At 63.3% G+C, this 57,671-nt stretch carries 40 protein-coding genes and 1 pseudogene (2 of these 41 only partly in view); 16 read left to right on the top strand and 25 right to left on the bottom strand.

What is annotated here, in order from left to right; genetic code table 11:
- From OKA04_RS07985 to OKA04_RS07950, 8 genes are all read right to left on the bottom strand, one after another.
- On the bottom strand, positions 1-227 hold the 5' end (the start) of the coding sequence (locus OKA04_RS07985) for a binary toxin-like calcium binding domain-containing protein (RefSeq protein ID WP_264500621.1). Its footprint begins 3,535 nt before the window's first position; 227 of the gene's 3,762 nt are visible here — the first part of the coding sequence; it begins with the start codon at positions 225-227; its stop codon lies beyond the left edge, outside the window.
- A 558-nt stretch (positions 228-785) separates the two neighbouring features.
- Positions 786-2,039: a phosphatase PAP2/dual specificity phosphatase family protein gene (locus OKA04_RS07980; RefSeq protein ID WP_264500620.1), complete on the bottom strand. Its 1,254-nt coding sequence runs from the start codon at positions 2,037-2,039 to the stop codon at positions 786-788.
- Positions 2,036-3,772: an alpha/beta fold hydrolase gene (locus tag OKA04_RS07975; protein WP_264500619.1), complete on the bottom strand. Its 1,737-nt coding sequence runs from the start codon at positions 3,770-3,772 to the stop codon at positions 2,036-2,038. Before OKA04_RS07975 ends, OKA04_RS07980 begins: the two co-directional genes overlap by 4 nt.
- 417 nt (positions 3,773-4,189) lie before the next feature.
- Positions 4,190-4,930 carry an SMI1/KNR4 family protein gene (locus OKA04_RS07970; protein ID WP_264500618.1) on the bottom strand — a complete coding sequence of 247 codons (741 nt, stop codon included), beginning with the start codon at positions 4,928-4,930 and terminating at the stop codon, positions 4,190-4,192.
- 34 nt (positions 4,931-4,964) lie between these two features.
- Complete coding sequence (guaA, locus tag OKA04_RS07965; protein WP_264500617.1) at positions 4,965-6,488, bottom strand: glutamine-hydrolyzing GMP synthase; 1,524 nt, start codon at positions 6,486-6,488, stop codon at positions 4,965-4,967.
- Positions 6,489-6,584: 96 nt separating this feature from the next.
- Positions 6,585-8,039 carry an IMP dehydrogenase gene (gene guaB, locus OKA04_RS07960; RefSeq protein ID WP_264500616.1) on the bottom strand — a complete coding sequence of 485 codons (1,455 nt, stop codon included), beginning with the start codon at positions 8,037-8,039 and terminating at the stop codon, positions 6,585-6,587.
- Positions 8,040-8,191: 152 nt separating this feature from the next.
- Positions 8,192-8,812 carry an HAD family hydrolase gene (locus tag OKA04_RS07955; RefSeq protein WP_264500615.1) on the bottom strand — a complete coding sequence of 207 codons (621 nt, stop codon included), beginning with the start codon at positions 8,810-8,812 and terminating at the stop codon, positions 8,192-8,194.
- A gap of 60 nt (positions 8,813-8,872) precedes the next feature.
- A complete protein-coding gene (locus tag OKA04_RS07950; protein ID WP_264500614.1) occupies positions 8,873-10,264 on the bottom strand; it encodes a UTP--glucose-1-phosphate uridylyltransferase in 1,392 nt (463 codons plus the stop codon).
- 187 nt (positions 10,265-10,451) lie between these two features.
- Here OKA04_RS07950 and rpoN point away from each other — a divergent pair, with 187 nt between their 5' ends.
- A complete protein-coding gene (gene rpoN / locus OKA04_RS07945) occupies positions 10,452-11,855 on the top strand; it encodes an RNA polymerase factor sigma-54 (protein WP_264500613.1) in 1,404 nt (467 codons plus the stop codon).
- A gap of 247 nt (positions 11,856-12,102) precedes the next feature.
- On the opposite strand, the gene OKA04_RS07940 is transcribed toward rpoN, so the two are convergent.
- Positions 12,103-12,657 (bottom strand): hypothetical protein, encoded by a 555-nt coding sequence (locus tag OKA04_RS07940; RefSeq protein WP_264500612.1) that lies wholly within the window; start codon positions 12,655-12,657, stop codon positions 12,103-12,105.
- A 647-nt stretch (positions 12,658-13,304) separates the two neighbouring features.
- Positions 13,305-14,954 carry a ShlB/FhaC/HecB family hemolysin secretion/activation protein gene (locus OKA04_RS07935; RefSeq protein ID WP_264500611.1) on the bottom strand — a complete coding sequence of 550 codons (1,650 nt, stop codon included), beginning with the start codon at positions 14,952-14,954 and terminating at the stop codon, positions 13,305-13,307.
- 280 nt (positions 14,955-15,234) lie between these two features.
- On the opposite strand from OKA04_RS07935, the gene OKA04_RS07930 reads away from it, so the two are divergent.
- From OKA04_RS07930 to OKA04_RS07905, 6 genes are all read left to right on the top strand, one after another.
- The gene (locus tag OKA04_RS07930; protein WP_264500610.1) at positions 15,235-16,623 is read left to right on the top strand and encodes a S8 family serine peptidase; all 1,389 of its coding nucleotides are present in this window, start codon (positions 15,235-15,237) and stop codon (positions 16,621-16,623) included.
- Positions 16,624-17,120: 497 nt separating this feature from the next.
- Complete coding sequence (gene gcvP, locus OKA04_RS07925) at positions 17,121-19,949, top strand: aminomethyl-transferring glycine dehydrogenase (protein ID WP_264500609.1); 2,829 nt, start codon at positions 17,121-17,123, stop codon at positions 19,947-19,949.
- Positions 19,950-20,015: 66 nt separating this feature from the next.
- Positions 20,016-20,855 carry a hypothetical protein gene (locus OKA04_RS07920; RefSeq protein ID WP_264500608.1) on the top strand — a complete coding sequence of 280 codons (840 nt, stop codon included), beginning with the start codon at positions 20,016-20,018 and terminating at the stop codon, positions 20,853-20,855.
- Positions 20,856-20,980: 125 nt separating this feature from the next.
- On the top strand, positions 20,981-22,282 hold the full coding sequence (locus OKA04_RS07915) for a hypothetical protein (protein ID WP_264500607.1): 1,302 nt from the start codon (positions 20,981-20,983) through the stop codon (positions 22,280-22,282).
- Between the two features lie 105 nt (positions 22,283-22,387).
- Complete coding sequence (locus OKA04_RS07910; protein ID WP_264500606.1) at positions 22,388-22,723, top strand: hypothetical protein; 336 nt, start codon at positions 22,388-22,390, stop codon at positions 22,721-22,723.
- A 232-nt stretch (positions 22,724-22,955) separates the two neighbouring features.
- Entirely contained in the window at positions 22,956-23,459 is a 504-nt protein-coding gene (locus OKA04_RS07905; RefSeq protein WP_264500605.1) for an 8-oxo-dGTP diphosphatase, read from the top strand.
- A gap of 262 nt (positions 23,460-23,721) precedes the next feature.
- Here the strand turns inward: OKA04_RS07905 and OKA04_RS07900 are convergent, their stop codons facing one another.
- A complete protein-coding gene (locus OKA04_RS07900) occupies positions 23,722-24,060 on the bottom strand; it encodes a hypothetical protein (RefSeq protein ID WP_264500604.1) in 339 nt (112 codons plus the stop codon).
- Positions 24,044-24,463 (bottom strand): hypothetical protein, encoded by a 420-nt coding sequence (locus OKA04_RS07895; RefSeq protein WP_264500603.1) that lies wholly within the window; start codon positions 24,461-24,463, stop codon positions 24,044-24,046. The genes OKA04_RS07900 and OKA04_RS07895 overlap by 17 nt, the downstream gene beginning before the upstream one ends.
- 434 nt (positions 24,464-24,897) lie before the next feature.
- Here OKA04_RS07895 and trpB point away from each other — a divergent pair, with 434 nt between their 5' ends.
- On the top strand, positions 24,898-26,097 hold the full coding sequence (trpB, locus tag OKA04_RS07890; RefSeq protein ID WP_264500602.1) for a tryptophan synthase subunit beta: 1,200 nt from the start codon (positions 24,898-24,900) through the stop codon (positions 26,095-26,097).
- A gap of 68 nt (positions 26,098-26,165) precedes the next feature.
- On the opposite strand, the gene OKA04_RS07885 is transcribed toward trpB, so the two are convergent.
- Entirely contained in the window at positions 26,166-26,612 is a 447-nt protein-coding gene (locus OKA04_RS07885; protein ID WP_264500601.1) for a tetratricopeptide repeat protein, read from the bottom strand.
- Between the two features lie 85 nt (positions 26,613-26,697).
- The gene (locus OKA04_RS07880) at positions 26,698-26,871 is read right to left on the bottom strand and encodes a hypothetical protein (protein ID WP_264500600.1); all 174 of its coding nucleotides are present in this window, start codon (positions 26,869-26,871) and stop codon (positions 26,698-26,700) included.
- Positions 26,872-27,005: 134 nt separating this feature from the next.
- On the opposite strand from OKA04_RS07880, the gene dnaG reads away from it, so the two are divergent.
- A complete protein-coding gene (dnaG, locus tag OKA04_RS07875; RefSeq protein ID WP_264500599.1) occupies positions 27,006-28,886 on the top strand; it encodes a DNA primase in 1,881 nt (626 codons plus the stop codon).
- Positions 28,887-29,017: 131 nt separating this feature from the next.
- A complete protein-coding gene (gene rpoD / locus OKA04_RS24590; RefSeq protein WP_319800603.1) occupies positions 29,018-31,039 on the top strand; it encodes an RNA polymerase sigma factor RpoD in 2,022 nt (673 codons plus the stop codon).
- Between the two features lie 121 nt (positions 31,040-31,160).
- Here the strand turns inward: rpoD and OKA04_RS07860 are convergent, their stop codons facing one another.
- Complete coding sequence (locus OKA04_RS07860) at positions 31,161-31,760, bottom strand: polysaccharide biosynthesis/export family protein (protein ID WP_264500598.1); 600 nt, start codon at positions 31,758-31,760, stop codon at positions 31,161-31,163.
- Between the two features lie 115 nt (positions 31,761-31,875).
- Here OKA04_RS07860 and OKA04_RS07855 point away from each other — a divergent pair, with 115 nt between their 5' ends.
- Complete coding sequence (locus tag OKA04_RS07855; RefSeq protein ID WP_264500597.1) at positions 31,876-32,412, top strand: RNA polymerase sigma factor; 537 nt, start codon at positions 31,876-31,878, stop codon at positions 32,410-32,412.
- Between the two features lie 23 nt (positions 32,413-32,435).
- A complete protein-coding gene (locus OKA04_RS07850; protein WP_264500596.1) occupies positions 32,436-35,090 on the top strand; it encodes an Amuc_1099 family pilus-like system protein in 2,655 nt (884 codons plus the stop codon).
- A gap of 218 nt (positions 35,091-35,308) precedes the next feature.
- Here OKA04_RS07850 and OKA04_RS07845 read toward each other — a convergent pair whose 3' ends face one another.
- The gene (locus OKA04_RS07845; RefSeq protein ID WP_264500595.1) at positions 35,309-37,984 is read right to left on the bottom strand and encodes an MGH1-like glycoside hydrolase domain-containing protein; all 2,676 of its coding nucleotides are present in this window, start codon (positions 37,982-37,984) and stop codon (positions 35,309-35,311) included.
- 131 nt (positions 37,985-38,115) lie between these two features.
- On the opposite strand from OKA04_RS07845, the gene OKA04_RS07840 reads away from it, so the two are divergent.
- On the top strand, positions 38,116-38,562 hold the full coding sequence (locus OKA04_RS07840) for a dimethylsulfonioproprionate lyase family protein (protein ID WP_264500594.1): 447 nt from the start codon (positions 38,116-38,118) through the stop codon (positions 38,560-38,562).
- 7 nt (positions 38,563-38,569) lie between these two features.
- Here the strand turns inward: OKA04_RS07840 and OKA04_RS07835 are convergent, their stop codons facing one another.
- Positions 38,570-39,817, bottom strand: a complete 1,248-nt coding sequence (locus OKA04_RS07835) for a DUF2314 domain-containing protein (RefSeq protein ID WP_264500593.1) — start codon at positions 39,815-39,817, stop codon at positions 38,570-38,572.
- Between the two features lie 138 nt (positions 39,818-39,955).
- The gene (locus OKA04_RS07830) at positions 39,956-41,398 is read right to left on the bottom strand and encodes a hypothetical protein (RefSeq protein WP_264500592.1); all 1,443 of its coding nucleotides are present in this window, start codon (positions 41,396-41,398) and stop codon (positions 39,956-39,958) included.
- A 159-nt stretch (positions 41,399-41,557) separates the two neighbouring features.
- On the opposite strand from OKA04_RS07830, the gene OKA04_RS07825 reads away from it, so the two are divergent.
- Positions 41,558-42,520, top strand: coding sequence for a helix-turn-helix transcriptional regulator (locus OKA04_RS07825; protein WP_264500591.1), 963 nt, complete (start codon positions 41,558-41,560; stop codon positions 42,518-42,520).
- 5 nt (positions 42,521-42,525) lie between these two features.
- Here the strand turns inward: OKA04_RS07825 and gloA2 are convergent, their stop codons facing one another.
- Genes gloA2 through OKA04_RS07810 form a run of 3 tightly spaced genes read right to left on the bottom strand, consistent with a single transcriptional unit; the run spans position 42,526 to position 46,944 of the window.
- The gene (gene gloA2, locus OKA04_RS07820) at positions 42,526-42,912 is read right to left on the bottom strand and encodes an SMU1112c/YaeR family gloxylase I-like metalloprotein (RefSeq protein WP_264500590.1); all 387 of its coding nucleotides are present in this window, start codon (positions 42,910-42,912) and stop codon (positions 42,526-42,528) included.
- Complete coding sequence (locus OKA04_RS07815) at positions 42,909-44,951, bottom strand: hypothetical protein (protein WP_264500589.1); 2,043 nt, start codon at positions 44,949-44,951, stop codon at positions 42,909-42,911. The genes gloA2 and OKA04_RS07815 overlap by 4 nt, the downstream gene beginning before the upstream one ends.
- Positions 44,952-44,994: 43 nt before the next feature.
- Positions 44,995-46,944: a hypothetical protein gene (locus OKA04_RS07810; protein WP_264500588.1), complete on the bottom strand. Its 1,950-nt coding sequence runs from the start codon at positions 46,942-46,944 to the stop codon at positions 44,995-44,997.
- Positions 46,945-47,109: 165 nt separating this feature from the next.
- Between OKA04_RS07810 and dnaE the strand changes: the two genes are divergently transcribed.
- Positions 47,110-50,574 carry a DNA polymerase III subunit alpha gene (gene dnaE, locus OKA04_RS07805; protein ID WP_264500587.1) on the top strand — a complete coding sequence of 1,155 codons (3,465 nt, stop codon included), beginning with the start codon at positions 47,110-47,112 and terminating at the stop codon, positions 50,572-50,574.
- Between the two features lie 908 nt (positions 50,575-51,482).
- Here dnaE and OKA04_RS07800 read toward each other — a convergent pair.
- From OKA04_RS07800 to OKA04_RS07790, 3 genes and pseudogenes are all read right to left on the bottom strand, one after another.
- A pseudogene (locus tag OKA04_RS07800) lies at positions 51,483-52,367 on the bottom strand (M56 family metallopeptidase); the annotation flags it as partial.
- 12 nt (positions 52,368-52,379) lie between these two features.
- A complete protein-coding gene (locus OKA04_RS07795; RefSeq protein ID WP_264500586.1) occupies positions 52,380-52,754 on the bottom strand; it encodes a BlaI/MecI/CopY family transcriptional regulator in 375 nt (124 codons plus the stop codon).
- Between the two features lie 210 nt (positions 52,755-52,964).
- Positions 52,965-55,982, bottom strand: a complete 3,018-nt coding sequence (locus OKA04_RS07790) for a DUF7133 domain-containing protein (protein ID WP_425503661.1) — start codon at positions 55,980-55,982, stop codon at positions 52,965-52,967.
- 218 nt (positions 55,983-56,200) lie between these two features.
- Here OKA04_RS07790 and OKA04_RS07785 point away from each other — a divergent pair, with 218 nt between their 5' ends.
- Complete coding sequence (locus tag OKA04_RS07785; protein WP_264500585.1) at positions 56,201-57,124, top strand: sugar phosphate nucleotidyltransferase; 924 nt, start codon at positions 56,201-56,203, stop codon at positions 57,122-57,124.
- Here OKA04_RS07785 and OKA04_RS07780 read toward each other — a convergent pair.
- Positions 57,114-57,671, bottom strand: partial view of an FG-GAP repeat domain-containing protein gene (locus tag OKA04_RS07780; RefSeq protein WP_264500584.1) — the 3' end only. 2,334 nt of this gene lie beyond the right edge of the window; 558 of the gene's 2,892 nt are visible here — the last part of the coding sequence; the start codon falls outside the window, past its right edge; it ends in the stop codon at positions 57,114-57,116. The genes OKA04_RS07785 and OKA04_RS07780 overlap by 11 nt on opposite strands.

The raw sequence follows: 57,671 nt of genomic DNA, 5'->3' as shown, positions 1-57,671 counted from the left end.
TCCCTGCGCCATCCCGTGTTGTAGTTCGGTGGTGAGACGGGGCCGGCGGTGATGGTCCAATCGAAGTTGGCCTCCTGCATCCCGGAGGGATTTGCCAGGAGGTTTCCTGGCGGGAGGGCTGCGATTGCGTTGTTCGTGGCGAGCAGGCCTGCGAGGGCCGTTAGCCAGCGGATAGGTCTCCAGTCAGGCGGGCTGACAAATGCTTTGCGAACCTGACGATGGATCATGAATTTTCGGTCGTTGTAGTTTTTTGCATGGTTGTGGGATCGGGAGCTCCCCCGGGTTCAATTTATGCAAATGTATGCATAGCAGAGCCGGTGCCCGGTTCCCATGGTTAGTAATTGGCCGCGTTTGCTGAGGGTGGATGATCAGCAAGTCCGAACCGAGGAATCGGTCAAAACCGGAGTCATCGGATGCCGGTAATTTGATTCAACCGGCGCATCGAAATCCACGTGGTACAAAGTATTCAGCCCATGGCTGTCCTACAAAATCGGCGGCGTAATTCCGCACTTTTTTCGCTCAGTGTCACCCATGCCAATTTTGGGAGACATCAAATTCAGTTGCGGAGTATGACACAAAAAATGCCGAATGAGCTGCTTTAGGCATCCGAATCGATCTGCGAAAAGGCCGTTATGTCCGTTTTTGAGGGAAATAGGGCGCGTCACCGCTCATGGCATGGTGTGGCACTTATGCTTGGTGCTCATGTGAGCGGAGAAATGAGGATGGTAAGGTATTCTCGTGACGACCTCTTACAAATCCCGGTTCCCGCCCATCTCCCTCTCCCGTCACAGGACCGCACCGGGAATCCGCTCGCGGACCATTGCCGCAGCCTGCTCCCGATCCCCGGCGATCCCGGATTTCTCCAGCCAGAGCGCGGCGACCAATGCCGACCTCTGTAAGCCGAGCTGGCAGTGAATGTAGACGGTCCGATGAGGCTGTTGCTCGCGGATGAAATCGACGGCTTTTGTTAGATCGGCATCGTGCGGCTTCACCAGATCCAGCAGCGGCAGGCTGCGGTAGTTGGCGTGCTCGCGGAAGACGGTGGGGGCATATGACTCTGCGGTCAGGTCGAGCACGGCGAGCGGGCCGCCAGCCACCAGCGTGCGCGCTTCCTTTCCGGTCAGCTTCCTGCCGACGAGGACTCCGGGGGAAACCTCGCACCACGCCGGCTCCCGCCGCAGCCAGCGGCGCTGGTAAAGATGCGTCACGACGATCACAGGCAACAGGCACCACTCCGCAGCAGGGGATAGCGTGCCGTTCTCCTTTCCGAGCAGTCGGGGCAATCCGGTGGCATAGGCCAGCGAGACGATCCCCAGCGCGACCGCGGGCCAGGCAAAGCCGAACCACAGGAAGGCCAGCCCCGCGCATGCCAGCGCACCCGCCCCGTAGCGCAGGGCCAGCCGCGGCGAAGGTGTGCGCTTCGTCTTGAATCGTGGATCGGGAATGAGTGCAGCGATGAACCACCCCATCATGAATCCCGCGGCTACATCGATCACGTGATGCTGCCATACCAGCAGAGTGGACAGGCCGATGAGGAAGAACCACGCCTTCGTGACCTTCCGCGTCAGTCCCGTGAGGTGCGCGCCATACACGGTCCACACCAGCGAGCGTAGGCTGATGTGCAGCGAGGGCGCGAGATTGTAGGGCATGTCATTCGCATAGAGCACTTTGAAGAGTGGCGCAGTCCAGCCGGACGGCTCGGGTCGGGGGAATCCCATCTCCAGCGGGAAGAGCAGGAAGCAGATGCCGCTCGCGATGGTTACCGCGACGAGCCGCTTCGTCAGCAGGTTCAGCTCCGCCTTGCTGGAGCAGAGGAAGAAGGCACCGATGAAGAAGAGATCCAGCGACCAATACGGGACCACCATTTCCTTCACGAAGGGAATGTGGCGCTCCCATTCCCAGAACCACGTGCCGACGTCGTCGCGCGTGGAGGTGTAGCGATTGCAGAAGCCGTAGATGAGCACGAAGGCGGCACCCGCAACGGCCAGTCGCCAGAGCGCCGGCCACAGCAGGCCGGGCTCGCGTGGGGTGCGGTTCATGGCCTGCGGGCGATGCTCACCGTGAAGATGCCGAAGTCATCGATCCACTGCCGCTCCTTGCGGAAGCCCGCGGCCTCGACCAGCGCGTCCATCTCGCCCTGCGGGCGGCGGCGCATGACCCAGTAGCGGCCGTCGCGATTCGTCAGCGTTCGGGAGATCATCTCCACCTGCGGGTGCCACGGCTGGCCGGTGTAGATCAGCCAGCCTCCCGGAGTCACCGCGGAGTGGAGCCCGCGCAGCGAGCGCTGGAGGCGGTCATTCTCGGGAAAGAGTTCATAGAGGCCGGAGACAACGGCCACCGAGGGCTTCGGGCTCACGCTGGCGAGCGAGCTTTCGTCGAAGGCATCGGCCCGCACGTGGTCGATGCGGTCCGATAAGGACTTCGCGCGGGCGGTGGCGCGGCCGGTATCGAGGGCGGATTCGCTCCAGTCGCGGCACAGCACGTGGAGATCGCGGCCGACTTCCGGGTCTTCCAGGATGTCGAGCAGGTAGCGCCCCGCACCACCGGCGATGTCCATCAGCTCCAGTGGCAGGCCTTCTTCGCGGATCTTCCCGAGGGCGAAGCGCATCGCATGGTTCATGCACGCGCGCCTCTGCCGGATGCCGCGCCAGCCGATGGCATCGAGATAGCCGCGGTCGATCACCTTGCCGAGGCCCAGGGCACCGCGAGCCTCGTTCTCATAGACGTAGTCGAGCGATTCGCCGGAGTCGAAGCCGGTGGCGTGGCCGATGCGGATGCCGCGGCTCAACCTGCCGAGCGTGCCCAGCATCGTGCGCTGGATGGAAAAGGAGAGCCCCTTCAGCGAGGGGGAGGGGAGCGGCTTTTGCAGGCCCGCGTATTCCTCATTGGTGGCGGGGTGAGAGAAGTCTGCTTCCAGACGCGGCGGCGCGGGCTTCTCAAAGCATCGCTCGGCGAAGCGGCGGATCGCGCCGGTGACCTCGGCTCGGCACAGGTCGTGGAAGATGGCGTGGCGCGCGTCCTTCAGCGACAGGTGGACCTTCTGCTCGCTACCATAGTTATCGTAGAAGGCATCGATGGCATCGCGCTTCACCACCTGGTCGGCACCGGCGGAGAAGACGAGCAGCGGCCGGTCCATCACCGCCGCGTCGCTGGTCACGCGTTTGCCGGTGTCGAAGAGTTCGACCAGGATCTTCGCGGAAATGTCCTTCGAGATCGCGGTGTCGGCATCGTAGGTCGCGGCGGCCTGTGCGTCGCGGGTCAGCCACGAGCCGCGGACGTAGCTCTTGATCGTGGCGTCCGGCTTCAGCTTTTGCAGCAGGCGGATATTCGTCAGCGCGCCGGGGACGATGAGGTTCACGTCAAAGGCGGGCGTCGCCAGCACCAGGCCGGCGATGCGGGGGGCGAAGTCATGCACCCAAGCGGCGGTGATGACGGCTCCCACACTGTGGGCCACCACCACCGTGCTCTCCGGGGTGAGCCCGTGTGTCGCCTTCAGGTGGCGGAAGAAGGCATCGAGGTCCCGCACGTACTGCATGAAGCCGGTGGCGTGCCCGCGGCGTCCCTCGGACTGTCCGTGGCCGCGGGCTTCCCATGCATAGATCGCAGTGTCCGGCATCGTCAGCGAAGGGATCACCGGGTCCCAGCGGTCCGCGTGCTCGTGGCCGCGGTGGATCAGCATCAGCGCGCGGGTCGCTCCCGGCACATTCCACGTCTTGTAGTGGAGGCTCGCGCCGTCGTCGGCGGTGAATTGCAGGCGGGTGCTCGTGCTCATGGAGGGCTTGGATTCGGGTTCGGACGGCGGGATGGCAGCCCCTGATCCCTCCGGCGGCAAAGGGCGGCGGTCAACCGGATCTCTGACCCATTCGAGCGGCATGGTGAAGCTGAGGTTCATAAGCGTCACCGGGAAGAATGCCACGGAGTCTGCTCAGCGCCTCATCGTGAGTTTTTGACGGAGCATCGGTTTTGTCGATGATGGCAATTGCGGCATCTGCTCTCTCTACTTTCGGCTTTTGAGGCCTGATCTTTGTCAAAGCGCGGTGAAAGCCTGATCAGGATACATGTCCAAAATTCAGGATGTCATCGAAGACGCTCTTTCCCTGATCCACGCGAGGCATCTGAAGGGCCTCCAGCGTAATGTCCAATCCTCCCAACGTCAGAGAGCACGAAGGCTCGGAAACGGGGGCCTAATTCAAATGAATGGCCATGGATCAATCGAGGAGACCACGCCATTCTCTTCGCTTAATGCTATTCGTGCGGGAATTGTCGGCCCTTCAAAAAACCACCAACGTCCACTCTTCCTCACAGTCCATTCGCCTCCAATCACGTCCACAACCTGTGCCTTGGTCATTCCCAAGGAGAGTTTTTGAACCAGTTCCCTTTTGGCAAGTAGGGACAATGCCCCCTCAGCCCACTCGGTGATCCACGAAGCAAAGTTGAGATGAGTTGGACTGAAGTGGAGATATTCGTTCCCTTTCCAGACTTTCCCGAATTCCGATCCCGCGACAATCAGGTTCACGTGACTGCCGCAGCCCAAGGTGCAGATTTCGAGGGCTCCGGGCACGTCGTCTCCAGCTTCGTCGATGGGAACTTCCACCTCTTGGGAATACGGGAAAGGAACGCAAGTCTGGTCTCCGATAACCGTCTCCGATAGAGTGTGGATGCCATAGCCCGGTCCTGCGCCCGCTGTTCGGTGAGGAGTTGCACGCGGACCGGGTTTGCTTTCGTTGCCATTTCCTACAAGCGACAGATAAAGCCGGAAGTCCTCCGGCAGGGTGATGCCGTACCGTTCTTCGAAGCTTGATAACTCGGGTTCAGAGAGAGGTGGCCCGATCTCATAGCGATGGGACCGGGCTCCGAACACAAGGAATTCAGGGTCGGCTGCCCGCAGGCGGTCGATCAGCTTCTTTGCTTCCAGAATGTCCGACGTCATCTTGGCCGCTCGGCTCTGGTTGGCCCAAGAGCCTTTACTCCCACTCGATGCTGGCCGGGGGCTTGGTCGAGATGTCGTAGAGCACTCGGTTGATGCCCTTCACCTCGTTGAGGATGCGATTGCTGGTCTCGCGGAGGATCTGGGAGGGAAGCTCGACCCAGTCGGCGGTCATGGCATCGTCCGAGACGACGGCACGGAGATTCGTGGACCACTCGTAGGAGCGCTCGTCGCCTTTCACGCCCACGGTCTTGACCGGGATCAGTCCGGCGTAGGCTTGCCAGACCTTGTCATACCAGCCGTGCTCCTTGAGCTTGCCGATGAAGATGGCGTCGCACTCGCGGATGATGTGCAGCTTTTCCTCCGTGATGTCGCCGGGGCAACGCACGGCGAGGCCGGGGCCGGGGAAGGGGTGACGCCACAGGATATCGTGAGCGATGCCGAGCGAGGCACCGAGCGCGCGGACCTCGTCCTTGAAGAGTTCGGCGAGCGGTTCCAGCACCTTGCCCTGCGCCTGCAGCTCGAGGATGCGATCGACGCGGTTGTGGTGCGTCTTGATCTTCGAGGCCTTCGACTTCGCGTTGGACGCGCTTTCGATGACGTCGGGGTAGAGCGTGCCCTGGGCGAGCATCTCGGCATCGCCGACGGCGTCCCAGAAGGTGTCGATGAAGAGCTCGCCGATGATCTTGCGCTTGGCTTCCGGATCGGCGACGCCCGCGAGCGCGCCGAGGAAACGCTCCGAGGCATCGATGGTCTCGATCTCCACTCCCATGCGCTTGAAGTTTGCCTGCACCTCGGCGGTCTCGTCCTTCCGCATCAGGCCGTGGTCCACGTAGATCGCGCGGACATTCACGCCAGCCTCATGAAGAAGTACGGCGAGCACCGTACTATCGACGCCGCCGGAAACACCGCAGACCACCTGCTTCGTGCCGGCCGCGGCGCGGATGCCGTCGATGATCTCGCGCTTGAGATCGTCGATGCGGAAGGGCTCCAGCTCGCTGGCGGTGAGGAGGAAGTTGTGGAGGATGCGGTTGCCCTCGTGGCTATGCGTCACCTCGGGGTGGAACTGGATGCCGTAGAAGCGGTCTTCCCACTTGAGCGAGACGGGCGTGCCGTGCTGGTTCGAGGCGAGCACCACGGAGCACTCCGGCAGATTCTCCACCGTGTCCGAGTGGCTCATCCACACCTGCGACTCCGCGGAGACGCCGTCGTAAAGACCGGTGCAGGAGTCGGGCTTGAGCGCGGCCGGGCCGTACTCGCGGCGGTTGCTGGCCTTCACCGTGCCGCCGAACTTGATATTGAGAAGCTGCATCCCGTAGCAGACGCCGAGTACCGGCACGCCAAATGCCTTCAGCGCCTCGAAATCGAGATCCGGGGCGTCCACCTCGGACGTGCTCTTCGGGCCGCCGGAGAGGATGATGGCACCGGGCTTGCCGATGTCCGGGAAATCCTCAAGCGCGTAGAGCTTCGCGAAGAAGCCCAGCTCGCGGACGCGGCGAACGATGAGCTGCGTGTACTGCGAACCGAAATCGAGGACCGCGACGTGATTGGTGTCGTGCATGGGACGGAAAAGGGAAGAGTGAAGAGGTCGGCAGCCATTGGTCAATGACCATCGGAAGGACATTCCGTCCGATTACCGGTGACTGCTGCCGGATGGTTAGCCGAGCGGTTGGTAGTTCGTCGGCTCCTCGGTGATGACGATGTCGTGGACGTGGCTTTCGCGCAGGCCGCCCGCGGTGATGCGGGTGAAGGTGGCGCGCTTGCGGAGTTCATCGAGGCTGTTGGCACCGACGTAGCCCATGCCGGAGCGGAGGCCGCCCATGAGCTGGAAGATCACGTCGGAGAGCGGGCCCTTGTAGGGCACGCGACCTTCGACGCCTTCGGCGACGAGCTTGCCGGAGCTGTTTTGTCCGTAGCGGTCGCTCGATCCCTTGTTCATCGCACCGAGCGAGCCCATGCCGCGGTAGGTCTTGAAGCGGCGGCCTTGGAAATAGACGCTCTGGCCGGGGCTTTCGCGGGTGCCGGCGAGCAGGGAGCCGAGCATCACGAGGTCGGCTCCGGCAGCCAGCGCCTTCACCACGTCGCCCGAGTAGCGGATGCCTCCGTCGGCGATGACCTTCACGCCGCGCTCGCGGCAGTAGCGGGAGACATTCTGGATGGCGGTGAATTGCGGCATGCCGACACCGGCGATGACGCGTGTGGTGCAGATCGAGCCAGGGCCCACGCCCACCTTCAGCGCGCTGGCACCGGCGGCGACGAGGTCCTTCGCACCTTGTTCCGTGACCACGTTGCCGGCGATGACCGGGCGGTCGGAAAGCGAGCGAAGTTTCGAGATCACTTCCATGACCCGCGAGGTATGGCCGGTGGCGGCATCGATGAAGAGCGCATCCGCACCCGCATCGATCATCGCCTGTCCCCGCTCCACGCAGTCCGGGCCCACGCCCACGGCGGCACCGCAGCGGAGACGGCCCGACTGGTCCTTCGCCGCGCTGGTGAAGGTGATGCGCTTCTCGATGTCCGAGCCGGTGATGAGGCCGACGAGCTTGCCATCGGCATCGACCAGCGGGAGCTTCTCGATGCGGTTCTGGTAGAGAATGCGGCGGGCTTCCTCGAGCTCGGTATTGGCCGGGGCGGTGACCAGCTTGTCGCGCCGCGTCATCACGTCCTCGACCCTTGCATCAGGGCGCTCCAGATAGCGGACGTCGCGACCGGTGACCATGCCTTCGAGGCGGCCCTCGGCGTCGATCACCGGGAATCCGGAGAAACCGTGCTCGGCCATGATCGCGCGGATCTCATCGATCGTCTGCTCCTTGCGGACGGTCAGCGGCTTCAGGATCACGGCGTTTTCCGAGCGCTTCACGCGGGAGACCATGGAGGCCTGGTCGGCGATGGGGCAGGCGCGGTGAATGACGCCCATGCCGCCCTCGCGGGCCAGTGCCACTGCCAGTTCCGGCTCCGAGACCGTGTCCATCGCGGCCGAAACGACCGGGATATTCAGCCGGATGTCGGCCGTCAAAAATGTGGAGATGTCCGATTCCGTTGGGAGAATCTCGCTCAGCGCTGGAACGAGAAGCACGTCGTCGAAAGACAATCCGAGGGAAATATCCGCCATGGCGGAGTCAAAAGAGGAGCCCCCCCGGGATCAAGAGCGAATCTCGGGGAAGATGAAACTTTGACCGGGGGATCTTGCGCAGGTCACGAAAAACCCCGCCTCGGAAGGACCGGGCGGGGCTTGGAAATCAGCGGGATACCCTCGGGCAGCCCTTACTTCTTCACCAGGTAGTTCAGCGGTGCGGGGATGGAAATCACAGCCATGCCGGCGAGCTGGGCCGCCATCACGCCTGCGGGTGCGTCTTCCAGCACTAGGCACTTCTCCGGCTTCACGCCGAGGAGCTGCGCGGCGCGCAGGAAGATGTCCGGTGCGGGCTTGCCCACCGTGACGTCATCGGCAGTCACGACTTCCTCGAAGAGATCCGAGACGCCCACGGCCTGCAGCGTCTTCTCGATCACCATGCGGGTGCCGCCGGTGGCGATCGCCATCGGCACCTTGCCGCGCAGGCTCTCGGCGAAGTCGGCGACCTCGTCGATGAGCTCCACGTGCGACAGCTTCCGGATGAAAGCCTCGCGCTTGGTGAAGGCGACCTTCTCGGGGTCGAGCTTCAGGCCATACTCGTCGTTGATCTCTACGACGATGTCCTTCGTCGGGCGGCCGCCCATCGCGTAGAAGACATCTTCCTTGAAGATGCCGCCTGCACCGTGGAGCGACAGTGCTTCGCACCACGCCTCGAAGTGATAGGGCATCGAGTTCACCAAGGTCCCGTCGCAGTCGAAAATCACCGCTTCAAAGCCCTCTGCCGACAATTCGATCTCACCAATGGTCGCCATGCGCGCCGTCCGGGTAGCAGCCCCCCACATAATGGCAAGGAGGCAAATTGAAAATGTCCGTCAAAGAGAGATTTCGTTGTCCGAGTATGTCCCCGACCTAACAACCTTGGCCTCTCCCGCAGGGGCGGAAAATGCGACTTTTCCTTGCAGAACCACCCCGTTTTCAAAGGTCAACGGGCCCGAAATGCTCACTTCCGTGCAATCTGCCAAGGAGGGCGTGCCGAGATGTTCAATGGCATCCACGAGCTTATAGGAATCATCTAACTTCACCACCGGAGGCTGGCCATTTCTCGCGGGAGCCAGTGCCACCCGGCCATCGTCTCCGATGAGATAGGCGTCGGAGCGTAGGGCGAAAAGATCGGCCGTCGATTTCACCGGGGCGAAGCGCGAGCGCGGGACCTCGATGGCCTGGGCGCCCTCGAAGCACTCGATGGCGGCACCCATCGCGACCTCAAGCTGGATCACCGGCGTCGAGTTCTTGTCGCGCGGGTCCACGGTCTTGCGGTTCTTGATCATCGGCAGCGGGAGCACGCCGCCGCCCTTGGCCAGCTCTTCCTTCAGCAGGTCGAGGCGCAGCCAGATCGAGTTGGTATTGAAGTACTGGTGCGTGTCGATGTCCTGGAAGGCCTCCAGATCGCCATCCGGGCACTGGGCGACCTCGCGCAGGAGCAGGCGGCCATTGTCGCTGCGGACGGCGAGGTGGCCGCCCTTGCGGTCCGCCGGGGTGCGGCGGGTCACCTCCATCAGGAAGGGCGCGCCGGAGTCGGCGAAGTGCTTCAGCAGGCCGGGCTCGAGCACGGCGCCGAGGTTGTCGGAATTCGACACGAAGGCGTATTTCACGCCGTCTGCCAGCAGGCGGTCCAGCCAGCCGCTGCCGACCAGCGCGGGGTAGAGGTCGCCGTGGCCGGGCGGGCACCACTCATTGGAGGGGCTGGCGGGCCACTCCACGGGGGCGAGCGTCGCCTCGTCGATCTTCGGCACCTGATTCTGCATCAGCTCGACCTCCGATGCCTCGGCGAAGCCACCGGCGGCGTGCTTCTTCAGGTAGTCCAGCGTGTCCTCGCTGGTGGAAAAGCTGTTCATCAGGAGCAGGCGCACCTTCGAGCCGCTGGCTTCGCGCAGGGACATCACCTGGCGCACGATCAGATCGAGGAAATTCACGCCCGGGCGGACCTCAAGGACGCTCTTCACCTTCTGCAGGCCCATGCTGGTGCCGAGGCCGCCATTCAGCTTGATCACCACGGTCTGCGCCAGCAGCGCGGGATCCCACTCGCCGCTGCCGGGCTCGAAGACGGCCAGCCCTTCCGCAGGCTTGATCTCGGACTCGGGGATGAGTCCGGTTTCCTCGCGGCAAAGTGCCTCGTAGTTGTGGCGAAATGCACCGATCGCCGCTTCCATCACGCCTGCATCCCGCATCTTGCTCTCGAAAGCCGAAAAATCTCCTCGTTTCATATGGGTTGGGAGGTGACGATCCGGGCGGGTAAATTCCCGTCGCTTCGCCGACCTCGTCCCGCCTCCCACACTCCGGCACGGCCCGCAAGGAAAATAAAATTTCTTCGTGGCACGAAATATGCTGGCTTTCTAAATTGGCGTCGGCTTGATTCCGGGTGTCCGCTTTTTACCTGCGGACACTCTAGCCATGGCCGATGCCTCGCTCCATCAATCGCTGGGACAACAGCAGTCGCTGGCCCCGCAGATGCGGCGCAGTCTGGAGATTCTCCAGGCGAATTCCATGGAACTCCAGCAGCTCGTCCAGCAGGCGCTGGAGATCAATCCGGTGCTGGAGGATATCACCGAGTCGATTTCGCTCGATGAGAACTCCCCCGATCCGGAAGAGGCTGACTCGCTGGATCACCTGAACGACACCGACGACGACTGGCGCGACCTGGAGATCATGGAGCGCCGGTCAAATCCGTGGAGCGCGGATGACGAGGAGCGTCGGGAGCATCTCTACAACTCCATCGTCGCGCCGGAGACCCTCCAGCAGCATCTTTCTCACCAGCTCGATCTTTCCCTCGTCGATCCCGATATCCGTCAGGCGGCACGCCATCTGGTGGGAAATCTCGATCCGCGTGGCTTCCTCGACCTGCCGGCCCTCGAGCTGGCGACGCGGCTAGGCATTCCGAAGAAGACGATGGAGGCAGCGTTGAAGCTCCTGCAGAGCTTCGACCCCGCGGGCATCGGCGCGTCCGGTATTCAGGAATCGCTGCTGCTCCAGCTTGAGCGGAATGGCGAGGGCGGAAGCCTGGAATACAAGATCGTGCGCGATCATCTGGAGGAGCTTGCTAGGAAGCGCTACCCGCAGATCGCGCGGACGCTCGGCACCAGCGTCGAGCGCATCTCCGAGGCCGCCTCGCGCATCGGTCGCCTCACGCCAAACCCGGGCGGCGATTTCGACCCGAGCGGGAATCCCTACATCCAGCCCGACGTGGTTATCGAAAAGACCGACGAAGGCTTCCGTGCGCGGCTGACGAATGAGTACATGCCGAAGCTGCGCATCAGCGACTTTTACAAGGACATGCTCGGCAAGTCCTCGAACGACCGGAAGGCCCGGCACTTCCTGCGCGAGCAGATCCGCGAGGGCCGCACGCTCATCCGCTCGCTCTCCCTGCGGCAGGAGACCATCCTCTCGATCGCGGAAAAGCTCATCGAGCACCAGCCGGCATTCCTTGAGAAAGGACCGCGCCATCTGCGCCCGCTCACGATGAATGAAATCGCCGACCAGATCGGCCTGCACGCGACGACCATCTCTCGTGCGGTGGCGGGCAAGTATGTCCTCACGCCGCACGGCCTGATGGAGATGCGCGCCTTCTTCGCCGCCGGCTATCAGACAGCCGATGGCACCGAGGTCTCGAATGCCGGCGTGCGCGAGGCCATCCAGGCGCTCATCGGCAGGGAAGATCCCGCCAAGCCGCTCTCCGACGACGCGCTCGCGAAGCAACTCAAGGAGCAGGGCATCCCCGTCGCGCGCAGGACCGTGGCGAAATACCGCGAACAGCTCGGCATCCTCCCGTCGCACTTGCGGAAGTCGTTCACGTCCTGAAAAGGGAATCGCCTCTAACCGTCGCGTAGCGACGAAGGCCGGTAGCCGCGTGCTTCCGCCCGCGGACTAGGCAGGCCGCGTATGGTGTCGCAGAGCGACACAGGAACCCGGACTTGGTGGTCCGTTATGCAGGGGACTTTTTCTTCGGTAGGTGGCCACGGGGTGCGACTCCTGTGTCACTACGCGACACCATGCCACTCATCCGTCAGGTCCACGGGTTGAAACCCGTGGCTACCATCCTTGACCGCTACGCGGTCAGTCGATGAGCCGTGCGCTCCTTCCATGCGGCGAGTGCCACGAGCGCGATGCCGCCGAGTTCGAGCACCCAGTTCATCTTCACTCCGCATGCCCGCGATGTCTTGAGAAAGGCATCCATGTGGTGAAACGAGATCGCTCGCACGAAGATGAAGATGAGGAGGAAAGCGAGTCCGGTCGCCAAGAGCTTGTGGCCCGCGAGGACGGCCCGGTACTTCCACGCGAAAAGCGGCCCTAAGATCCCGGCGACCGCCAGCACCGCGAGGATGAAGATCTTCTGGAAAGTACGACGGTTCTCGTACTGATCGAAGAACCTCGCGATCTCGCGCCCGACGTCCGTGACCAGCGATTGCAGGTCGAACTGCTTGTTCACGCAGAGGAAGGCCATCAGCACCGTCACGCCGATCCACAGGCGGTCGCGGCTCCGGTGCCAGGCACGCCATGCGAGGAAGGCGGCGAGCGCGTAGGATGCCACGGTGAACCAGCCCATGGGCGAGGGATCGCCGATCTCGGGCCGCCAGCGGATTTTCAGGAGGAGGGAGTCCATGCCGGGGGGATGCAGGATTGTCGCTAGGAAGGCGCGCAGGGGAGGGCGTGTCGATGCATTTCGGCTGGCTGGAGGCTGCCACGTAAAGGCCGGGACGGCATCGATTCCTCGCGGATCGTCCGTCCCGGCCTTCGTTGAACCGGTGAATCTTGTGCGTGATCTCGGTGTCTCTGGGGAAGCCGGGGATGGGTGCCCCCGGCGATCAATTCATACTACAACATCAACTGGGGTGGCGACTCCTGTGAAAGCTTGGGAAACCGATGCGAGCCCGCCCCCACCGCGGGTCGGCATCGTTTCCCGGCGACCGGCGGCCTGTCGGACGGAGCCAGGGCTGCTGCCGTCGCGGTCCGGCCCCCCGGCCATGATCGCGATCGTCTTCTCGCCCTTGGTGGCTCCGGTTCCCCCCGACGGGTGGACCGGTTCTTGGAAAGAGGTCGGCACCGTCGCGCTGGTGTTGACGCGCGGTGCCACGAGCTCCGACCGGCCTGTCATTTCCCCGCCCGTCCCGGCAGCACCCCCCGGAACTTGCAGTCCGGTCAGGGAAACTTGGAAGTGGAGGAAGCTCGTCATTACTGAACCAATCGCAATCGCCCTCACCGGATTTCCAAAAAATCCTTAAAATTTTTAACCGGCGATTTTTTGGGAAATCAGAAGTTCAGATTGATCCCGATGTGGCTCGCCTGCTCCGCGTGGTCGATCCGCCAGCCGTGGTCGAAGCGCACGTCGATGGAGTCCATCACCTGCATCCGCAGTCCGAGGCCGGCCCCGGAAAGCGAGGAGGAGGGGCCGTCCCGCATGTCCAGCGCGGCGTGATCGACGAAGCCGAGCACGCGGAAATCGCAGGCCTTTCCCACCGAGATGAGCGGAGAGTGAAGCTCCAGCGATGCCTGCCATCCGGCGTCCGCGGAATACTCCCGCTCCGCCACGCCGCGCACCGTCTGGTAGCCGCCGACGGCGAATTGCTCGGCGGGCAGCAGCCGGGAATCGGCGATCTGTGCGGTGCCGCGCAGATGGACCTGCCAGTCATTCCCCGGGCTCCACCAGCCATCCCCGCTGAAGCGTCCGATGAGGTAGTCGGATTCGGCCCGCGCGTCGTAGGCTTGGAAGGCAGCGTCGTCATTGTTTCCGCCCAGCCCGCCGGGCGAGGCGAAGATGCCGGACTCGAAGGTCGCCGCGCCATCCTCCCAATGACGGCTCAGCTCATGGCTCAGCTTCCCGTGGAAAAACACGACCTCGCCGGGCGACACGCTGCCGCCGCCGAAAAGCAGGAATTGGTCGGTGCCCTTCAGCTCGAAGCCCGCCGCGAGCCGTTGCTGCCAACCGCCCCAGGAGGGCAGAGGGATCCTCTGCTGCGCGGCGAGCGACCACGACGAGCCCTCGCTTTCCACCGGGATGCCGCCGCTGGTGTAGCGGGTGGCGACTTCCGCGTAGGCGGCGTCGAGCTGCAGCACCTGATGGCTGCCATGGAAAGGAATCTCCCATCGCAAGGCATTGGCCAGCAGTGATGAGGCGGGCGATCCCACCACCGTCTGCCACGCCAGCAGATGCTCGCCGGGCGTCCATCCTGCCACGCCGAGGAGGAAGCGATCCCGTCCCAGCAGTTCTGGACCGCTGTTCTCATAGCCGAGATTCACACGCCACGGGTGGCTCTCTTCAAAGGCGATCAGCAGGTCCGCAGTGGCCGGCTCAACGCCCGGAGAAACGAACAGCCGCGGCTTGCGGAAGGCGGTGCGACTATACCAAGCGAGCTGCTCATCGATCTCGCCACGGCGCACAAGCTCGCCGCTTTGAAGGCGCAGCCCCTTGGCAACAAGCTCCGGATTGCCACGCTTCGGACGGGAAACTCCGACCTCACCGAAGCGCCCGATTTCCACCGTGAGGCGCAGCACGCCCGCGGAAAGATCCTGCTCCGGTACTTCCAGCGAGACCACCGGATAGCCCTCGCGATCGTAGTGAATGAGGACTTCATCGGCCAGCGAGGCGAGTTCTCTACCGTCCAGTGATTTGCCGGACCAGCGGTCCAGCACACGCGCCAATTTTGTAGGGGAGGGGACCAGCAGGCCGCTCGTGGCGGCTAGTCGGGTAGCGAGATCCTCCTCCTCGCCACCCTGCGGGGATACGAGCACCACTTTCTCCAGACGCTGCACCAGCACCTCACCGCCCGGAGTGTTTTCTGCGGCGGCACGGACCGGTGGCAGCGACTCCGTCGCGGGAGCATCCGGCAGGCGCGGTGCCACTCCCGGGAGCGATTGACCGCGGGCGCTGGCGACAAGGCAGACGACGAGAAGGACACGCATGACGACAGTCCGGGGAGCGGAGTGAAGGGGCGGGGAGGGATGCCGACTTCCAACTACCTCCGATCATTAGCAAGTCCGAGCTATCAACGCAAAGCGAAAGAGATATGCGATTCTTTTTGAATAAGATCATCCGGGTCTCTTTATTTTTAAAATAACCAGCATCCAGATCCTCGGAATTATAAGGAATTTGAGACTTCCAAGGATGATAGGTGGATCATGTCATTTCTCGACATCAGTAGAAAAAGTTAGATAGATATTTGGCGTCTGAGGACACCTTTCCGTGACCGAATTCGCACACCGGATATCCCGCGGCATCTTCCGCCTCCTGCTACCGCTCCTGGCGGTCGGGCAGGCCTCTGCGGAGTTGTCGATGGTGGATCGCAGCATCCCGGTCGATCCGGATGGCGCGGTGGCGGATGCCGGATGGGCGCTGGGCCGACTGAACAAGGGTGACTCGATGACGAATGCCTCCTTCGTCTATCCGGAGACCACCACGCCGGTGCGGCTCTATCTCATCGACACCGGCGTCGCGCCCATCGCGTCGTGGTCCGAGGCAAATCCGAACCTGAAGTCCTTCCGTTCCCATCTGGTCCGCGCGACGGGAGATCCCGCGACTTCGTCGGTGGTGGCGCACGGCACGCAGATGCTTTCCCTCATCGTCGGGCCGGAGACCGGGGCCGCGGTCGGCACGCCGGTCCATGTGGTGAATTACAATATCTACCCGGGCACGACTGCCAGCACCACCCTCGGTCGCTTGCAGGACGCGATCTTCGAGGTGCTGGAGGACCACGAGGCAAATCCCGGCCTCCCGAGCGTGCTGTGCATCGCGAACAGCTCATCCTACCAGGCGAGCAGCGCTTTCCTCGAATCCCTCATCGACGATGCTGTCGAGGCGGGAATCACCGTCGTCGTCTCCGCGGGGAATGAAAAGGCGAGCGCCGCCAGCTACATCCCCGCCGCGTATGGGTCGAAGGACGGCGTGATCTGCGTCGGAGCCTCCGGCACGGACAATCTCCCGTGGGTGGGCGCGGGCGGCAGTGGCTCAAATACCGGCGCGGCTGTCGATCTCTACGCGCCGGGGCAAAACGTCCGCACCCTGAATCCCGCCGATCCTCGGCCCGGGAATTTCTCCTCGTCGAATGGCACCAGCCCGGCCTCCGCGCTCACGGCGGCGGCGGCGCTCATCCAGCTTTCGCTCAATCCATCCTTCACGCCTGCTCAGGTGGAGGAAGCGCTCACCGCCACTGCCTACGCGCCGGTGGCAGCCCGCGGTGCCTCCGCGACCGCCCTGGTGCAAGTCCAGCCGGGCCCGGAGGCTGACTCGGATCAGGATGGCAGCAGCGATGTCCTTGAGAAATTCTTTGGCAGCGATCCGGCGAATCCGGCTGTGAAGCCTGCGCCAGTCTTGCTCTCCCGAGTCTCCGGTCAGGCGCGGCTTTCCTTCAATGTCGCCGCCGATCTCTTCAATCCCGCCGATCCCCATGTCCTCGCCGATGGCTCGACTTGGAAGGTGCGGATTTCCGATGACCTGAAGGAGTGGAGCGATGCGGTCGGCATTCTGGCTCCCGGGCAAACGAATGGCGACCAGATCCCGGTGACCTTCTCCGTCCCGGAAGCGGGCCCCAGGGTCTTCCTGAAGATCGAGGTCACTCCACCGCCGGTCCAGTAGTGGATGGGCGCGAGGCTGCCGGCTCCGCCAATGCTTGTGCCCCTGGGAGCGCGCGGCCACTGGCCCGCTTGGATAGAAGTGGAACCTCGGGTAAAAGCTGCCCGCGCGAGATTATCAGAGAGCAGGCTTGCTTGGTTGCTTCGCCGAGCCATCCAAGCGAGCCGGTGGCACGCGCTCCCAGCGGGCCGCTCCGTGGAAAGCGGCTTTTGCCCGGACTTCGCCCGACCGCCCAACCCGGATAAAGCCAGCGCTCCCGCTTCGCGTCCTGCATCGTGCCGCTTCTATTATAAGAGCCGCCCTTGGCCCGGGGCCGAGCTAGGAAAGAAGCGAGCCCCCACGACCTCCGAGGGATGAAGGCACCCCGTTCGCCGCGTCGCTTTCCATTTGCCGCGCTCATTGAGGCCGGTGACTCTTCCGGTCAAAAATCCGCTCAAGGTGCCGGATTCGGCCCGCGGGATTGCTTGCCGGGGGATTTCCTTTATGGAGGGCGGGCCGCCATGTCCGTCCACTCCGACTTCCGCAGCCGCCACCTTGGAGCCATCGGCTCCGATCGCCAGGAAATGCTCACCGCCATCGGCTATGAGTCGCTGGATACCCTTGCCGATGACGCCGTGCCGGCGGGCATCCGCCTGGAGAAGGAGCTCGTCTTGCCGGACGCGAAGAGCGAGCCCGGTGCCCTCGCCTGGCTGAAGTCGATCTTCTCGAAGAACGTTCTGAAGAAATCCTGCATCGGCCAAGGCTACTACGGCACCCACGTTCCCGGCGTCATCGCCCGGAATATCCTCGAGAATCCCGGCTGGTACACCGCTTACACCCCCTATCAGGCGGAGATCGCCCAGGGTCGTCTGGAGGCGCTGCTGAATTTCCAGACGATGATCACGGAAATGACCGGCCTCGACGTGGCGAATGCCTCGCTGCTCGATGAAGGCACCGCCGCTGCCGAGGCCATGAGCCTCGCGCTGGCCGGCGCGCCAAAGGGCAAGGTCATCTTCATCGCCGACTCCTGCCACCCGCAGACCATCGCCGTCGTCCAGACCCGCGCCGAGCCCCTCGGTATCGAGGTGAAGGTCGGCGATTGGCAGACCTTCGACCCCGCCGCGTGCGAGGGACTTTTCGCCGTCATCGTCCAGTATCCCGCCACCTGCGGCTCGGTCTATGACTACGCGGGCTTCTTTGAAAAGGCGCATGCGGCGAAGGCCGTGACCATCGCCGCCGCCGACCTGCTCGCGCTGACGCGCCTGAAGGCACCGGGTGAATTCGGCGCGGACATCTGCGTCGGCAGCAGCCAGCGCTTCGGCGTGCCGATGGGCTTCGGCGGTCCGCACGCGGGCTTCATGGCGTGCAAGGACGCGCTGAAGCGCAAGATGCCGGGCCGCCTCATCGGCGTGTCCGTGGACTCGCGCGGCAAGCCGGGCTTCCGCCTCTCGCTCCAGACCCGCGAGCAACACATCCGCCGCGACAAAGCCACGTCGAACATCTGCACCGCCCAGGTGCTGCTCGCCGTGATGGCCTCCATGTATGCCGTCTATCACGGCCCGGAAGGCCTGAAGCACATCGCCAGCGAGGTGCATGCACGCACCTCCACCCTCGTCGCGTCGCTCCGGGCTGCGGGCGTGAAGGTGCTGAATGACAGCTTCTTCGACACCATCGTGGTCGAGGTGGCCGATGCCGCCGCCATCCTGAAGGACGCCGCGGACAAGGGCTACAATCTCCGCCCGATGGGACCGTACGTCGGCGTCGCCTTCGACGAAACCACCACCTGCGACGATGTCGCCGCAATCGCCGGTATCTTCGGCGCGGCCGTGGTGCAGGGCGAGGGCCCGGGCTGGGATCCATCGCTGACCCGCACATCGGATTTCCTCACGCAAAAGGTCTTCAACAGCTACCACTCCGAGACCGAGATGCTGCGCTACCTGAAGCGCCTCGAGTCAAAGGACCTCGCGCTGAATGAGTCCATGATCCCGCTGGGCTCGTGCACCATGAAGCTGAATGCCACCTCCGAAATGATGCCGCTGAGCTGGCCGGAGGTTTCCACGCTGCACCCCTTCGTCCCCGCCGACCAGAGCGAGGGCTATCGCGAGATGCTCGGCCTGCTGGAAGACTGGCTCGCGGAGATCACCGGCTTCGCCGCCGTTTCCCTCCAGCCGAATGCCGGCTCGCAGGGTGAATACGCCGGCCTGCTCGCCATCCGTCGCTACCACCTCTCGCGTGGTGATGAACACCGCAATGTCTGTCTCATCCCCGTCTCTGCCCACGGCACGAACCCCGCCTCGGCCGTGATGGTCGGCATGAAGGTCGTCGGCGTGAAGTGCGACGAAAAGGGCAACATCGACGTGCCGGACCTGAAGGCCCGCATCGAGGAGCATCAGGAGAATCTCTCCTGCCTCATGGTCACCTACCCGTCCACGCACGGCGTCTTCGAGGAAACCATCGTCGAGATCTGCGATGCCATCCACGCGGCAGGCGGTCAGGTTTACATGGACGGTGCGAACATGAATGCGCAGGTGGGCCTCACCAGCCCCGGCCGCATCGGCGCGGACGTCTGCCACCTGAATCTCCACAAGACCTTCTGCATCCCGCACGGCGGAGGTGGCCCAGGCGTCGGCCCCATCGGCGTCGCCCCGCAGCTCGTCCCCTTCCTGCCGGGACATGCCGAGCTGGCCTCCGGCGAGGGTGCCGTCTGCTCCGCTCCATGGGGCAGTGCTTCCATCAATACCATCTCGTGGATGTACATCGCGATGATGGGTGCGAAAGGCCTGAAGGAAGCGACCCAGCTTGCCATCCTGAATGCGAACTACATCGCCAAGCGCCTCTCCGGATTCTTCCCCGTGCTCTACACCGCGCCGAATGGCCTGGTGGCCCACGAGTGCATCATCGACGTGCGCCCGCTTTCCGAGAAGAGCGGCATCACCGTTGAGGACGTGGCGAAGCGCCTCATGGACTACGGCTTCCACGCGCCGACAATGAGCTGGCCGGTTGCCGGCACGCTCATGATCGAGCCCACCGAGTCCGAGGCGAAGACCGAGCTGGACCGCTTCTGCGACGCCATGGTCTCCATCCACGGCGAGATCATGGCCGTGGCGAATGGCGAGGCGGACGCGAACGACAACGTCCTCAAGAACGCCCCGCACACCGCCGACTCCGTGGTCGCCGACGAGTGGAAGCACGCCTACTCCCGCGAGCAGGCCGCCTACCCGCTGCCCTATCTCCGCCAGCACAAGTTCTGGCCGTCCGTCGGCCGCGTGGACAATGTCCACGGTGACCGCAATCTCGTCTGCACCTGCGATAGCGTGGAAGCCTACGCCGCCGCTGCCGCCGGTCAGTAAATCCGGAATATATCCTCTGCCCGGGAGTCCTGCATAGCAACGCAGGGCTCCCGCGCCTTTTTCCCTATGCCTGACTCCGCCGCGCCCGCCTACCCGCTTGAGAAAGCGGCTGTCGCCCGGGCGCTGGTCCCCGGGCACGGGCGTGCGACGGCTCGTGCCGGGCAGCAGCGCAGGCCGGAGAGGCACGGCGATGGATTCGCCGACGTCGCCTTCTTCCCGCGGGCTTGCTCCACGCGTTCGCACGCTACCGTCAGGTGGCAGGAGCAGGACGTTGTTCCGATGCGGTCACGGGAGGCATTTCCTCTGGAGCAATGCCTCGAGCAGATCCTCACCTCGGCGACTCCCGTGCAGGGCCTATCCGATGCGGGAGAACTCGCGACGCCGGACGAACGCCGGACCATCGCATTTCTCGACTTCGACAAGCTGGGGCCTGCCGGCCTGGTGAATTACCTGAGCTTTTTCGACAGGACGGGCTTCCCGGAGATCTGGGAAGAGCATCTGCCCCTGCTCTCTCATCTGGACGAGGAAGTGAGGCGGCAGGCCCACTCCACGATGTCCCATCACGCGGACCCGGAGTTGAGGATGGCCGCCTACGAGACGCTGGCTCGTGGCGAGGTCCTGAATTTCGTCACGCTGCTCCATCGTCACGCCCGCCCCGTGGACATCGGCCCGATGCTGGAGGCGGTCAGCGCCCCGGGAGCTTTCGCGGACGATGACGAGTTGCGCTCCGCCGTCTTGCGCCTGCTCGATCTGGCAGGGGAGCAAGAGACGATCGACCCACGAATCCTCATTTGGATCTACAAGCACAGCCCCTGCCGCATGTGTCGCCGCGAGGCCGTGGATCTGATGGCGGATCGCTCGGTCCTTCCCCGGTGGATTGCTGAGGAATGCCTCGCTCTCCAGTAGGGGGAGGTGGTGTAAGATCGCGTGCGCAATCAGGGTGTGCGTGATGAATGGATTCACGCATATCGTTGTCGGTTCACTGGGTTGATCCCGACTTCCTGAGCGACAACCCGTCGCTTCTCTTGCCCATGCTTGAAATCACCGAACCTTCCTATCCGCTTGCCAAGGAAACGTTCATCCGGGCCTTGAAGACAGGGCACGGGCGGGCGCTCATCCAGGCGGAGAAGCATGGCACCGAGGGACTGCGTGAGGATATCCTGGACGCGGCGCTTTTCTCAAAGGTCTATGACTCCCAGTGCGAAGGCAAAGGAGAGGCGTGGCTGGCCAGGCTGTGTGAATCGGCGGGACTGGTGGAAACCATCATCTCCCGCGGTGATGGAGCCGGGGACGAGGACGGCGGGTTGCGCTGCGCCCTGCTGAAGGAGTTCTTCCTTCGGGGATATGAGGCGGCCTTGCCTGCGCTGCGCGAGATGTGCCGCTTCGACGAGCAGAGGAACGATCTGTTAGGCTGCGCTGAAATCGTGGAGATCGAAGGGGCGGATGGGTTCATCTTTGCGGCTGACCGGTTGGGGCAGCGACTTCTGGAGGACAAGGAATTCTGGGTGTGCTCCTGGCTGATGAGTGAACTCGACGATAGAGACGGGGAGGGAAGTGCGATGGCCATTCTCGACCGGGAAAGTCCTGCGAATCCGAACATCGCCGCCTACAGGGAAGCCGTGCTGGAAGATTTGGAGCGCCCTAAGTCTGTGCCGGACTCTACGCCGCCGCCGGTGGATGATTTGATCCGGCTCATTCTGTGCTCCTCCAAGCGAGAGCACCGGTTGTTTCGATATGGGCGAACAGCGTCTTCCGAAGACCGTCGGAAGGTGGCTGCGCTCGATTTCTCGGAGATGGGGCCGGTTCAGTTGGAGAATTATCTCTGGTTCTTCCAGCGCAACGGTCTTCCGGAATTCCGGGAGGATCATTTGCCACTGTTGCTGCATCCGGAGGACCGCGTGAAATGGCGAGCCCACCGGGTGCTTTCCCTCCATGCGGAGCCCCAGGTGAGGACGGCGGCCTACGAGGCATTGTCGCGGGGTGAGGTTGGATTTTTCGCGGAACTTCTTCGCCGCAGCGGACTGGAGGAAGACGTGGAACCGCTGCTGCGGGCGATCAATTCCCCGGCGCTCCTGGCGGACGACGATGAGATCCATGGTGTCGGGACTGCCTTGCTGGATCTGGCGAGGGAAAACGACCGCATGGCCGACCCACGAATCCCCCTCTGGATTTACGAGCACGGCCCCTGCCGCATGTGCCGCCTCGATGCCGTGAAGGTCATGATCAAGCGCTCGACCCTGCCCCGGTGGATTGCCGTGGAATGCCTATCCGACGCCTACGAGGAAACGCGCAAGGTGGCGGTGAAGTATCTCGATGTGGTGCGTGAATTCTGAACTCTAGAGCACCGGGCTCGATCATCACGTCATATCTTTTGGACGTTGCGCGGACGGCCGGATCGCCGGTCTGGCGGGCTTGCCAAGAGTGCTACGCTGCGGACGATGAAACCAATCCTACCTATCGTTGCCGGTGTTGCGATCGTTGCTGCAGGTGTCCCATTTTTCAGCGAGTCGTCGCAGGCCCAGCAGCCTGCGGGAACGCCCGCGGGGAAGGCGGTGACGAATCCGGTGGGTTCCCGTTGCGTGGTGACGCTGGATCCGAATTACCCCTCAAGTCGGCGTTCCGGCGGGGCGAGCAGCGATAACTTCGAGGTGACGGACAACAAGGTGCAGGGTGACCTCTCTTCTATCTCCAGCGAATGGATCGTTCTGAAGGAGGGGAATTATGAGAACTGGATACCGCGGGACAAGGTGCTCTCGATGCGGGTGTCGCGCTGAATTCGGGATAAGGGGTGTCGACGTGTCGTCGACGCGAGTGTCCATGGCGTTCCGCGGTTGTCTCGCAGCTCCGGATTCTGGATTGGAGACGATGATTTCGGGGTTGGCAGCGATTGGGGGCGGCCGGTGAGACGGCTTGTGTCGACGGAACGTCGACCCTCCCCATCGCTGTCGCGGCGTGGTGGGATTTTTTCCCTCGCTACGGGCTGTGCTCGGGCCGCTACTTGCGCGCATGTCTCCATCCCCGATCGACTGGGCAAGCTGGCGCGCGGAAATCCACGCGACGCTGATGTTCATCGTGCGGGACGGGGAGATCCTGCTCATCGAAAAGAAGCGCGGCATCGGCGCGGGGAAGATCAATGGCCCCGGCGGCAAGATCGATCCCGGCGAGACCCCGCTGGAGTGCGCCATCCGCGAGACGCAGGAGGAGCTGGGCATCACCGCGCTGCGTCCGGTGAAAATGGGCGAGCTCCACTTCGCCATGGGCACCATCCCGGACATCCTGTGCCACGTCTTCCTCGCCTATGGTTTCGAGGGCCGGCCGGTGGAGACGGTGGAGGCAAAGCCGCTGTGGTGCCGGTTGGCTGACATCCCCTACGAGCGCATGTGGAAGGACGACATCCACTGGCTACCGCAGATGCTCGACGGGCGGAAATTCCACGGGCGCTTCATCTTCGATGGTGAGGAGGACATCGTGTGGCAGGACATCGAATGGGACGTCCACTGGCCTGCTTGAGCAGGGCGACAGCACACCAACGTAGTCGTGGTGGTGACACTACGGAAGCGACCTGAGAAGTGCGCTTCACCTTGGGCCGAGGGTGTGGTCGTCTCCGGCCTCACTTCCCGCGTTCTCACGAACGCAGCTACGGAAGGCGGGTTCGGGCCGTGTCTTTGTGGCGTGACCGCTGACCCTTCATCGCCCCCAAAAAGCAGGCGGCACCGGCCTTGGAAGACCGTGTGCCGCCTTATCCGGGGGAAAATCCGTTTCGTTTCTTGGCTCAGCGCTCTTCCCGGAGCCACTGCTCGTGGCCCCAGAGTCCCCATACGACGCAGGCCAGCCCCATGGTCAGCAGGCCCATGGGCACGATGGAAAAAATGGTGGTCCACGCCTCGCCGAGCGACATCCGCATGTCGGACGTCATCAACTGCTTCTCCGCGATGACCCAGAGACGGCCCAGCAGCAACATCAGCGCGCCGCTGGCAATCAGCGAGCCACCCCAGGAGCGGTAGCGGTTCGCCAGGCGCACGGCTGCCACTCCGACGAAGCCGAGGCCGATCACGCCAAGGGCATCCAAGAGGAATCCGCCTTTGATCAGGAATTCAAGCAACAGGTCCATGGATCGGGGTGGTGCGCGGGCTCGGTGCTTGGACGGGGGCGGGGGACTTCGCGGTTTCGAAAAGCCCCGCATGCATCGCCATGCCGGTGCCAAAGACCAGCCAGCCCACATTCATCGAAAACAGTCGCACCGCGTGCCACAGGACGATCGCGTCCGGGTCGGCGCCCATCATGCCCATCGCACCCATCGGCAGGATGATGCCCGCCTGATAGAGCGGCGTGACGACGGAGTAGCCGAAGGCCAGCATCAGGGCCCCGCCAAGAATCAGCCGCGGCGTCCACCCGTGGGTCCCGCGCGTCATCCGCCATGCCGTAAGCAGCAGGAAGGCCCCCATCACGATGAGGAAGACCGGCCGCAGGGCAGGGGTGCTGGCAAGCAGCGGGATAGGGGGAGCGACGATCATGCGGTGAAAACAAAGCATGAGCGTAAGTCATTGGGCAAGAGGGTATTAAATAGGCATGCCAGACTTCAAACACTGCCGGATGGATAAGGCCATCCGACCAACCGGGTGTGCTGATACTAAGCGGAGATTAGAAAGATCACCGCGGGCCCGCATGCCCGCAGGCATCAGGGCGCTCGAAAATGGCCCACATATGGGTTGGAATTTCGGCAAAAGGGGCCTTTCGGCTTACCAAATTGCCAAGGGAGAGGGGGGTGTAAATAAATTTATCGCGTAGGTTTTTTTCGCGAAGCCTCCGTCGGATGCCCTCTTTCGGATCTAACAGACGCCTTTTCGGGCATGGCGGAGGTGATTTCCGGGCCGGGCTTCCGGGCATGACCCGCGGGAGGATTTTTTCCGCTGTCATCGGGGGCTGGCTATGGTTTCTTCCCGCCGCGATGCCCGTTCCCACGCTTCCCGATGCCACCGGCCACTTTGGCAAATTTGGCGGCATGTTCGTGCCCGAGACCCTGATGGCTCCGCTCCAGGAGTTGTCCGTGGCCTACGACGCCGCCCGCCAGGACCCGGAATTCCAGCGCGAGCTCGATGACCTGCTGACGAACTACGTCGGCCGCCCGACGCCGCTATACTTTGCCGAGCGATGGACGGAGAAGCTGGGCGGCGCGAAGATCTACCTGAAGCGCGAGGACCTGCTGCACACCGGCGCGCACAAGATCAACAACGCCATCGGCCAGATCCTTCTCGCAAAGCGCCTCGGCAAGAAGCGCATCATCGCGGAGACCGGCGCCGGCCAGCACGGCGTGGCCACCGCCACGGTGTGCGCCCGCTTTGGCATGGAGTGCGTCGTTTACATGGGCGCCGTGGACATGGAGCGGCAGGCGCTGAATGTCGCCCGCATGAAGCTCATGGGTGCCGAGGTTCGTGCCGTCACGGCCGGTCAGGCCACGCTGAAGGAAGCGGTGAATGAAGCGATGCGCGACTGGGTCGCCACCGTGGATCACACCCACTACATCCTCGGCTCCGCTCTCGGCTCGCATCCCTTCCCCATGATGGTCCGCGATTTCCACCGCGTCATCGGCCTGGAGGCCCGCCAACAGATCTTGGAGAAGGAAGGTCGCCTGCCGGACCTGCTCGTCGCCTGCGTCGGCGGCGGGTCAAATGCCATCGGCCTCTTCCATCCCTTCCTGCAGGACGATGATGTCCGCATGGTTGGCGTGGAAGCCGGTGGCCTGGGCATCCTCCCAGAGAAGCACGCGGCCCGCTTCCAAGGTGGAAAGCTCGGTGTTTTGCAGGGCACGAAGACTTGGCTGCTCGCGAATGACGACGGCCAGATCGAGCTCACGCATTCCGTCTCTGCCGGTCTCGACTACGCGGCCGTGGGGCCGGAGCACGCCTTCCTGCAGGATATCGGTCGGGTGGAGTACACCTACGCCACGGACGACGAAGCGCTCGCCGCCTTCAAGGAACTGGCCCACACCGAGGGTATCCTGCCCGCGCTGGAGAGTTCCCACGCCATGGCCTACGTCTCGAAGATCGCAGGCAGCCTGCCGAAGACCGCCATCCTCGTCGCGAACCTCTCGGGCCGCGGCGACAAGGACGTGGAGCAAGCCGCGAAGTATCTGCTAGGCGGCGTTTGACCAGACGAAGCAGGGGAGTGGAGTCGGATGACCAGCGTCCGGCTCCTTGCTCCTCTCGCCCGGTCACGTCATTTCTTGTGCAGCGCCGCTAGATCCGTGTCTTCCTGCGCCGTCTGGCGGAGTGACTCGTCCATGGCGAAGGCGCGCTCAAGGTGCGACTCCGCCTGCTTGCAATCGCCAAGCACGGCGAGGTAGCAGGCGATATTGTAGTGGAAGAGCGGGTCCTCGATCAGCGTCGCTGGCCCGCGCAGGAGCCAGTCTCGCGCGGCGAGCGTGTCGCCGGTCTCGTGCAGGCAATACGCGGCATGGATGAAGAAGCGCGCTTCCTTCGGCTCCTTCAGGCATAGCAACCGGCCGGTATCCGCCGCAGCATTCCAGCGGTGCGCTTCCATTTCGGCGATGAGGCGCAGTTCCAGCGCGTGCCGACGCATCCGGTCCCTCGCGGAGAGCGAGGCGAGTTCCGACAAGGCTTCCTCGGGTAGACCCAGTTCCAGCCAGCCCAGTGCGGACCTCATGATTTGGAGGTCATCCATTGCCGGAAACCTAACTTCCGGCTTCCGGCAAGGCAACCTCGCATTTCAAACGTCACAATCCAGAATCTTAGCGTCCGGAACGGACCCGGACCGGCTGCAGCTCGGGGGCGGGGGCTTGCGAAAATTTCGCTGCACCTTCACCCACCCGCTTCAGCAGGGCGATGAGGTAGGCATTGAGGAAGTATTCCTTCAGCAGCAGCTCGCGGGTTTCACCCTTGGCGTTCTTGCGGACGACTTTCATGATCTTTTTTGCGTTTGATCCACGGAGGATTCCATCGATCAGAGCGAAGCTGCACCGGGGATTTGTCCCCGCATCTGAAAAGTTCGGCATCCGCGCGCTTTCGCTTTCCGCCGGGCCACGCTTTACTCTCCGGCGTGTCGCAGATTTCGCAGGAAACCAAGGAGCAGATCCTAGCAGCCACGGACATCGTGGCGCTGATCGAGTCCTACATTCCCGTGAAGCGCGCCGGAGCGACTTACAAAGCGCTCTGTCCTTTCCACAACGAGAAGACGCCTTCCTTCAACATCAATCCCGTCCGCCAGTCGTTCCATTGCTTCGGCTGCAAGAAGGGCGGCGACGCCATCACCTTCGTCCGGGAAATCGAAAACCTCACTTACCCGGACGCGATCAAGAAGCTCGCGGCACGCGTGGGCATCACGGTGCAGGAGGAGGTCAGCAGTCCGGAGGAGGACCGGGCACGGCGCCAGCGCGGCCGTCTGCTCGACCTGCATCGGGAGACGTGTGAATTCCTCCACCAGATGCTTTTCACCGAGGAGGCCACCCACGCGCGGGAGTATCTGAAGTCGCGCGGCTTCGGGAAGGAGATGGCGGTGCGCTGGCAGATCGGCTGGATGCCGGAGAACCCGGAGGTCTTCCTCAAGTGGGCTCGCACGAAGAACTACAAGCGCGGCGAGTGGATCGAGGCCGGTATCTTCGGCCAGAGCGAGCGGGGCGGTGTCTTCGTGCGCTTCCGCGACCGGCTGATGTTTCCGATCCGCAATGAACACGCGGACGTGATCGCCTTCTCCGGCAGACAACTCCGGCATGACCCGAATAGCGGGAAATACATCAACTCTCCCGAGACTCCCGTCTTCAAGAAATCGAATGTCCTCTTCGCCCTGGAGCGCGCGCGGAAGGCGATCCTGAAGGAGGGGTCGGTTCTCCTGTGCGAAGGGCAGATCGATGCGATCGCCTGCCACGAGCAAGGCATCACCCAGGCCATCGCGCCGCTTGGCACCGCCTTCACCCCGCATCACGCGAAGCTGCTGCGCCGCTATGCAAAGCGCGCTCTGCTGTGCTTTGATGCGGACAAGGCGGGCTTCACCGCGGCGGACCGGGCCTACCGGGAGCTGGCGGCGGAAAATATATCTGTCCGCGTGGTCCGCATGCCTGCGGGGGAGGATCCGGATTCCTTCATGCAGAAGCATGGCGCGGATGCCTTCCGGGAGCTGTTGGCGGAGGCCGCGGATTTCTTCGACTTCAAGATCGACCAAGCCACCGCCGCCGGCCAACTCCACGACCTGCAAGACCGGCTGGCATTCGAGAAGGAATGCATATCCTTGCTCTCGATGATGCCGGACGCGGTGGTTCGCGAGGGCATCATCCAGCATGTGGGGACGCGCCTGCGGGCCGGCACCATCGAGCTCCAGAACGCCGTCAACCGCGCCGCCCGGGCTTCGAAGGCCAAGCCGCGGAATGCCGATCGGGATGCGCCCGCCGAGCCGGAAGTGCCGGTGGTCCAAGGCATGCCCATCGATCCCACGGTCGCCTACCTCTGCGGCATCGCCCTGCACTCGGCCGTCGGCCAGGAGTGGCTGGCGGAGCAATACGAGACCCTGCACGAGGCCGCCGAATTCATCGAGGGGATCTCCTTGCTGGAGGAAATTCTCTCTGCGCGCCCCGACCCCACTTCCCATGTCGCGGTGAATGGCTTCATCTCCGGCCTGACAGAGCCACAGCGGCTCGCCCTGACCAGCAATCCCGAATTTCACAACGATCCGCCCGAAGACGTCCTGCCTGCCACCGAGACTGCCCTGTCGGAAGTTTGCTCGAATGCGCTGCTGCGACGCGACGCCTCGCTCCAGGCCCGGATGAGCCGCCCCGGCATTTCGATGGGCGAGCTGAGCCGTCTGCTCAACGAGACGAAATTGGTCGCGGAACTGCTCAAGGGTGTCAAACAGCGGTTCGTTTTCACCGAACGCTTTGCTCCGAATCGCAAACCTCCTCCCAAGCAATTTCCGCGCAAAAGTCACTGATCCTCAGTGGTCGAAAACAATCCTTGACGGTCCCGGGAAGGCCCCGAATATTCCCGCCCGCTTCGGACCCAGGTCTGTTTGCGCTATAATGGGAGACTTTTGTCCTGAACCTCCCTCCATTCCATCTTTCCATGTCCACCAAGAAAGCTGCTTCCGCTGCCAAACCGAAGGCCACCACGCCGACGTCAAAAGCGAAACCCGCGCCTGCCAAAAAGCCTGCTGCTGCTCCGGCGAAAGCCAAGAAGCCGGCCGAGCCCGCGAAGGCGGCGAAGAAGCCGGAAGCAAAGCCCGTGGCCAAGAAGCCCGCCCCGAAGGCAGCCGCCGCTGCTCCTGCCAAGCCTGCTCCGAAGGCAGCTCCGGCGAAGGCCGCCCCTGCCAAGGCAGAGAAGGCACCGGTGAAGGCGGAGAAGCCCAAGGCTGCCGCCGAAGCGCCGAAGAAGGCCGATACCAAGAAGGGCGACTCGAAGGCCGCCGAGACGAAGAAGGGCGTGGATGCTGCCGCCGCAGCCGCACCGGCCCCGGCACGCGCCGACTCCGAGAAGCCGCGCATCGATACCCCGGAGATTCAGGAAAAGATCCGCGAACTCATCAAGCTCGCCAAGGAGCAGGAGTACCTGACCTACGACGACATCAACGAGATCCTGCCGAACGACCTGGTCGAGCCGGCGGACGTCGAGGCGATCATGGAGCGACTCCGGAACATGGAGTTCGACATCATCGACGCCTCCGAGGTGGATCGCTTCAAGGACAAGAAGCGCGACGCCGACGACGACCTCGAGGATGACAGCAAGGACCAGAAGCTCGACATCCTCGACGACCCGGTCCGCATGTATCTCAAGCAGATGGGCCAGGTCCCGCTGCTGACCCGCGAGCAGGAAGTCGAGATTTCCAAGCGCATCGAAGACGCCGAGATCGAGGTGGCGAAGCAGCTTCACCTCTTCGGCTTCGTTTCCGAGTGCTACCTTGAGCTCGCCGACAAGCTGCTGAAGGGCAAGGAGCGCTTCGACCGCGTGATCCTCGACAAGAAGATCGAGAGCCGCGAGCGCTACATGAAGATCCTCCCGAAGCAGTGCGAGCAGCTCAAGCAGCTCCACGAGGAGAACGAGGATCTCTTCCGCCAGATGTCCGCCAAGAACCCGCGCGGCAAGAAGAAGCTGGAGGAGCAGTTCGAGAAGAACCTGCAGACCCTTCACCGCCTCTACACCCGCTTCTACTTCAAGCAGAAGGTCGTGGAGGACTTCTGCGAGCAGGTCGAGGACTACCAGCAGAAGTTCTGGAAGTACGGCCGCAAGGTGCAGGCGGATCCCGAGGACAAGGAATTCGTCACCAAGCTCCGCGAGATCCAGCAGCGCTGCTGGCACGAGATCGAGCAATTCGACGAGACCAACAAGCGCCTCCGCCACTGGCTGAAGGAAGCGCTCAAGGCGAAGACCGAGATGGTCGAGGCCAACCTGCGCCTCGTGATCTCCATCGCGAAGAAGTACACCAACCGCGGCCTCTCCTTCCTCGACCTCATCCAGGAAGGCAACATGGGCCTGATGAAGGCGGTCGAGAAATTCGAATACCGCCGCGGCTACAAGTTCTCCACCTACGCCACGTGGTGGATCCGCCAGGCCATCACCCGCTCGATCGCCGACCAGGCCCGCACCATCCGTATCCCGGTGCACATGATCGAGACGATCAACAAGCTGATGCGCGTGCAGAAGCAGCTCGTGCAGGAATACGGTCGCGAGCCCTCCCCGGAAGAAATCGCCGAGGAAATCCACCTGCCCGTCGAGCGTGTCCGCGCCGTGCTCAAGATGGCCCAGCAGCCGATCTCGCTGCAGGCACCTGTCGGCGACTCGGACGACACCTCCTTCGGTGACTTCATCGAGGACAAGACCGCCGACAACCCGATGGAGGAGGCCGGCTTCTCCATGCTGAAGGACAAGATCAAGGACGTGCTCGACACCCTCACCGAGCGCGAGCGCGAGGTGCTGGAGCAGCGCTTCGGCCTCAAGGACGGCTACAGCCGCACGCTTGAGGAAGTGGGCCGCCAGTTCCAGGTCACCCGCGAGCGTATCCGCCAGATCGAGGCCAAGGCCCTCCGCAAGATGCGCCACCCCACCCGTATCCGGAAGCTCGAGGGATTCATCGAGCTCCCGGGAGCGTAACGACGTCTTCCAAGAAAAGGCCGGCTTCCTCACGAAGCCGGCCTTTTTCTTTGCGACACGCGGATGGGGTGTATCCCGCGACTGGCGGAGCAACTATCCGCGCGATGTGGCGTGGCCCCGGCTACTTCGCCAGCAGCGGCTTCACCGTTTCGTCGCTGCCCTTCCAGCGGTCGACGACGCCCTTTTGCTCGATCTGGAGGGAGTCGTCCGGGAGAAGGACGATGTTCTTGTGGGCCAGTTTCTGGAAATCGAGGCAGTACTGCTTCTCTCCGCGGATGAGCATGACATTGAGGCTGCCGAAGTCATTGCGCCCACCGGCGGCGTCGATGGCCTGGATGACGGTCATGCCCTTGCGGTAGGGCGCGGCTCCGGCCTTGCGAACCTGGCCGCCGATGCTGACCTGGGATATTTCGGCCGACTTGTCGGGACCAGCGAGCACCTCAGCTTGGATGCGCGGCTTGGTGTAGATCTGTTCGGCGCGATAGGCCGCCTCGATCGCGCGGGCGAGTTGCTCGGCATTCAATCCGCGGGCGGTGACGGGGGCGTCCAGCAGGGGCATCGAGATGGTGCCGGATTCTCCGACTCGATACTCGCCGTTCACCTTCTGCTGCTCCTCGGCACTCAGGCCAAGCAAGCTGATCTTCAGGGTATCTCCGGGCTCCAGTCCGGCGATGAGTGGGGAAATGGACATGAGTGCCGTCAGGAAGAGGATTGCTTTCATCGGAATTAGCTTTGTGAAACAAAGTGAGAGCGTGCAAGCCAATCTTTCCGCCTCGTCATCCGCCGGATGATGGAAAGATTCATGTCACAATCCGGAGTCCTGCTGGCAATGCCTCATGAAAGCCATGCAAGCCCTCGCCCTATCCCCACCCGAACCGATGGACCGGCAACGCTTCACCGATCTCGTCCGACAGCATCACCTCACGCTCCTGTCCTATGCCCGCGCCTTGGCCGGTGCGGAAGGCACGGCGCGGGAGCTGGTGCAGGACGCCTTCGTCGCGGCGTGGCAGAATGTCGGCAAATTCGAAGTCACCCGGGACTTCGCCGCGTGGATGCGCGGCATCGTCCGGAACAAGTGGCGCGAACACTGCCGCCTCCATTCGCGCGAGGTGCCCTTCGACGAAGAGGCAATGTCGCATCTGGAGGAAACCCTGGCCCCCCACTCCTCCGGGGATGCCGCTCTCTTCGCCCGGCTCGCCGAGTGCCGGGACAAGCTGCCGGAGCCGATGGCCGAGGCGCTGCGCGTGACCTACGATGAAGGTCGTACCAGCGACGAAGCCGCCTCGCTCCTTTCCCTGAATGCCGCCGCCCTGCGCAAGCGCCTGGAGCGCGCCCGGGATGCTCTGCGGCTGTGTCTGTCGAAAAATCTCTGAACCTTTTCCCTTTCCCTTTTCCAATGAATCCTTCTGAAGATCCGAATGACCGTCTTCTCGACTCGCTGCTGCGGGAGCAAGCGCGAGGCAAGGCGGACGACGAACTCCTGCAAGCCATCGATGCCCGGCTGGATGCCGGGAAAGCGCTCGCCCACCGGCGGAAGCGCGGCCCGCGGGCCGTGCTGTGGTCCACGGCGGCGGCCGCCGCGGTGATGGTCTCTGCAGGCGTGATGACCTGGCAACATGGTCGCACGAAGGAGGCTCCGCTTGCAGCCCTGGAAAAGTCCGCTGCTCCGCGTGTGAACATGCGTGATCCGGCCGTGGATGCTCAGGTCAGGCTCTCCCGGGACGCGGGTGCGCAAGACGATCACATTCTGAGAGAGAGTCCCGCGCAGCTCCAGTTGCCCGCGGCTCCAGCCGCAAGTCCCATGGATCATGGGCTTCCGCCAGCAGACATCGCCAGTGTGGATGGCGAATGGCTCGGCCAAGGCGGCGGAGTAGGCGGAGGTCGGGGCACGGGGATTGGCCACGGCTCTGGCTTGGCAATGGGTCCGGGCAAGGCGCGGTCGATGAACGGGAGTCCGACGTCATTTGGTCGACTCCAGCCACAAGAGGAGCGTCTGTTAGAGCGGAGGCCGCAGCAGGTGCCGGATGCCGGGCTCTCGGAGGAAAACTACGGGCGCCTCGTGGACCAGCCGTGGAAGTCGCCATGGCAGGAAGCGCTTTCCACCTTCTCCATCGATGTCGATACGGCGTCATACATGAATGTGCGGCGGATGATTCAGGCCGGTGGCTCGGTCCCGGCGGACTCGGTGCGGATCGAGGAACTGGTGAACTACTTCGACTACCGCTACGAAGGCCCGAAGAACGACAGTCCCTTCGCGGTGCATGGCATGCTGGCGACTTGCCCGTGGAAGCCTCAGCACCTGCTCGCCCGCGTGGCGATCAAGGGCCGCGAGATCGAGGCAAAGGCGCGCCCGGCATCGAACCTCGTCTTCCTCATCGATGTGTCCGGCTCGATGCAGGATCCGGCGAAGCTGCCGCTGCTGAAGCGCTCGATGCGTGTTTTGCTCGACCAACTCGATGAGCGGGACCGCCTCGGGATCGTCGTCTATGCCGGCAGCGAGGGCGTGGTCCTTGATCCGACTCGGCTGGATGAACAGGGCCTCTCCACCGCGATCCGGTCGATCGAGAAGCTCGAAGCCGGTGGTTCGACGAATGGCGGCGCGGGTATCAAGCGGGCCTATGAGATGGCCGCGCGGAATCTCGTGCCCGGCGGAGTGAACCGCGTGATCCTCGCGACCGATGGCGACTTCAATGTTGGCACCACGGGGCAGGGGGATCTGGTGACGCTCGTGAAAGAAGGCGCGGCGAAGGGCGTGAGCCTGAGCGTCGTGGGCTTCGGCACGGGCAACTTCAACGACGCGATGCTGGAGGCGATCACCAACGAGGGGAATGGCAACTACTTCTACATCGACGGCGACGGCGAGGCTGAGCGCGTCTTCTTGCAAAAGCTGACCGGCACGCTGGTGACCATCGCGAAGGACGTGAAGATCCAGGTGGAATTCAATCCCGCGAAGGTGAAGGCCTACCGGCTCATCGGCTATGCGAATCGCATCCTGCGCCACGAGGACTTCAATAACGACAAGGTGGATGCCGGGGACATCGGTGCGGGTCACACCGTCACCGCATTCTATGAAATCGTGCCTCCGGGAGTGGACATGCCGAATACCGGGAATGTGGACGGCCTGCGTTATCAGAAGCCCGTCGAAAAGGAAACGGTGGCGAGCGATGACTGGCTCACGCTGAAGCTGCGCTACAAGCACCCCGAAGGTGATGTGAGCCAATTGATCGAGTCGCCGCTGACGGGCGAGCCGCAGGCATGGGAGCAGGCGGGCCATGATTTCCGCTTCGCCTCCGCGGTCGCCTTGTTCGGGATGAAGCTGCGGCAGATGCCGGAGCTGGCCGATATGCCGTGGCAAAAGGTGGTGGAGATCGCGCGGCCGGCGCTGGCCGATGATGCGAAGGAGCAGCGGTCGGAATTCATCTCGATGGTGGCGCGTCACGGCCGCTTTCCGTTGCCGCCGCTGCCGGTGGTGGAGGAGCAGGCGGATGCCTTGGAAGGCGTCAGCTACCTCAGGGATGAGTCCACGATGTGGTACGTGCAGTTCGGCCTGCAGTCGGGTGGCAAGTGGGCGCCGCGATTCGTGGGAGTCGCTTCTGACAAGAGCACGAAGCTGCAGAATCGTGTGGGCGCGGATGCCATGCTTTCCCCGGGTGACGAGTTCTTCAAGGACGGAGCGTTTGCCGGGCGCTTCAAGTTCCTCGGTGTCGAGGAGCGCGAGGTGACGAGCGAGCGGACCGGGCTGACCCAGCGAGTGATGTTCGCCCGATACGAAGACCTGAAGCCGAACAAAAAGGGCGCGAGGTATGAGTCCCAGGCAGGGCTTCCCGATGTCGAGCTGGAGGCGAAGGCCTACTATGACCGTAGTGCAGTCCTGAAATCCGGAGGGCAGGAAATCCTGGTGGAGGAAGACACGAAATTCACTCTGCCAGGTGATACCTCGGGAAAGGAATACTTCCTCCAAGGCGTCACTCCGGAGAAGATCGTGATCCAAACCAAGTCTCCGAGTGGTGAGACGACCACGCGGGAGATCCGGAAGGCGAGCGGGGAGTGACTGGAGGCAGGCTTTGAAGCGGGGCTGGAATTACGATGTATGTCGTAGTTCCAGTCCTGAGGCGTGTCGACGTTCCGTCGACACGTGTGGACCGTAGGTCCGTACTCCTCATGGTGCTCCGCTTTTGATGGAGCGAAGCATTCTGCGGGGTTGCAGAAGTAGCGGATTTGCCAGGTGCTTCGGCGGGCCAGTGGCCCGCGCTCCCAGGGGGCTTCTTGCTACATTCCGGCTTGGCAGAGCTTCTCGCGGCGGTCTTTCACGAGCTTCACGACCAGCGAGGTCCAGCCGGTCTGGTGGGATGCCCCGAGGCCTTCACCGGTTTCGGCGTGGAAGTATTCGTGGAAGAGCAGCAGGTGCTGCCAATGCGGCACGTCGCGATAGCGGTTCGCACCGCCGAAGCACGGGCGCGCGCCATCGTCACCGGGGCAGAAGAGCGAGATGAGCCGGTCGCAAAGGTCGATCGCCACCTCGCGCAGCGTCTTCTCCACGCCGGAGCCGGTGGGATACTCGATCTTGAAGCTGTCGCCGTAGAAGTGGTGGTAGCGCTCGAGTGCCTCGATGATCAGGAAGTTCGTGGGGAACCAGATCGGGCCGCGCCAGTTCGAGTTCCCGCCGAACATGCCGGAGTCGGATTCCCCCGGCGTGTAGGTCACCTCGTTGCGCTCGCCGCCGTGCTCGAAGACGAAGGGCTCCTTGCCGTGCGCCTTGCTCAGCGAACGGATGCCGTATTTCGAAAGGAATTCCTCCGGGTCCAGCATGCGGCGCAGCGTCTTGCGGAGTTGCACCTCGGACGGGATGGCCAGCAGGCACAGCGCGGATTTCTTGCTGTCGGAAGAGCGGCGGACGCTGATGTATTTCAGGATGTCCGGTCGGCTGGAGAGGAACCAGTCCATGCGGCTGCGGAAGCCCTTCAGCTTCTCGATCTTCGTCTGTTTCAGCACTGTGACAGCGCACATCGGCAGCAGGCCCACAAGCGAGCGGATGCGCAGCGGCAGCGGTTCGTCGCGGTTCACGATGAGCTGGTCGTAGTAGAAGCCGTCGCGCTCGTCCCAAAGGCCGCTGCCTCCGAGTGAATTGATCGCGTCGGTAATATTCACGAAGTGCTCGAAGAACTTCGAGGCGATGTCCTCATACGCGGGCTTCTCTTCCGCGAGCTCCAGCGCCATGGCGAGCATGAGCAGGCAATACGAAGCCATCCAAGCCGTGCCGTCCGCCTGATGCAGCTTCCCGCCATCGGGCAGCGCGTGCGAGCGGTCGAAGACCCCGATATTGTCCAGCCCGAGGAAGCCGCCGCCGAAGACGTGCCGCCCCTCCATGTCCTTGCGGTTCACCCACCAGGTGAAATTCATCAGCAGCTTCTGGAAGCAGCGCTCCAGGAAGAGCAGGTCGCGGTCGCCCTTCGGATCCGCGATCTTGTAGACGCGCCACACGGCCCAGGCGTGGACCGGCGGATTCACGTCGGAGAAATTCCACTCGTAGGCCGGGAGCTGGCCATTCGGGTGCATGTACCACTCCCGTAGTAGCAGCAGGAGCTGCTCCTTCGCGAAGTGCGGATCCACCGCGGCGAAGGGGATCATGTGGAAGGCCGAGTCCCACGCGGCGAACCACGGGTACTCCCACTTGTCCGGCATCGAGAGCACGTCGCGGGCGAAGAAGTGGGACCAGTCGTGATTCCGCCCATCGAGCCGCGCCGCCGGTGGCGCAGGGCCGTCCTTGTCGCCCTTCAGCCAGTCCTCGATGACGTAGTGGTAGAATTGCTTCGTCCACAGCAGGCCTGCGTAGCCCTGGCGGCAGATGAGATATTCATCGTGCGAGAGCCCCTTCGGGATGACCTGATGGTAGAATTCATCGCACTCCGCGACACGGGCGGCGAAGGTTTCGTCAAAGCCGTCGAGGCCGCCGATGCCATTGTCGTTCTTCACCGTGTGAAGGCGGCAGCGGATCGTGATGCTCTGCCCGGGTGGCACGTTGAAGACGAAGTGCGCCGCCGCTTTCGTCCCTGCGGGATTGTGCGCGACTGCATTCTTGTCGCCATGGATGAGGAGCTTGTGGAAGGCGTCCTTCACCCGCGGGGCAGGGGAGCCGTAGCCATAGACGGAGCTGTAGTCCGTCTCATTCTCGGTGAAGAGCCAGCTCGCCTCGCTGGCGCAGTCGGGCGAGTCCGCGTGGAAGAAATACTCGCCGAGCGATTCATGCGACACGTGGATGCGGCCGTCCTTCAGCTCGAGTGAAGGCTTCTTCAGCGGCGTCTCGCGCTCGCTGCCCCATTTCCAGATGTTGCGGAACCACAGCGTGGGCAGCACGTGGATCGGTGCGGCATCCGGCCCGTGGTTCGTCACGGTGATGCGCCAGAGCAGGTCCTCCGGCGAGCGCTTCGCGACTTCCTGGACGATATCGAAATATCGGCCGTCATTGAAGATCCCCAGATCCGCCAGTTCCAGCTCCGGGCCTTCGCGGCCGAGCTGGGCATTCCGCTCGCGGATCTCGGAGTAGGGGAATTTCGCCTGCGGATACTTGTAGAGGACCTTCGTGTAGGAGTGGGTGGGCGTGGACTCCAGGTAGTAGTAGCACTCCTTCACGTCCTCGCCGTGGTTCCCCTCGTTCCCGCCGAGGCCGAAGAGGCGCTCTTTCAGGATGGTGTCCTTGCCATTCCACAGCGCGGGGGCGAAGCACAGGCGTCCCTGGCGGTCGCACCAGCCATTCAGCCCGTCCTCGCCCCACCGGTAGGCACGGCGGCGTGCGTGGTCATGGGGAAACTCGCCCCAACTGTGTCCGTGCTCCGAGTAATCCTCTCGCACGGTGCCCCACTGGCGCTCGCTGAGGTAGGGGCCCCAGCGCTTCCAGTTCTTTGCACGGCCTTCGTCTTCCTGGAGACGTTCGTGTTCACGGGTCACGGGGGGAGGCTAGAGCACGAACCGTGCATCGCGCTAGGAAGAGTGTGCCGGGTCTTTAGATCCAAATGAGAAACAACGGATTGCGGCGGCTGAAAAATTCGTTAGGCCGGTGGTTGATGAGCACGACCACCATGCCTTTTCCCCCCTCCATCGTCCCCATCGCCGAGGCAAAGGTCCTCCATGCCTTCGGCGATACCGCGTCCTTCCAGCTCACTGGAGAGGAAACCGGGGGCCGCTACACCATGTTCGTGAATGTCACCGCACCGGGCGGTGGCCCGCCGCCTCACCGGCACGATCACGAGGACGAGTGGTTCTACGTCGTCGAGGGCCGGGCCGAGTTTTTCAAGGATGGAGAGTGGACGGAGGTCCCACCGGGCACGGCGGTTTTCATGCCGCGCGGATCCGTCCACACCTTTCGGAATGCCGGGGAGACTCCGCTGAAGCAGATCATCCACACCGCGCCATCGGGCTTCGAGACCTTCTTCGCGCGCGTCGCGGATGAGTTCAATCGTGAGGATGGCCCGGACATGGACCGCGTCATCGCGATCAGCACCGAGCACGGCATCCACTACGTGTGAGCCGGCCTCACGACGGAGCGGTGGCTGCATCCGGACCGGAGGTCCCCGTGGCTTTCCCGCGTGCCTCGCGCTGGACCTGATGGACGATCTTTTCGGTGAAGAGTCCCATGGGCGCATCCGCGCCTGTTTTCAGGATGGCCCAGTCGTAGAGATCCGAGACCGGGGCCTCCACGCGGTCGCCCTTGCGCTTTCCATCGAGATCGACGGGCTCATTGGCCAGGGTGCCGTGGATGAAGTCTGGCTCCAGGCCCGTGACTTCGATCCAGATCATCTCGGAGCTTTCCTCGCCGCGCAGGCCGGATTTCACGATGTAGGTGTCCTCGGGATCGCGCTTGGCCCATTCCTCGCGGAAGGTCCCAAAGCTGCGGCGGGCTTCCTCCACGGCAGCCTTCATCCGCGGATCATCGTCCGGCACGGTGATGACCGGGGAATGCACCGGCGTTGCGAAGTCCTCCAGCGGGTCCGTCGAGCCGAGGCTCTTCGCCACCTCGTCATTCCAGACATTGATCTGGCCGGTCTCCGGGCGGAGGATCGCGAGCGTGTCTTCATCGGCCAATTCCCGGATGAGGCGGAAGATGTAGGGGTAGTAAACGTCCGTCGGCAGGTCGCCGAGGAAGCCATTCATCAGATCCACGGAGATCCAGGCGGTGTGATCCTCGAGTGCCTTCCGCAGGCGAAGCTCGCCCATTTTCGGGGCCGGGCTTTCGTCAAAGTAGGGGCGGGGGTGATTGTGCACCATCCACATGCCCTGCGGGCTCTTGATGATGAAGATTGGATTGTCGCCGACGGCGAAAAGATCGTCCTCGCCCAACTTCCGCTGCTCGTCCCAAGCATCGCGCAGATACTCCAGCAGGATCTTGTCATCCAGCGGCTTCGGGGAGCGGCGGAGCAGCACGATGGAAGTCAGCGGCTTGTTTTCCTCATCCGCGTCGTCATCGTTGCTCTCCTGCTCCCGGGCCTGGTTCAGCGCCATGGCGCGGCGCTCGTCTTTGTCATCGGAGTCGTCCCATGATGCCTCGCCGCGCAGCAGATCCCCGAATTTGTTCCACCGTCCGATGATGGAGAACACCATGACTGCAATGCCGATGGCGCGTCCCCAGTTGAAACCGAGCGCCCAGAGTGCCCAACCGAACCACGCGGCACCGCAGGCATAGGTGAGCATGGCCACGATGATGCCTGCCTTCATCCGCATCCTCAGCAGGACGGCCTGCGCAAGAAACAGCACGGTCACCACAGGACCGAAGGTGGGAGACATCTGGAAGGATATCCAGATGCCCAACGCAACTCCCAGGAATGCGAAATTCGAGTCCTGCTTCGCTTCATCCGCCAAGGTTCGCATATGTCGGGAGAAGAGCGGATCGCCGTGGGCTTGGCGAGCGGGAAGGGGCGGGAACTACTCCTCGATCCGCACGAAGTAGCGATCACCGCGGCCGCTGATGTCGATGATCGCCTTGTAAATCCCGCTGGCGGACATGCCAGCCATGACGGTCGTCACGCTTCCGAGGTCGTCGCGAAAGCCGTCTTCCAGCGAATCGGTGCCGCGGACTTTCCAATTGCTGATGCCGAAGCGATTCGCTTGGCCGGAGAAGTCGATGTAGAGTTTGTCCCCGATGCGGCTGTAGCCGGTGATCACGGGACCGCCGACCGGAATGTCTCCCGGACTGACCACCACATCTTGGCTGAAATCCATCGTCTCCGCGAAGTGCAGTTCGTAGAGATCCGACGCGGGCGTCGCCGGCGTGGTGTAGAAGTGGTTTCCACGCAGGGCCGACGCCTTCGCGATCATGATCAGGCTGGCAAACGGGCTCTTGCCGCCGATGGTACTGTCGGTCGGAGTCTGCAAGATTTGACCGACCCGGAATCTCCTGGAGATGGCTGACTGATCCGTGTGGTCGATGATATTTGCCAAATCCATCGGGAATGCTTTCACACCATCCCGGGTGGTGTCTTGGACCTGCCCCTTCAGCAGGTCCACCTGGAAGTCCGCCCCGTTGGTGGGATTGGTCCGCATCGGTTTCACGCGGACACTGAAGATGTCCGTGAATTTCATCCCCACCCAGTTGCCGGTCCAATTGCGAGCAATCTCGAAGTCGTATCGGGACGCCTGCGGACGGCCCGATGCAAGTGACAAGCCATCGGTCTGAAAGCCAGCGCGGAAATCAGGGTAGTTGAAGTATCCACGGGAGATCGTCTCGGTTCCGAAAAGGTTGCCGGTGCGAGGGTCGCGGTTGGTGAAATCACTGTCCCGGCTCCAGTCGAAGAAGGAGCGATACGTCAAGCCTCCGGCCGTCTCTTGCCCCCAGGTCCAGTTCGTCTCCACCCATGGGTAGAAAGTCCGGCTCTCGCCGGGCTGGAGGGTGATGTTTCCACCCGGTTGCCCGGTCGACCTCTGCTCGCTCAGGCTCAGGGTGAAGGTCTTGCGGGCGGTAGGGTCGGACTCGCCTTGGATCTGGAAGCGGGCGAGCCCGTGGAATTTGTCCTCCGCGAAATCGTCCCGTAGGTGGGCGTCGTTCTTCTTGAAAGCGAAGCCGATCGGCGGATCCCAGATCTTGATCCGCGACCGCGTCATGGTGAGCGGCGTGTTGTAGGGATTGTAGAGGGTGACGATGGGATCGTAAACCAGATGGGGCACCGCGTAGTTGGTGTTACCCCGAGGAACGCCGTGAGAGTTGTAGAAATTCACCCTGTCGGAGATGTGGCTGTAGTGGCTCACCACGGAAAACATGATCTCCACCCGCGAGATCACGGGGTGGCGCGTCTGGGCAATCGCAGGCGTGGAGAGGCCGCAGAGAAGTGCCAGCCAGGACGCGAGGCGCCAATGGGTAGGGAGGTGCATGGGTTGATGAGAATAGAATGTCAGAATGTCATCCGCGTCAATTCCGCTCGGGTGAGCCATCGACTCATCTTCGTCCGGGAATGGAGGCGTTTCCGTCCGAGCAGGCCGGTGAGCTTTCGCCTTGAGGGAGGCTCAGGGCATGGTGGAGGATCGCCACCGATGAACCGCATCGACCGCCTGACGGGAATGATCCTGCTGCTCCAAGGGCAGCGGGTGATCACGGCGGAGCAGATCGCGGGGCACTTCGAGATCAGCGTGCGGACCGTTTACCGGGATCTCTCGGCGTTGGGCGAAGCGGGCGTGCCGATCATCGCGGAGGCGGGTGTCGGCTACAGCCTGGTGCGTGGGTATCACATGCCGCCGGTGATGTTCACGGAGGACGAGGCCGCCGCGCTTTTCATGAGCGGGGAGGTGACGGAGCAGATCGCGGATGACTCGCTGAAGCACGCGCTGCGCTCCGCCTTGCTGAAGGTCCGCTCCGTGCTCCCGCAGGAAAAGCGGGACTATCTCCACCGCCTGAAGGATGCCGTGGGCGTGTGGTTCCGCAGGCCGGATGACAGCGCGAAGCGCGAGTCGCTGATGCCGATCCAGGATGCGATCGTGCGCCGCCTGTGCCTCGCCATCCTCTACAATACGGCGAACCGCGGCACGCTCACCGACCGGATCGTGGAGCCGGTGGGGCTGATCTTCTACTCCCGCCAGTGGCACCTCATCGCATGGTGCCGTGTGCGGCGGGATTTCCGTGACTTCCGGCTCGACCGCGTCGCCCGCTGGGAAGTGCTCGGCGAGTGCTTCGAGGGCCACGCGGGATTCTCGGTGAAGGATTTCCTGCGCGATTCCATCGAGTGCCATGAACTCACGCCCGCCACCGTGCTCGTGGATCAGGAGGTGCTGGAGCGCTTCCGCCTCGAGATGCCATGCACGCCGGTCTCCAGCGACCTGCAGGCGGATGGCCGAGTGAAGCTGGAGGTGCTGAGCTTCTCGGTCCCGTGGATGGCCGAGTGGCTGCTGGGCTTTGGCAGGCGTGTCGAGGCCGTGCATCCGCCCGAACTCCGCGAGAGGATGGGGGCGGTGGCCAGGGAACTCGCTGGGATGTATGCGGAAGAGACGGTAGGCGTGTGAAGCGGCTAGGCCTCATACAGCTCCAGTGGCAGCCCGTCCGGATCGGCGAAGAAAGTGAAGCGCTTGCCGGTCAGCTCATCCACGCGAACCGCCTCCACGGTCACTCCTTTCTCCTCTAACAGCCTCACCGCTTCCGCCACATCCGCGACCGTGAATGCCAGATGCCGCAGGCCGCACGCCTCCGGGTAGCTCGGGCGAGCCGGTGGATCGGAAAAGGAAAAGAGCTCGATCTGCGTGCCGTCCGGCAGCTCCAGGTCCAGCTTCCACGAGTCCCGCGCCTCGCGATACCTCTCCGCGATGATCTTCAGCCCGAGCACTCCGGTGTAGAATGCCTTCGACCGCGGATAGTCCGAAGCGATGATCGCGGCGTGATGGAGGCGGAGGAGATTCATGGCTTCAGGAGTTCTTGCAGTTCTTCCCTCATGGCCTTGGCGACCTCGTATTCATACCCGCTGATGGAGGGCGCTTCGGCCGAGATATCCATCAGCCTGTCCTGCTGGGTCCAGCGCCGCTCGGCGGCATGGTAGAACCACGTTGCCACGGCGAGCAGAAGCATGCCGCTCATGTAGGCCGGGACGAGCATGCGGGTCATTATGATCCGGCGAAGCGAGTGCTGCTGCTTTCCAAACAAGGCGCGCGCCCCGGCGATCACCCAGGCAAGCAGGAGCGTGCCAAGCATCACCCCGGCGGCGATCATGATGGTCTTTTCTTCCGCTCCGCCTTGAAATGCGACGCCGAAGACCGGAATGGACAGCGCCCCGAGGATCACGCCGATGCACTCGATCCATCGAGGTCGCGTGCGGAATCCCAGCATCTCTGCCCGTTTTCCCACACGCCAGCGGGCAATGATGACGGGCATCATGATCATGAGCCAACCTGCCGCGGCGAATTGGCCGGATGGCACGATGAAATCGCTGGCCATGATGCTCCAATCCCGGCCTCCCCACGGACTCAGGCGATAGATGAATTGGTAATAAAAGAACGGCAGGATGACGCCGCCGCCGATGATCCATGCCCAATCCCGCGGGCCTGGCAGTCTGCCGAGGCTCAGTGCCATAGCACGCACCATCGCACTACCCCGCAGTCGATAGACGGCGGCAGCGAAGGCCATGAGGCCGATGATCGACCACGGCGCCGGCGTGAAAACGCGGGAGAGAAACTCGTGCTCCGCCTCTCGTGCGGGCTTCAGATCTTCATCCGTGATCACGGGGGCGCGTGCCGTGTGCTTGTTCGCCGCGGGAATGGTCAAGCCTGCGAAGATCCCTCCGCGACGCCTGATTTCAGAATCGATCTCTACGCTATCCCTTCTGTCTTTTTCGTCTTTCATCCACTTGGTGACCGCTCCCCAGCGTTCGGCCTCGGCATTCATGTCGAGACGTTTTGCGCAGTCTTCAAGTCCCCGGGCGGTAGATCCAATGATCGCCTTCAGGATCAAGGGATCGATGATGAAAGCCCCATCGGTCTGCGACCAGGCGGAGAGGCAGCTTTCCCATTTCGCCGCGAGTTCCCGGAAGCTCTCAGCATCGCCCGCGGTGGCCCAAATCGCGCACTGGGCATTCACTGCATCCGCCAGGCTCCGCAGGCGGAGGGTGTCGGTTTCTAGCCCGGCCAGATAGGCTAGAGGCAGCGTCTGGCTCACGAAGTCGGTCCGCTTTGGCAACAGGGGGATCCGCTGCCGGAGCAAGCTGGCCTGATAGGAGTCGAATCGCGGCTTGGTCCCCGCTTCCTTGATCAGTGCGATCACCTCATCCAGCTTTGCCTCATCGAGGACGGTGTAGGTCGGCGGGATGTCATCTTTTTTCTCCTTGGCGGTCCGCGGGTTCATGCGGACCGACTCCTTGGCCTGCTGTGCCGCTTCCATCAGGATGAACCACGCATTGTCAGGATCGAGCTTGCGAGCTGTTTCCAGGAAGTCCGGCGGCAACTTCTTGTGATCGCTTTGGAAGAGAATCGTATATTCCGCATAATAGGCCGGGTTGAAAGGGTCGGAGTTCCACAGGGCCTTTATCCGTTCGGACTTCCGGGGCCGGGAAGTGTCGCCCATCAGCAGCAAGCGCTGCTCCGGGGTGAGATCGCGGAGCAGTCGCTCTTCCCAGTTGGTTCCTCCGCTGGGCCCGCTCGCCGAGCTGAGCGGGCCGCCGAAGTAGTCGGAGACCTGCTGGATCGAGTCATAGGCCCGCCCGGCGAAATTGAAAGCCAGGACCGAAATCACGGCGGTGGCGGAATAAAGCGCGATCCTCCACGCCGACCATCGCTTGGGCTTCCCGGCCTTTTCCATGCGAGCTGCCGCCTCATCCAGCGCTGCCTCCTTTGTTCCCGCATTCCGGCCAATTAGCTCCTGCAATTCATTCCGGGCAATGATCTCGTGCTCCGCATTGTCCCCCAGCGGGGACGTGGCGGCGGCGATGAAGCGCTGGGCGGGATCGGTCATCGGCAGCCTTTTAGTGGATCACCGGCTCCGGGCAAGACGCCTCTCAGGGTTTCGCTTCCAATATCTCCAGAAGCTCCTTCTTCTCGATTTGCTCGATCTCGTGGAGATAGCGGTTCATCGCGGGAATGCCCGGCTCGATCTTCGTGAGAACGTTCCGCTTCGTCCAGTGTCGCTCCCTCGCGTGATTGATTGGAACAAGGAGTGCAAAGGCTAGCAGTCCCGTGGCGTAGGCGGGGGAAATCCCGCGTGCCCAGGTGTGATAGTGCACGGCTGCCGTGCGGGGGCATGCTGCCAACCCAAAGGTGAGATAGATCAGGACCACTCCGGGAAAGACGCTCACGAATGCCCATCCGGCCACCGTGAGCGGTTCGATGTTGGTGAATCCTGCCACCATGGCGGCCAATGCCATGATCGAAGTCGTCGCCAGCATTATGGCAGGCGGCTTGCCCCATGCCATGCGGCCGAGAAGGAAACCCATCCGTTTTGCTACCAGCAGCGCTGGGAGCGTGATGATCGCGGCGGCCAGCGCGGCGTGGCGGAGCAGGATGGGAAGGACTGCGTCCTCCGTCGCAAGGGGGAGGACCGGAGGAATCATCCACTCGGCGATGAGGTGCACGAGGACAGGCAGTGCCACGCCTGCCATCAGGATGCGGAGGTAGTCCGATGAATCTAGTACTTTCACCAGTGACGCGGACAGTCTGCGGACTTGCTGGCCGCGTGAGAATCTGGTGGAAGCCGAGAGTATCAAGACCACCAGCATGGCGATTGCCCCGAGGGCGGACGCGATTCTTTGCAAGGCGGACTGCTCAGCCATGATAGAGGGCAGGATGTCGCTCCGCTCAAGAATGGGCGCATTTTCCACCCGCACCTTTTCATAAAGGATTCCCCCGGCAGCCTGTTGGAGCTTACCCCACTCGTTCTCCATTTCGGCTTCTCGATAGCCTCGGGCTCGTTCCCGCTCCACGATGGCCCTGTCAATGCGGGTATAGCGGTCAGCCAGTGATTCGATGCCCAAGTTTCGGGCGGCTCTTGCGAGATGCTGGGCGGAGCTGAGGGAAACGTCAAAGCCTCGATCATTGATCGATCTCCGGGCGAAAATTTCCCACACCTCAGCGAGCGTCCGGAAACCATCCTGGTCGCCTTTCGCAGCCAATTCCTCCGCCCGGGCGGAAATGGATCGTGAAAGGTATATGCCAAGGACACTCCAGCTTGGAGTCCTCATCTGGAGATAGGCATGGGTTAGCTTCCGCCCGAGGACATCGTCACCCGCTGGGAGGACTTTCAGGCGGCGGAGCAGGAGTTCTTCCGCATGAGAGTCCATACCAGGGATGCGGGACGCTTCTTCAAGCAATCGGATAACCTCGGCATGGGCCGTGACGTCGCGAACTCCGAATCGCGGGCTGTTCGGATGCGCCTTTAGCGTTCTGTAAGGCAGTCGAAAGGATTCGACGGATCCGTCCGCCGCGAAACTGGCGGCGAGATAGCGATACCACGAATTTTCGGGGTCCAAGCGGTCGGCGGTATCAAGAAAGTCGTCGGGAGCGCTGGAATACGGGTATGTGGAGCGCACAAATGCAGCGAATAGGACGGGGTCGTCGGGAGAGCTTTTCCACAGTCGCTCCATCGCCTCGGTGCGTGTCGGTTGCGAGAGATCGCCGAAAAGCAGAAGGCGCTCGTCCCGTGACAGGGGGCCAAATAAATCGGCGACCTGCTGGTCAACATCCGGTCTGAAGGCGGGGCCGGGAAGGGCCAGCGCCATCGGGTCGCTCATTGAAAGGAGGTCATAGGAAGCGATGCGCAGCCGCACGTAGTCCCTCGTAAGGGGAATGGCGGCGATCACCACCGCTACCAGCGCGGCGATATAAAGGACCGCCTTCCACCGTTGTTTTGGCCGGGCTTTCTCCAGATTCGCTGTCGCTTTATCGAGGTGGGCTCGGGTCGCCGCTTCAGGAACATTTTCCAGGACCGCCCGCAGTTCCTGCTCCGCCATCATCTGGAGCTCCGCATTGTCCCCCAGCGGGGACGTGGCGGCGGCGATGAAGCGGTCTTCGAGGGTGGTCACGCGCTGGCTGTTAGCAGTTTTTCCACGCTCCTGCAAAGGCTAGCGAGTCGCCGCCTTGCCACCCCCGGCCGGGCCGTCCAGATTCCTCCGCGCCCGATGTCCGATTCCTTCGTCCACCTCCACCTGCACACTGAATTCTCCCTCCTCGACGGCCTGGCCCGCACCAAGGAAGTCGCCGCGAAGGCCAAGGAATACGGGATGCCGGCGGTGGCCATGACCGACCATGGCAACCTCTTCGGCGCCATCGAGTTCTTCCAATCCTGCAAGAAGGCGGGCGTGAAGCCGATCTTCGGCTGCGAGATCTACCTCGCCCCGCAAAACCTGGAGGACAAGAAGGATATCCCGGGCCGCAAGCGCGCCTGCCACATGACGCTGCTGGCGGAGACGAACGAGGGCTGGACGAATCTCCAGAAGCTCGTTTCCCGCGGACACCTGGAAGGCCTCTACCATGGGAAGCCGCGCGTGGACAGGAAGGCGCTGCGGGAATTCGCCAAGGGCATCATCTGCCTCACCGGCTGTATCTCCGGCCCGGTCAATGAGTGGCTGCTGCTCGGCGACGAGGCGAAGGCCCGTGAAACGATGGCCGAGCTGGTGGACATCTACGGGAAGGAGAATGTCTACGTCGAGATCCACGACCACGGCCTGGAGCCGCAGCGGAAGATCACGCCGGGCCTGCTGAAGCTGGCCGCGGAATTCGGTCTCAAGCCGGTGGCCGCGAATGACGTCCACTTCGTGAACCGCAGCGACCACGAGGCGCACGACGTGATGATCTGTATCGGCACCGGCCGCCTGATCATCGACGAGAACCGCATGCGCTACACTCCGGAGGTGTATTTCAAGTCCGCGGAGGAGATGCGCACGCTTTTCGCAGAGATTCCCGGCGCGTGCGATGCCACGCTGGAGATCGCCGAGCGGTGCAACGTGGAGATCAAGCTGGACTCCACGAGTTCGGAAAAATACCCGCAGTTCGATTCTCCCGATGGCTCTCCGCGCGAGGAATACCTGATGCGCTGGTGCCAGGAGGGCCTGCTGAAGCGCTACACGCCGGAGCGCGCCGCGAGCCCGGAGGTGCAGGAACGCCTGAAGTACGAGGTGAACATCATCAACCAGCTCGGCTTCGCATCCTACTTCCTCATCACCGCCGACTTCATCCAGTGGGCGCGCGACCAGGATATCCCCGTGGGACCGGGCCGTGGCTCGGCGGCCGGTTCGCTGGTCGCCTATGCGATGGGCATCACGAATATCTGCCCGCTCGACTTCGGCCTGCTCTTCGAGCGCTTCCTGAATCCCGAGCGTGTCAGCCCGCCCGACGTCGATATCGACTTCTGCCAGAGCCGCCGCCCGGAGGTCATCGAGTATGTCCGCCAGAAGTACGGCGAACGTAGTGTTTCCCACATCATCACCTACGGCACCCTGGGTGCGAAGAGCGTGCTGCGCGACGTGGCGCGCGTGATGGGCGTGAGCTACGGCGATGCGGACCGCCTTGCGAAGATGATCGAGGCAAAGCCCGGCGTCACGCTGAAGGGCGAGTTCGACAGCAAGCCGGAGCTGAAGGAGATGGTGGAGAATTCCTCCACCTACCAGGAACTCTGGCAGTATGCGCTGAAGCTGGAGGGTCTGACGCGGAACGTGGGCATCCACGCGGCAGGCGTGGTGATCGGTGACCGCGAGCTGGACGAGCACGTCCCGCTGACCCGCGGAAACGAAGGGGAAGTGGTGACCCAGTACGACATGGGTGCCATCACCGAGGTGGGCCTGCTGAAGATGGACTTCCTCGGCCTGAAGAACCTCACCGTCATCCAGGACGCCGTGGAGCACATCCGGCGGCACACGCCGCACTTCGAGATCGACAGGGTGCCGCTCGATAACCAGCCGACCTTCGACATCCTGAATCGCGGCGAGACGATGGGCGTGTTCCAGCTCGAGTCCGGCGGCATGGTCGAGACCTGCCGGAAGTACCAGATCGAGAAGATCGACGACATCATTGACCTTCTCGCGCTCTACCGGCCGGGCGCGATGCAGTTCATCGACGTGATGATCGAGGTGAAGAAGGGGCGGAAGAAAGCCTTCTACGAGCACCCGCTGCTGGAGCAGGTCTGCGGAAACACCTACGGGGTGATGATCTACCAGGAGCAGGTGCAGAATGCCGCGAAGGTGCTGGCCGGCTACACGCTCGGCGGTGCCGACCTTCTCCGTCGCGCGATGGGCAAGAAGGACCCGAAGAAGATGGCCGAGGAGCGCTCGAAATTCGTCGAGGGCGCGGGCCGCGTGAACGGCATCAATGAGAAGCTGGCGAACGCGATCTTCGAGAAGATCGAGATGTTCGCGGGCTACGGCTTCAACAAGTCCCACTCCGCCTGCTACGGCCACATCTCCTACTGGACCGCCTACCTGAAGGCGAATTTCCCGGTCGAATTCATGTCCGGCCTGCTCTCGAACGAAATCAACAACACCGACAAGATCGGTGTTTTCGTCGCGGAGTGTCACCGCATGGGCATCGAGATCCTGCCGCCGGACCTGAACAAGTCGAAGCTGCGCTTTGCCCCCGAGCAGCTCGCTTCCGGGGCCTTCGCCATCCGCTACGGCCTCGCGGCGATCAAGAACGTGGGCGAGGGCGCGATGGCCACGGCGATCGCGGACCGCGAGAAGAACGGTGCCTTCTCGACCATCGAGGACTTCGCCAACCGCCTCGACTCGAAGGCGGTGAACAAGCGCATCCTGGAAAACCTCATCAAGGCGGGGGCCTTCGACTGGACGAATGAGACGCGTGCCGGGATGACCTCGCGCCTGGAGCAGATCGTGGCCAGTGCCTCGTCCGCTCAAAAGGACCGTGCCTCCGGGCAGGTGTCGCTCTTCGACGCCATGGACTTCGGCAGCGCTCCCGCGCCAAGTACGATGAATGCCGTAGCCGTGGAGGAGTGGAGCAAGGACGACCGCCTCGCCCACGAGAAGGAATTGCTCGGCTTCTACGTCACCGGCCACCCGCTCGACAAATTCCGCGGCGTGCTCGACTCGGACAAGTACATGAAGCTCGGCCTGCTGGATGAGATCGAGGTGAGCAATCCCCGCGACCGTTTCCCTTTCGCAGGGATGATCCGCACGCTGGAGAGCAAGGTCACGAAGAGCGGCAAGCCCTTCGGCGTCATGGTCGTGGAGGACTTCACCGGCTCCGCCGAGGTGGTCATGTGGGGCGAGTCCTTCGTCCCCGCGCGCGATGCCGGCGTGCTCGCGCCGGGGAAGGTGATCCGCTTCAAGGCGCAGATCCAGGTTGATGACCGCACCGACTCCCGCCGCCTCACCGGCTCGGAGATCAACGAGCTGAAGCCCCGCGGTAGCTCCGCCAGCAAGGGTGCGGTGGAACTCACCCTCTGGACCGCCCGCCACTCGGAGCAGGACCTGAAGGAGATCCGCACCGCGCTCGCCGCCTCTCCCGGGAAGATCCCGGTTTTCCTCCACTTCCAGAACAGCGCCGGCCGCCGCGCCACCGTCGAGCTGGGCGAGGACTTCCGCGTGAAGCGCACCGACGTCCTCGACCGCGCGCTCGGCCGCTGGATGGATTGATCCGGCGGGCGAAATGTCGAAGGCCGGATCGCTCCCACGATCCGGCCTCCTTTCATGCCGCCCTCCTTTTGTCGGGCACTCGAATTCGCCTGCTGGCCGATCTGCAGGCCCGTGTCGTCCGCGGTCAGCCGGTTCTTTGTGAGGTCGGCGGCATAGTGGACTGCATCCGCGAGGGGAACATTCCGCAGCCGGAGTTCGCTCACCACGGCATTGCCATCGGTCGCCGGGCCGATCCTGACGGCGGGTGCTTTTTCACCGCCCAGCTCCTTTGACCGGAGATTCAGGAAATCGACCACCTCGCTGAGCTTTGCGTTTTCGAAGTTCACCACCGGGATGATGATGGACGATGCCGCCGAGAGCGCCTTGCCGGTCGGAGCTGCGGGTTCGCCCGCCGCATGATTCACTTCGTCCTTTGGTGTGAAAGCGACGCCGGAGTTCTCGACGAGGATCGCGGTGCCGGTCTGCTTCGAGATCTCGACGAGGATCTGGCCCAGCAGTTCGTCCTTCATGTCGAGCGTGAGCTTGCCCGGCTTCCACTTGCTCTGGCTGCTCGCCCGGATGGTCAGCGTCACGCCTTTCTTCGCGGCGTCCTTTTCGGTCGTGTCGAGTTCGATGCTTCGCACTCGCAGCACGTCGAGCGCTTCCTCGAGCGAGGTGTCCTTGAGTGAAAAGGCGGGCACGCGCATCGTATCAAGCTTCTTCACCACCGCGGCCAGGGTGGGTGTATAGCGCTGTCCTTCCCGTGGCTTCGGCGAGGCCACCGCAGCCTCCGCTGCTGCGATCGCCTCCGCATTCGCGTCCTTTGCCCGGGTGGTGCCAAAGAGGGCAATGGTCGCCACGAGCAGACAGCCGGTCGCCTGCCATGCCGGGTGACTGCGGCGGTAGCGCGAGATGTCGGCGATCCGCGAACGCAGGCCGGAGGCATTCCCGAAAACACCGAGGAAGCCGAGGCGAAGACCGGTGGTGGCGGGCAGATCCTGCATCTTCAGCAAGGCATGGCCGTAGTCCGCGCGGCGGTCCTGGGTCTCCAGGGCGAGCACCCGGGCATCGCACGCCGCCTCGCGGTCCTGGCGCACCCGGGCAAAGGCGAACCAGATCACCGGATTGAACCAATGCAGCGCCTGCAGGGTGAAGAGCAGCCAGTTCTGCGCGAGGTCGTGCCGCTTGATGTGGCTGAATTCATGCAGGAGGATCAGCCGCGATTCCGTGGCAGTGAATGTCTTCGGATACTCCGCCGGCAGCAGCAGCACCGGACGCAACAGCCCGGATACCGCAGGGCTCTCGACCTTGTGCGATAGCCACACGAGCGGCGTCTTCGTGAGACCGGCGTCCTTCCGCGCCTGCTCGATCTCCACCAGCAGCTCGGCATCGGGTGAGGTCGCATCGGCACGGATCTCCCGCAGTTTCCTGCGATAGCCGGTGATGCCTGCTGCCATCGCGATCACCACTCCGGCGAGCCAGAGGCTAGGGAGAATGGCTGCTTTCATCGGGGCGGGCGCGGGTAATCCGGCGAGGCTTCCTTCGGCTACGGCATTCATAGTAGCGGCGGTTTCGATGGCGGTAGTTGGGGTGAATTCCACCGTTGCTTCACGTGCCGGTAGCAGGTGGACCGGGAGCTCCGGAACGAAGGGCAACACCATCACCAGCAGCAACGGCAGCCACAGCGCATGCCGCCAGTTGGCAGGCAACCAGGGGCGGAGCATCATCTGAATCGTGAGGATCACGAGGGCAACCAGCGATCCGCGGACGGTCGTCGAGACCACCCATTCAAACACAGTCTCTAACAGGTTCATGATAATTCGGGGTCAGGTTTTGGTTTCTGTCGATTGATCGAGGATCCGTTTGAGCTCCCGGACCTCGTCCGGCGTGAGCCGGGCATTCTTCGCGAAGTGGACGAGCAGCGGTTTCGCCGCTCCTTGGAAAATTCGTTCGAGGAAGGACTCGCTCTCCGCCCGCACGCAGTCCTCGCGCTGCACGGCGGGGGTGTAGAGCTTCGGCGATCCCGCCTCATCGAGCGCGCCTTTTTCGACCAGTCGGGTCAACAGCGTCCGCACCGTGTTCTCAGCCCAAGAGGTCTTCTTGCGCAGGGTCTTTGCGATCTCGGAGGCAGTGCGCGGCGAGGCGTCCCACAGCACTTCCATCACTGCCCATTCGGATTCGGAAATCTTCGGTGCGTCCATGTTTGTGTCTATTCACCACAAATGTAGTGGATCTGTCCACTACATTTGTGGTGAATTTGGAGAGAGATGTGACGCGAGCGTGGTGGAACTGCCGCATGAGGCATGTGGATCTTCCGTCCGCACCGTATCGATGGAATGTCGACACCCCTCATTACGAAAAAAGGCCGCCTGTTTCCAGGCGGCCTTTTCGAGTGATTGTCGCAGCGCTTCTCAGCCCCCCGTCGCCTTGAGCGAGACGAGGTATTCGATCAGCGAGGTGAAGTCTTCCACGGTGAGTCCCGCGGCGAGGCCGGGTGGCATCATCGAGGTGGGCATGTGGGTTTCCTCGGTCACGTCGGCGCGCTTGATCTTGCTGACCTGGCCGGCGATGTCGCGGACTTCCACGATGCCGTCCGCTTCCGCGGTGATGAAGCCCATCTTGGCTGTGCCGTCCTTCATCTTGATCATCGAGGTCTGGAAGCCCTGCGCCACCACCTTGTTCGGCTCGAGGATCGAGTCGATGAGGTAGTCACGGGTGAATTTTGCCCCGGCAGCACCGAGGTAGGGGCCCTTTTGCTCGGCCTTCGGATCGATGGCGTGGCAGGCGATGCAGCCCTGCGAGGTGTAGAGGCGCGCGCCCGTGGCGACGTCGCCCTTGCCGGTCATCGCAGCCTTCGCCACTTCGGGGATGGGCAGCTCGGCCACCTTCTTGCCGCCGGATCCAGCCGCGGCTACGGCTTCCTTCGCCGCCTTCGCGGCATTGATCAGCTCGGAGTTGTCCCACTTCATGCCCTGCTCGATCTGCTTGTCAAAGCCGGCCAGCTTGAGATCCGCGATCGCTTGGAAGAAGCCCACCTCGCGCGGGATCTTGTCCACCTCGTCCTGGATCCGCTTCTTCGCGTCGGCCTTCGCCAGCGGGCTGTTCAGCACGGTCAGCATGGACTTCCACGCGATGCGGCTGGCTGCATTCCCTTGCTTCGCGGCGATCTCGCGGAGCGAGCCGATCTGGTTGCCGCGGTCCGGTGCATTCACGAAGTCGCTAATGTGCTGGGCGGCCTCGGCAGGTGCGTCCTTCTCCTGGCTCCACGTCGCGAGCACCGCGAGGCGATGCGGCATGGAGGAATCCTCGCCGCCTTTCCCGAGTGCCTTGTAGGCCTCCACGCGCTGGGCAAAGGGGCGCTTCGGCTCCTTCGCCGCGGCCACCAGCAGCATGAGCTGGGTGGCATTCAGCTCCTTCGCATTCAGTGCGGCGATCACCGGGTCCACGCCTGCGAGCTTCAGCTCGGCGACGGGCAGGCGGTTCTTGCCGAGGATGTCGAGCAGCGCGTTCTGGCGATCCGGTGCGATCATGCCGAAGCCCTTTTCAATGGCTGGCTTGATCTTCGCGGTGCCTTCCCACTCGGCGGTCTCGTAGTAGGGGCCGCGGTCATCCGGGCGGGTGTTCCACCAGCTCTTGAGGTCCCATTCCTTCTCCTTGAAGTAGAGGCGGGAAAGCGAGGACAGCACATCGTAGCGCAGTTCCAGATCGGCGGACTTGCCGAAGAGCCCGAGCAAGCCGTTCACCACGTCCATCGAGTGGACCTTCTGGAGTGCCTGCAGCGCCAGCTTGCGGGTGGCGGTGTCTTCCACGGCCTTCAGGCCGGCGGGGACATTGTTGAGAGAGGCGAGAACCTGCACGGCGGTGTGCTGGAGGCGCGGCGAGACACCCTCGTCACGCCAGTCGGCGGAGGCGGCAAAGATCGCCGGAGCGGCATCCTTCGCCTTCAGCTTCTCCAGTCCGATCAGGGCCTGGAGCGCCACGCGCGGGTTCTTGTCCTTCAGCGCGTCCACGTAGAGCTTCACCGGCACGTCGGCGAGTTCGCTGCTGCGGTCGGCCATCGCTCGCAGCGCCTGCTCGCGCATCGTTTCGTCCGCGGCCAGCTCCGCCAGATACTTGGTACTATCTTTTCCGTAGAGTTGCTTGAAGGTCCACACCGCCGCGGTGCGTGCGCTCACCGGGAGCTTCGCGTCCTTCGCCACGGCGAAGATGCCTTCGGCGAATTCCGGCTTCTTGCCGCGCTTGATAATCTCGCGCTGTGCCTCCAGGCGCTGCACCGCGCTCGGGCTGCCCACGAGCTTCAGCAGGTCGCCGTCGCTCGCCTTCGTCACGTCCTGATACTTCGCCGCGGGGATGCCCGGGTAGGTGACCTGGAAGACGAGGCCCACCTTCTGGTCCGGCGTGAAATCGAAGCCACCGTTCCGCCAGTCGGCCATGTAGAGCTTCGAGTTCCCATCCACGTCGATGTCGGTCGCGCGCGGCAATTTCTCGAAGGTCTTTTGCTCGATGGTGAAGCTCGCGCCTTCCTTCTTCCACGGGTGGTAGTGGACATTGCCCGTCGTCCAGTCGGTGGAGAAAAGCGCGTCGGTGAATTCCGCGGGGAAGCCCGGCTCGCTCAGCCACAGGGCACCCGTGCCGGAGCCGCCGCCGTAGTCCGCCAGCGGCTTGATCGCCTCGTCGGCGAAGTTCTGGTAGAGGCGCGGGTAGCCGTGGTCGCCGAGGGCGGTGTAGTGGTGGAAGCGCGTGTTCCAGCCCTTGCCGTCGTTCGTATTGTCGCGGCTGAAAAGATCCAGCTCGGGGGAAATCGCGGTGTCGCAGATATTCCGCACCATCAGCGCGTAGGGCTCGATCTGCGAGCCATCCGGCCGCACGCGGAGGACGCCGCCGCCGTGCAGCGTGTAGCTGGAGCCATCCGTGCCCTTCGCCGGGAAGGTGCCGAAGTCACCCACCGAGATGTAGAGCCAGCCATCGATGCCCATGCGCACGCCATTCGTCGTATGGTCAGCGCCGCGCGGGTGCTCGATGCCGCCGCCGAGACCGGTCACCAGCACCTTCTTCTCGTCCGCCACGCCGTCGCCATCCGTATCGCGGAAGCTGCTCAGGTAGGGCGGGTGGATGAGGTAGAGCGTGTCGCCGACGAAGTGGCCGCCGCGCGGGCTATTCACGTCCGGGACGAATTTCACGAACTCGTCCGCCTTGCCGTCGCCATCCGTATCGCGGCAGCGGATGATCCGGCCCATGTGCTCCTTGTGGCCCAGCGAGCCATTCTGGTCGGATGACACGTAAACATCGCCATTTGCGGCAGCGGTGATGGCTGCCGGGTAGTCGGCATTCGGCGGACCGGCGAACTCGGTCATCACGAAGCCATCGGGAAGTGCGGATACGCCACTTATGGCTACGGAAAATGCAAAAAAAGGACGGAGATGGTGCATGGACTGGGGCAATACGGACTGAATCCGGAAATTTCTCAAGTTCCCAAATGTGTTACCCCCCACATGGGGAGGGTTGTGCGGACGCGGGTTTGACGAGGAGAACGGGATTGGGCTGGGGTGTGGATTTCGGTGTCGCCATTAACCCGCCGGGCGGAAATGTGTTTCCCTCGCTCACGAAATCCCTTGCCCGCAGGGAAGCGCCCCCGCAAATCCGCCGCGTGATTCGCAAGGCCTTCCTTCCCGGTGCCGGTCTCGGCACGCGTCTGCGCCCGCTGACCGACCTGCTGCCAAAGCCGCTGGTGCCGCTTTTCCACCGCCCGCTCATCGCCTGGGCCATGGACTCGTGCCACGCCGCCGGGATCACGGACTTCGCGATCAATACCCACCACCTGCCGGAGAAGTGGGAAACGGATGCGAGCGGGGAATTCCGCGTGAAAGGCGAGGGGATGCCCGGTGGCAATGGCCTGCCTTCGAAGACGGGAAGCTGGCAGGGCCACCCGCTCCACCTCTTCCACGAGCCTGAGCTGCTCGAGACGGGCGGCGGCGTGAAGAACATCGAGGCATGGACCGCCGGGGAAAGCGTCCTCGTCCACAATGGCGACATCTTTTCATCCCTCGCGCTCGACCGGCTCATCGCCGCGCACGAGGCCTCGGGAAATCCCGTCACGCTCGCCGTGCGCTCCCATGGCGATCCGAAGCACGTCGCCATCGCCGTCCAGGGTGACCGGGTCGTCGATATCCGGCATCGGCTCGGCCGCTCGGAGAGCTCCCACATTTTCGCCGGCATCTACTGCTTCACCCCGGAGCTGCTCGGCATGATCCCGGCGGGCGAGATGATCTCGGTCATCCCCGCCTTCCTCGAGCTCGCCCGGCAAAACCGCCTCGGCGCTGCCGTGCTCGATGAGGGCCACTGGGCCGACCTCGGCGACCCCGCCGCCTATCTCGATGCGCACCGCGATCTGGCCCTCGCACCCGCGGTGCATCCCGACGCCATCATCGACCCCGCCGCCACCATCGCGCGCAGCGTCATCGGCCCGCGCGCGGAAATCGCCGCCGGAGCCGTGGTCCGCGACTCGGTCATCTGGCCCGGCGCGAAGGTCGGGGCAGGGGAAGTGGTGGACTCGCGGATCGTCACGGGTTGACCGGGTCGGTCACCTTCACCCGGAAGAATTCCCGGCCTGGCTCCGATGCCGGGACCGGCATGCGGACCCGCTCGTAGCCATCCGTGGCAGGAGTGCTGGCCTCGTCTCCCGTCCACGGCAGCCACTCGTCCAGATCGGTGCTGCGCTGGCGCTCGTAGGTGAGCCCTGTCGCGCTCGCATCGCTGCGGCGCTGGAAGGTGAAGAACAGGCCTTCCCCGGTCGATTCGATCCGGGGACGCCCGACGTGTCCCGGGTCGGAAACCGCGGCATCCGAGCCAAAGGCAAACTCGTCCCAATTGGGGATGCCATCTCCATCCCGGTCGGCCAGCGGTCCGGCGGAGTGCCCCGTCAGCCCGCTCGCCTCCATCCACGCGGTGAAGGCCGGAGGCTCCGCGATCCGCGAGGCGGGAAACCATTCAAGCCGGGGTGAGCCTCCGGAGGATACGATCAGATCTGCGATTCCGTCCCCATTCAGGTCGCCGGTGACTGCGCGGTCGCGGGACTCCATGCGCCCGGATGCCAACGGCAAGTCATCGAAGTAACCTCC

It is taken from the genome of Luteolibacter flavescens (genome assembly GCF_025950085.1).
Classification (GTDB): Bacteria; Verrucomicrobiota; Verrucomicrobiia; order Verrucomicrobiales; family Akkermansiaceae; genus Haloferula; species Haloferula flavescens.
This window is presented reverse-complemented; position numbering and strand designations above follow the sequence as displayed.

Bases quoted from the DNA above. Each gene is read 5' to 3' on its own strand.
- trpB (WP_264500602.1), top strand. From the start codon at position 24,898: ATGCCCGTTCCCACGCTTCCCGATGCCACCGGCCACTTTGGCAAATTT.
- OKA04_RS07835 (WP_264500593.1), bottom strand. From the start codon at position 39,817: ATGTCTCCCACCTTCGGTCCTGTGGTGACCGTGCTGTTTCTTGCGCAG.
- OKA04_RS07880 (WP_264500600.1), bottom strand. From the start codon at position 26,871: ATGAAAGTCGTCCGCAAGAACGCCAAGGGTGAAACCCGCGAGCTGCTG.
- OKA04_RS07830 (WP_264500592.1), bottom strand. From the start codon at position 41,398: ATGCACCTCCCTACCCATTGGCGCCTCGCGTCCTGGCTGGCACTTCTC.
- OKA04_RS07935 (WP_264500611.1), bottom strand. From the start codon at position 14,954: ATGCGTGTCCTTCTCGTCGTCTGCCTTGTCGCCAGCGCCCGCGGTCAA.
- OKA04_RS07975 (WP_264500619.1), bottom strand. From the start codon at position 3,772: ATGAGCACGAGCACCCGCCTGCAATTCACCGCCGACGACGGCGCGAGC.
- guaA (WP_264500617.1), bottom strand. From the start codon at position 6,488: ATGCACGACACCAATCACGTCGCGGTCCTCGATTTCGGTTCGCAGTAC.
- rpoD (WP_319800603.1), top strand. From the start codon at position 29,018: ATGTCCACCAAGAAAGCTGCTTCCGCTGCCAAACCGAAGGCCACCACG.
- OKA04_RS07970 (WP_264500618.1), bottom strand. From the start codon at position 4,930: ATGACGTCGGACATTCTGGAAGCAAAGAAGCTGATCGACCGCCTGCGG.
- OKA04_RS07955 (WP_264500615.1), bottom strand. From the start codon at position 8,812: ATGGCGACCATTGGTGAGATCGAATTGTCGGCAGAGGGCTTTGAAGCG.
- dnaE (WP_264500587.1), top strand. From the start codon at position 47,110: ATGTCCGATTCCTTCGTCCACCTCCACCTGCACACTGAATTCTCCCTC.
- OKA04_RS07825 (WP_264500591.1), top strand. From the start codon at position 41,558: ATGAACCGCATCGACCGCCTGACGGGAATGATCCTGCTGCTCCAAGGG.
- rpoN (WP_264500613.1), top strand. From the start codon at position 10,452: ATGGCCGATGCCTCGCTCCATCAATCGCTGGGACAACAGCAGTCGCTG.
- OKA04_RS07850 (WP_264500596.1), top strand. From the start codon at position 32,436: ATGAATCCTTCTGAAGATCCGAATGACCGTCTTCTCGACTCGCTGCTG.
- OKA04_RS07885 (WP_264500601.1), bottom strand. From the start codon at position 26,612: ATGAGGTCCGCACTGGGCTGGCTGGAACTGGGTCTACCCGAGGAAGCC.
- OKA04_RS07905 (WP_264500605.1), top strand. From the start codon at position 22,956: ATGTCTCCATCCCCGATCGACTGGGCAAGCTGGCGCGCGGAAATCCAC.
- OKA04_RS07950 (WP_264500614.1), bottom strand. From the start codon at position 10,264: ATGAAACGAGGAGATTTTTCGGCTTTCGAGAGCAAGATGCGGGATGCA.
- OKA04_RS07810 (WP_264500588.1), bottom strand. From the start codon at position 46,944: ATGATGGCGGAGCAGGAACTGCGGGCGGTCCTGGAAAATGTTCCTGAA.
- OKA04_RS07860 (WP_264500598.1), bottom strand. From the start codon at position 31,760: ATGAAAGCAATCCTCTTCCTGACGGCACTCATGTCCATTTCCCCACTC.
- guaB (WP_264500616.1), bottom strand. From the start codon at position 8,039: ATGGCGGATATTTCCCTCGGATTGTCTTTCGACGACGTGCTTCTCGTT.
- OKA04_RS07840 (WP_264500594.1), top strand. From the start codon at position 38,116: ATGCCTTTTCCCCCCTCCATCGTCCCCATCGCCGAGGCAAAGGTCCTC.
- OKA04_RS07790 (WP_425503661.1), bottom strand. From the start codon at position 55,982: ATGCACCATCTCCGTCCTTTTTTTGCATTTTCCGTAGCCATAAGTGGC.
- OKA04_RS07815 (WP_264500589.1), bottom strand. From the start codon at position 44,951: ATGACCGATCCCGCCCAGCGCTTCATCGCCGCCGCCACGTCCCCGCTG.
- OKA04_RS07920 (WP_264500608.1), top strand. From the start codon at position 20,016: ATGCCTGACTCCGCCGCGCCCGCCTACCCGCTTGAGAAAGCGGCTGTC.
- OKA04_RS07900 (WP_264500604.1), bottom strand. From the start codon at position 24,060: ATGGACCTGTTGCTTGAATTCCTGATCAAAGGCGGATTCCTCTTGGAT.
- OKA04_RS07855 (WP_264500597.1), top strand. From the start codon at position 31,876: ATGAAAGCCATGCAAGCCCTCGCCCTATCCCCACCCGAACCGATGGAC.
- OKA04_RS07915 (WP_264500607.1), top strand. From the start codon at position 20,981: ATGCTTGAAATCACCGAACCTTCCTATCCGCTTGCCAAGGAAACGTTC.
- OKA04_RS07795 (WP_264500586.1), bottom strand. From the start codon at position 52,754: ATGGACGCACCGAAGATTTCCGAATCCGAATGGGCAGTGATGGAAGTG.
- OKA04_RS07980 (WP_264500620.1), bottom strand. From the start codon at position 2,039: ATGAACCGCACCCCACGCGAGCCCGGCCTGCTGTGGCCGGCGCTCTGG.
- OKA04_RS07940 (WP_264500612.1), bottom strand. From the start codon at position 12,657: ATGGACTCCCTCCTCCTGAAAATCCGCTGGCGGCCCGAGATCGGCGAT.
- gcvP (WP_264500609.1), top strand. From the start codon at position 17,121: ATGTCCGTCCACTCCGACTTCCGCAGCCGCCACCTTGGAGCCATCGGC.
- gloA2 (WP_264500590.1), bottom strand. From the start codon at position 42,912: ATGAATCTCCTCCGCCTCCATCACGCCGCGATCATCGCTTCGGACTAT.
- OKA04_RS07910 (WP_264500606.1), top strand. From the start codon at position 22,388: ATGAAACCAATCCTACCTATCGTTGCCGGTGTTGCGATCGTTGCTGCA.
- OKA04_RS07895 (WP_264500603.1), bottom strand. From the start codon at position 24,463: ATGATCGTCGCTCCCCCTATCCCGCTGCTTGCCAGCACCCCTGCCCTG.